51 protein-coding genes, 2 pseudogenes and 3 riboswitches (1 of these 56 running past the window's edge) are annotated in these 57,671 nt (G+C 39.1%); of the genes and pseudogenes, 19 read left to right on the top strand and 34 right to left on the bottom strand.

Annotated elements, in window-relative coordinates; genetic code table 11:
* From ACIFPW_RS14910 to ACIFPW_RS14900, 3 genes are all read left to right on the top strand, one after another.
* Window positions 1-865, top strand: partial view of an aminopeptidase gene (locus ACIFPW_RS14910; protein WP_430245435.1) — the 3' portion only. The gene continues 359 nt to the left of window position 1, outside the view; the window shows 865 of its 1,224 coding nt (coding positions 360-1,224); the start codon falls outside the window, past its left edge; the stop codon is at window positions 863-865.
* 124 nt (window positions 866-989) lie between these two features.
* The gene (locus ACIFPW_RS14905; RefSeq protein WP_430245427.1) at window positions 990-2,270 is read left to right on the top strand and encodes a cytochrome P450; all 1,281 of its coding nucleotides are present in this window, start codon (window positions 990-992) and stop codon (window positions 2,268-2,270) included.
* Window positions 2,271-2,278: 8 nt separating this feature from the next.
* The gene (locus ACIFPW_RS14900; RefSeq protein ID WP_430245425.1) at window positions 2,279-4,561 is read left to right on the top strand and encodes an ATP-dependent DNA helicase; all 2,283 of its coding nucleotides are present in this window, start codon (window positions 2,279-2,281) and stop codon (window positions 4,559-4,561) included.
* Between the two features lie 87 nt (window positions 4,562-4,648).
* Here the strand turns inward: ACIFPW_RS14900 and ACIFPW_RS14895 are convergent.
* Together ACIFPW_RS14895 and ACIFPW_RS14890 are read right to left on the bottom strand one after the other, a co-directional pair.
* Window positions 4,649-4,750 (bottom strand): annotated as a pseudogene (locus ACIFPW_RS14895) (thiaminase II); the annotation flags it as partial.
* A 41-nt stretch (window positions 4,751-4,791) separates the two neighbouring features.
* Window positions 4,792-6,066: an acetylornithine deacetylase gene (locus ACIFPW_RS14890; protein ID WP_430245423.1), complete on the bottom strand. Its 1,275-nt coding sequence runs from the start codon at window positions 6,064-6,066 to the stop codon at window positions 4,792-4,794.
* A gap of 149 nt (window positions 6,067-6,215) precedes the next feature.
* A riboswitch (TPP riboswitch) is annotated at window positions 6,216-6,320 on the bottom strand.
* A gap of 148 nt (window positions 6,321-6,468) precedes the next feature.
* On the opposite strand from ACIFPW_RS14890, the gene ACIFPW_RS14885 reads away from it, so the two are divergent.
* Together ACIFPW_RS14885 and ACIFPW_RS14880 are read left to right on the top strand one after the other, a co-directional pair.
* Window positions 6,469-7,458: a sodium:calcium antiporter gene (locus ACIFPW_RS14885; RefSeq protein WP_430245421.1), complete on the top strand. Its 990-nt coding sequence runs from the start codon at window positions 6,469-6,471 to the stop codon at window positions 7,456-7,458.
* Window positions 7,459-7,622: 164 nt separating this feature from the next.
* Window positions 7,623-8,798 carry an MFS transporter gene (locus ACIFPW_RS14880; RefSeq protein WP_430245419.1) on the top strand — a complete coding sequence of 392 codons (1,176 nt, stop codon included), beginning with the start codon at window positions 7,623-7,625 and terminating at the stop codon, window positions 8,796-8,798.
* Window positions 8,799-8,879: 81 nt separating this feature from the next.
* Here the strand turns inward: ACIFPW_RS14880 and ACIFPW_RS14875 are convergent, their stop codons facing one another.
* Window positions 8,880-9,461, bottom strand: a complete 582-nt coding sequence (locus tag ACIFPW_RS14875; protein WP_430245417.1) for a biotin transporter BioY — start codon at window positions 9,459-9,461, stop codon at window positions 8,880-8,882.
* Window positions 9,462-9,826: 365 nt separating this feature from the next.
* On the opposite strand from ACIFPW_RS14875, the gene ACIFPW_RS14870 reads away from it, so the two are divergent.
* From ACIFPW_RS14870 to ACIFPW_RS14850, 5 genes are all read left to right on the top strand, one after another.
* Window positions 9,827-10,219 (top strand): hypothetical protein, encoded by a 393-nt coding sequence (locus ACIFPW_RS14870; protein WP_430245416.1) that lies wholly within the window; start codon window positions 9,827-9,829, stop codon window positions 10,217-10,219.
* Window positions 10,220-10,535: 316 nt separating this feature from the next.
* Window positions 10,536-12,506: a DNA topoisomerase IV subunit B gene (parE, locus tag ACIFPW_RS14865; RefSeq protein ID WP_430245413.1), complete on the top strand. Its 1,971-nt coding sequence runs from the start codon at window positions 10,536-10,538 to the stop codon at window positions 12,504-12,506.
* Window positions 12,507-12,508: 2 nt separating this feature from the next.
* Window positions 12,509-14,935: a DNA topoisomerase IV subunit A gene (gene parC / locus ACIFPW_RS14860; protein WP_430245411.1), complete on the top strand. Its 2,427-nt coding sequence runs from the start codon at window positions 12,509-12,511 to the stop codon at window positions 14,933-14,935.
* 157 nt (window positions 14,936-15,092) lie between these two features.
* Window positions 15,093-15,587, top strand: coding sequence for a metal-dependent hydrolase (locus ACIFPW_RS14855; RefSeq protein WP_430245409.1), 495 nt, complete (start codon window positions 15,093-15,095; stop codon window positions 15,585-15,587).
* Window positions 15,588-15,657: 70 nt separating this feature from the next.
* Window positions 15,658-16,323 (top strand): TVP38/TMEM64 family protein, encoded by a 666-nt coding sequence (locus ACIFPW_RS14850; RefSeq protein ID WP_430245408.1) that lies wholly within the window; start codon window positions 15,658-15,660, stop codon window positions 16,321-16,323.
* Window positions 16,324-16,364: 41 nt separating this feature from the next.
* Here ACIFPW_RS14850 and ACIFPW_RS14845 read toward each other — a convergent pair whose 3' ends face one another.
* The gene (locus tag ACIFPW_RS14845; protein ID WP_430245406.1) at window positions 16,365-16,943 is read right to left on the bottom strand and encodes a hypothetical protein; all 579 of its coding nucleotides are present in this window, start codon (window positions 16,941-16,943) and stop codon (window positions 16,365-16,367) included.
* 209 nt (window positions 16,944-17,152) lie between these two features.
* Between ACIFPW_RS14845 and ACIFPW_RS14840 the strand changes: the two genes are divergently transcribed.
* Window positions 17,153-18,325, top strand: a complete 1,173-nt coding sequence (locus tag ACIFPW_RS14840) for a MalY/PatB family protein (protein ID WP_430245404.1) — start codon at window positions 17,153-17,155, stop codon at window positions 18,323-18,325.
* 61 nt (window positions 18,326-18,386) lie between these two features.
* On the opposite strand, the gene ACIFPW_RS14835 is transcribed toward ACIFPW_RS14840, so the two are convergent.
* Complete coding sequence (locus tag ACIFPW_RS14835; RefSeq protein ID WP_430245402.1) at window positions 18,387-18,926, bottom strand: 2'-5' RNA ligase family protein; 540 nt, start codon at window positions 18,924-18,926, stop codon at window positions 18,387-18,389.
* A gap of 276 nt (window positions 18,927-19,202) precedes the next feature.
* Between ACIFPW_RS14835 and ACIFPW_RS14830 the strand changes: the two genes are divergently transcribed.
* Complete coding sequence (locus ACIFPW_RS14830; protein WP_283154184.1) at window positions 19,203-19,691, top strand: hypothetical protein; 489 nt, start codon at window positions 19,203-19,205, stop codon at window positions 19,689-19,691.
* Between the two features lie 184 nt (window positions 19,692-19,875).
* Here ACIFPW_RS14830 and ACIFPW_RS14825 read toward each other — a convergent pair whose 3' ends face one another.
* From ACIFPW_RS14825 to ACIFPW_RS14740, 18 genes are all read right to left on the bottom strand, one after another.
* On the bottom strand, window positions 19,876-20,187 hold the full coding sequence (locus ACIFPW_RS14825) for an LAGLIDADG family homing endonuclease (RefSeq protein WP_430245433.1): 312 nt from the start codon (window positions 20,185-20,187) through the stop codon (window positions 19,876-19,878).
* Window positions 20,184-20,591, bottom strand: a complete 408-nt coding sequence (locus ACIFPW_RS14820) for an LAGLIDADG family homing endonuclease (RefSeq protein ID WP_430245400.1) — start codon at window positions 20,589-20,591, stop codon at window positions 20,184-20,186. Before ACIFPW_RS14820 ends, ACIFPW_RS14825 begins: the two co-directional genes overlap by 4 nt.
* Before the next feature lie 333 nt (window positions 20,592-20,924).
* The gene (gene menC / locus ACIFPW_RS14815; protein ID WP_430245398.1) at window positions 20,925-22,037 is read right to left on the bottom strand and encodes an o-succinylbenzoate synthase; all 1,113 of its coding nucleotides are present in this window, start codon (window positions 22,035-22,037) and stop codon (window positions 20,925-20,927) included.
* Window positions 22,027-22,848 (bottom strand): GNAT family N-acetyltransferase, encoded by an 822-nt coding sequence (locus ACIFPW_RS14810; protein WP_430245396.1) that lies wholly within the window; start codon window positions 22,846-22,848, stop codon window positions 22,027-22,029. The genes menC and ACIFPW_RS14810 overlap by 11 nt, the downstream gene beginning before the upstream one ends.
* Before the next feature lie 17 nt (window positions 22,849-22,865).
* Window positions 22,866-23,984: an amidohydrolase gene (locus ACIFPW_RS14805; RefSeq protein WP_430245394.1), complete on the bottom strand. Its 1,119-nt coding sequence runs from the start codon at window positions 23,982-23,984 to the stop codon at window positions 22,866-22,868.
* Between the two features lie 18 nt (window positions 23,985-24,002).
* A complete protein-coding gene (locus tag ACIFPW_RS14800) occupies window positions 24,003-25,382 on the bottom strand; it encodes a YjiH family protein (protein ID WP_430245393.1) in 1,380 nt (459 codons plus the stop codon).
* Between the two features lie 26 nt (window positions 25,383-25,408).
* A complete protein-coding gene (locus tag ACIFPW_RS14795) occupies window positions 25,409-26,260 on the bottom strand; it encodes a MurR/RpiR family transcriptional regulator (RefSeq protein WP_430245391.1) in 852 nt (283 codons plus the stop codon).
* A 199-nt stretch (window positions 26,261-26,459) separates the two neighbouring features.
* Entirely contained in the window at window positions 26,460-26,849 is a 390-nt protein-coding gene (locus tag ACIFPW_RS14790) for a VOC family protein (RefSeq protein ID WP_430245389.1), read from the bottom strand.
* Window positions 26,850-27,098: 249 nt separating this feature from the next.
* Window positions 27,099-27,380 carry a hypothetical protein gene (locus ACIFPW_RS14785; protein WP_430245387.1) on the bottom strand — a complete coding sequence of 94 codons (282 nt, stop codon included), beginning with the start codon at window positions 27,378-27,380 and terminating at the stop codon, window positions 27,099-27,101.
* A gap of 184 nt (window positions 27,381-27,564) precedes the next feature.
* Complete coding sequence (locus ACIFPW_RS14780; RefSeq protein ID WP_430245386.1) at window positions 27,565-28,248, bottom strand: response regulator transcription factor; 684 nt, start codon at window positions 28,246-28,248, stop codon at window positions 27,565-27,567.
* A 1-nt stretch (window position 28,249) separates the two neighbouring features.
* Window positions 28,250-29,635 carry a sensor histidine kinase gene (locus tag ACIFPW_RS14775; protein ID WP_430245384.1) on the bottom strand — a complete coding sequence of 462 codons (1,386 nt, stop codon included), beginning with the start codon at window positions 29,633-29,635 and terminating at the stop codon, window positions 28,250-28,252.
* Window positions 29,636-29,765: 130 nt separating this feature from the next.
* Window positions 29,766-30,095, bottom strand: coding sequence for a four-helix bundle copper-binding protein (locus ACIFPW_RS14770; RefSeq protein ID WP_194221753.1), 330 nt, complete (start codon window positions 30,093-30,095; stop codon window positions 29,766-29,768).
* 164 nt (window positions 30,096-30,259) lie between these two features.
* A complete protein-coding gene (locus ACIFPW_RS14765; RefSeq protein WP_430245382.1) occupies window positions 30,260-31,234 on the bottom strand; it encodes a F510_1955 family glycosylhydrolase in 975 nt (324 codons plus the stop codon).
* A 124-nt stretch (window positions 31,235-31,358) separates the two neighbouring features.
* Window positions 31,359-31,934: a YdhK family protein gene (locus ACIFPW_RS14760; protein ID WP_283154193.1), complete on the bottom strand. Its 576-nt coding sequence runs from the start codon at window positions 31,932-31,934 to the stop codon at window positions 31,359-31,361.
* 158 nt (window positions 31,935-32,092) lie between these two features.
* A complete protein-coding gene (gene murB / locus ACIFPW_RS14755) occupies window positions 32,093-33,016 on the bottom strand; it encodes a UDP-N-acetylmuramate dehydrogenase (RefSeq protein ID WP_430245380.1) in 924 nt (307 codons plus the stop codon).
* A 440-nt stretch (window positions 33,017-33,456) separates the two neighbouring features.
* Complete coding sequence (locus ACIFPW_RS14750; protein ID WP_430245378.1) at window positions 33,457-34,506, bottom strand: homocysteine S-methyltransferase family protein; 1,050 nt, start codon at window positions 34,504-34,506, stop codon at window positions 33,457-33,459.
* A gap of 79 nt (window positions 34,507-34,585) precedes the next feature.
* Window positions 34,586-34,695, bottom strand: a riboswitch (SAM riboswitch).
* 92 nt (window positions 34,696-34,787) lie between these two features.
* Complete coding sequence (locus ACIFPW_RS14745) at window positions 34,788-35,777, bottom strand: DUF3895 domain-containing protein (protein WP_430245376.1); 990 nt, start codon at window positions 35,775-35,777, stop codon at window positions 34,788-34,790.
* Between the two features lie 121 nt (window positions 35,778-35,898).
* Window positions 35,899-37,932, bottom strand: a complete 2,034-nt coding sequence (locus ACIFPW_RS14740) for a bifunctional 2',3'-cyclic-nucleotide 2'-phosphodiesterase/3'-nucleotidase (RefSeq protein WP_430245375.1) — start codon at window positions 37,930-37,932, stop codon at window positions 35,899-35,901.
* A gap of 264 nt (window positions 37,933-38,196) precedes the next feature.
* Between ACIFPW_RS14740 and ACIFPW_RS14735 the strand changes: the two genes are divergently transcribed.
* Both ACIFPW_RS14735 and ACIFPW_RS14730 read left to right on the top strand, forming a co-directional pair.
* Window positions 38,197-38,634: a hypothetical protein gene (locus ACIFPW_RS14735; protein ID WP_430245373.1), complete on the top strand. Its 438-nt coding sequence runs from the start codon at window positions 38,197-38,199 to the stop codon at window positions 38,632-38,634.
* Window positions 38,635-38,802: 168 nt separating this feature from the next.
* On the top strand, window positions 38,803-39,297 hold the full coding sequence (locus ACIFPW_RS14730) for an S-Ena type endospore appendage (RefSeq protein WP_430245371.1): 495 nt from the start codon (window positions 38,803-38,805) through the stop codon (window positions 39,295-39,297).
* Window positions 39,298-39,316: 19 nt separating this feature from the next.
* Here the strand turns inward: ACIFPW_RS14730 and ACIFPW_RS14725 are convergent, their stop codons facing one another.
* From ACIFPW_RS14725 to ACIFPW_RS14710, 4 genes are all read right to left on the bottom strand, one after another.
* Complete coding sequence (locus ACIFPW_RS14725; protein WP_430245369.1) at window positions 39,317-39,697, bottom strand: hypothetical protein; 381 nt, start codon at window positions 39,695-39,697, stop codon at window positions 39,317-39,319.
* 135 nt (window positions 39,698-39,832) lie between these two features.
* The gene (gene rlmN / locus ACIFPW_RS14720) at window positions 39,833-40,900 is read right to left on the bottom strand and encodes a 23S rRNA (adenine(2503)-C(2))-methyltransferase RlmN (protein ID WP_430245367.1); all 1,068 of its coding nucleotides are present in this window, start codon (window positions 40,898-40,900) and stop codon (window positions 39,833-39,835) included.
* A 220-nt stretch (window positions 40,901-41,120) separates the two neighbouring features.
* Complete coding sequence (locus tag ACIFPW_RS14715) at window positions 41,121-41,723, bottom strand: CPBP family glutamic-type intramembrane protease (RefSeq protein WP_430245365.1); 603 nt, start codon at window positions 41,721-41,723, stop codon at window positions 41,121-41,123.
* Between the two features lie 140 nt (window positions 41,724-41,863).
* Window positions 41,864-42,094, bottom strand: a complete 231-nt coding sequence (locus ACIFPW_RS14710; RefSeq protein ID WP_194221742.1) for a hypothetical protein — start codon at window positions 42,092-42,094, stop codon at window positions 41,864-41,866.
* A 170-nt stretch (window positions 42,095-42,264) separates the two neighbouring features.
* Here ACIFPW_RS14710 and ACIFPW_RS14705 point away from each other — a divergent pair, with 170 nt between their 5' ends.
* Window positions 42,265-43,287: an L-lactate permease gene (locus tag ACIFPW_RS14705; protein WP_430245363.1), complete on the top strand. Its 1,023-nt coding sequence runs from the start codon at window positions 42,265-42,267 to the stop codon at window positions 43,285-43,287.
* A gap of 52 nt (window positions 43,288-43,339) precedes the next feature.
* On the top strand, window positions 43,340-43,903 hold the full coding sequence (locus tag ACIFPW_RS14700; protein WP_430245360.1) for an L-lactate permease: 564 nt from the start codon (window positions 43,340-43,342) through the stop codon (window positions 43,901-43,903).
* A gap of 63 nt (window positions 43,904-43,966) precedes the next feature.
* Here ACIFPW_RS14700 and ACIFPW_RS14695 read toward each other — a convergent pair whose 3' ends face one another.
* Window positions 43,967-45,442: an extracellular solute-binding protein gene (locus ACIFPW_RS14695; RefSeq protein WP_430245358.1), complete on the bottom strand. Its 1,476-nt coding sequence runs from the start codon at window positions 45,440-45,442 to the stop codon at window positions 43,967-43,969.
* A gap of 448 nt (window positions 45,443-45,890) precedes the next feature.
* Window positions 45,891-46,148, bottom strand: a complete 258-nt coding sequence (locus tag ACIFPW_RS14690; protein ID WP_283154203.1) for a hypothetical protein — start codon at window positions 46,146-46,148, stop codon at window positions 45,891-45,893.
* A 201-nt stretch (window positions 46,149-46,349) separates the two neighbouring features.
* Here ACIFPW_RS14690 and ACIFPW_RS14685 point away from each other — a divergent pair, with 201 nt between their 5' ends.
* From ACIFPW_RS14685 to ACIFPW_RS14675, 3 genes are all read left to right on the top strand, one after another.
* Window positions 46,350-47,363 carry an LLM class flavin-dependent oxidoreductase gene (locus ACIFPW_RS14685; protein ID WP_430245356.1) on the top strand — a complete coding sequence of 338 codons (1,014 nt, stop codon included), beginning with the start codon at window positions 46,350-46,352 and terminating at the stop codon, window positions 47,361-47,363.
* Window positions 47,364-47,512: 149 nt separating this feature from the next.
* Window positions 47,513-47,614, top strand: a riboswitch (purine riboswitch).
* 105 nt (window positions 47,615-47,719) lie between these two features.
* Window positions 47,720-48,307, top strand: coding sequence for a xanthine phosphoribosyltransferase (locus tag ACIFPW_RS14680; RefSeq protein ID WP_430245354.1), 588 nt, complete (start codon window positions 47,720-47,722; stop codon window positions 48,305-48,307).
* Window positions 48,304-49,605 (top strand): nucleobase:cation symporter-2 family protein, encoded by a 1,302-nt coding sequence (locus tag ACIFPW_RS14675; RefSeq protein ID WP_430245352.1) that lies wholly within the window; start codon window positions 48,304-48,306, stop codon window positions 49,603-49,605. Before ACIFPW_RS14680 ends, ACIFPW_RS14675 begins: the two co-directional genes overlap by 4 nt.
* A 65-nt stretch (window positions 49,606-49,670) precedes the next feature.
* On the opposite strand, the gene ACIFPW_RS14670 is transcribed toward ACIFPW_RS14675, so the two are convergent.
* From ACIFPW_RS14670 to ACIFPW_RS14650, 5 genes and pseudogenes are all read right to left on the bottom strand, one after another.
* A complete protein-coding gene (locus tag ACIFPW_RS14670; RefSeq protein ID WP_430245350.1) occupies window positions 49,671-54,377 on the bottom strand; it encodes a carbohydrate binding domain-containing protein in 4,707 nt (1,568 codons plus the stop codon).
* Window positions 54,378-54,410: 33 nt separating this feature from the next.
* On the bottom strand, window positions 54,411-55,607 hold the full coding sequence (gene nagA, locus ACIFPW_RS14665) for an N-acetylglucosamine-6-phosphate deacetylase (protein WP_430245348.1): 1,197 nt from the start codon (window positions 55,605-55,607) through the stop codon (window positions 54,411-54,413).
* Window positions 55,608-55,638: 31 nt separating this feature from the next.
* On the bottom strand, window positions 55,639-56,400 hold the full coding sequence (gene kduD / locus ACIFPW_RS14660; RefSeq protein ID WP_430245346.1) for a 2-dehydro-3-deoxy-D-gluconate 5-dehydrogenase KduD: 762 nt from the start codon (window positions 56,398-56,400) through the stop codon (window positions 55,639-55,641).
* A 10-nt stretch (window positions 56,401-56,410) separates the two neighbouring features.
* A complete protein-coding gene (gene kduI, locus ACIFPW_RS14655; RefSeq protein ID WP_430245344.1) occupies window positions 56,411-57,244 on the bottom strand; it encodes a 5-dehydro-4-deoxy-D-glucuronate isomerase in 834 nt (277 codons plus the stop codon).
* A gap of 20 nt (window positions 57,245-57,264) precedes the next feature.
* Window positions 57,265-57,671: pseudogene (locus ACIFPW_RS14650) on the bottom strand (hypothetical protein); the annotation flags it as partial.

The following is a 57,671-nucleotide window of genomic DNA, read 5'->3' as shown; positions in this document are numbered from 1 at the left end:
AGCGATGAAGAACTTCCGTAAATATACGATGAATGACAAAATTACGTGGTCAATTGTAGCTATTCCAAATGATGAATGGGCGAAAAAAATCTTCCCTGATTCATCAGAGGAACAAGCTGTTGAAAAGCTCTGGGAGCAAATCTTTAAAATTACTCGTGTTGATCAAGAAAATCCAGTAGCAGCCTGGAATGAACATAATGCCACTCTTGCAAAAGCAAGAAAAGTATTGAATGACAGACATTATAAAAAGCTCCTCTATAAGGCTCCAGGGACGGATCTTGAAATTGAATTGCCTGAAGGGCATATTTGGAAAGGTGGTTCATCTATTTCTGAGCAGGGCATCGAATTTAATGCCGACATGCCAACAGAAGAAGTGTTTACATTACCGCACAAATATGGCGTGAATGGTACCGTTTCAAGTACAAAGCCACTAAGCTATGGTGGTAACTTAATCAATGATTTCTCACTTACTTTTAAAGAAGGTAAAGTGGTAGACTTCTCTGCAAAAGAAGGATATGAAACCCTTGAGAATTTATTGAACATGGATGAAGGCTCTCGTCGACTCGGTGAAGTCGCCATTGTGCCACATCAATCTCCTATCTCTCAATCAGGACTTATTTTCTTTAATACCCTGTATGATGAGAATGCCTCCTGCCATCTTGCTCTGGGTAAAGCTTATCCAAGCAGCGTAAAAGGTGGAGCTAACATGGACGATGAAGCATTAGATCAAAATGGGGTAAATAACAGCGTAACTCATGTTGATTTTATGATGGGTTCTGGAGAACTCGATATTGATGGTGTGAAGGAAGATGGATCTACAGAAGCGATTTTCCGTGATGGAAATTGGGCAATTGATGTGAATTAAGTAAAAAAACGCTCTATCTGGTTTAATCAGATAGAGCGTTTTTTATCTAGTTTAACCTGTTGAAAATTGAAAGTCTTATGAAGATCTTTCTATAATAAAGAAAAACAGTGAGTGGTGATATATGATGGGAACTGTTGAGAAGCTATCTGGCATTCGTTTGAAAAATTACCTTGATTTTCGTAAAGCTCCATTAGATTTCTTATTGAAGACGAGGGAAGTAGCTGATTTTGTAGAATTAGGAGCTTCCTCTTTTGTTGTTCATCAACCAGAGGCGATTAAGCAAATACTAGTTACAAACGCAGCATCTTTTCATAAAGGAAACTCCGCTTCATTACTCAGTCAAACGATCGGAAGAGGCTTGCTTACTTCTGAAGGGCAAACTCATGAACGCCAACGAAGATTGATTATGCCTGCTTTTCATAAAGAGAAAATGGCGCAATATGTAGAAATTATTCTAGGTGAAACAAATCAGTTTATCAAAGAATGGAATGACGGAGATGTTATCTGTATTAGCTCCGAGATGATGAAGTTAACATTACGAATTATTACGAAAACAATGTTTGGACAAGATGTCTCAAAACCAGAAAGTGCTAAGCTAGTTAAAGCAGTAACCCATATTATTGAAAAATCAGCCGGGGATTTATTCTTACCTTTTCCTATTCCATCGTTTATTCCTTCAGAACGTAATAGACGCTACCAAGCTGGGAAAGAGCGATTAAACGAATTGGCTGATCAACTTATTGTCCAGACTCCAAAAGGTGATCATTTATTAGCTCTCCTTCAAGAAACCACGTATTCAGATGGCTCGCAGATTTCAAGAGAAGAAATAAGAAGTCAGATTTTGACGATGTTAATCGCAGGACATGAAACAACAGCCAATGTCATGTCATGGATGTGGTATGAACTCTCTGTACATTCCGAATTAGAAAAACAATTAGTGACTGAATGGCGCTCTATAAACGATCACGACCTTAAGAATCGACCATTAACAGACCAGTTTTTTAAAGAAACTTTAAGACTTTATCCTGCAGCATGGGTATTATTAAGAGAAGCGTTAGAACCTGTTGAGATAATGGGCCATCCGTTCAAATCTGGATCGTCGTTTTTAATCAGTCCTTATATCATGCATCGTAATCCTGCTTTTTTTGAAAACCCCGAGCAGTTCTCTATTGATCGAATGAAAAGAAAACAAGTTCCGTTCACATACATCCCGTTTGGCGGCGGTCCGAGAAGCTGTATTGGTAGTCAGTTTGCAACATATGAGGCTCAACTCATTTTCGCTACAATTGGAGAAAGGTTTCACCTTCAACAGGCTTCGAGCGATCAACGAGTGGAAGCCGAGCCGCTTGTTTCTTTACGAATTAAGAATGGGCTATTAATGAATGTGCATAAACGAAAATATTAGGTGATAAGATGAATGAAATGATTAATGTGTCCGTTCGACCTCTTGTCGAGTATGCGTTTCGAAGGGGAAGTATCGATGCTCGTTTCCGTACAGCCACAACGATGACGGAAGGAACTCGATTGCACCAGATGATTCAGAAGACTTATGGAGAACATGACAAAAAAGAAGTACCGTTTGAAACAAACTTGATTTATGAAGAGATGACTTTTCATATTGAAGGTCGATGTGATGGCTTACTTAAAAACGATGAACAATTTATTATCGATGAGATTAAATCCACGTCACTCCCGCTTACTGAAGTGGATGAGGGGACACACCCAGTTTATTGGGCGCAAGTGAAATGTTATGGATACATGGCTGTTGAGGAATACAACTTAGAGAAAATCACGATTCAGTTAACATATATCCAGTCAGAAACAAATGAGATTATACGATATCAACAGGAAACAACAGCCTCTGAGTTAAATGAGTTTATGAAATGGGTTGTCGAACAGTATGCTCCATTTGCCAGGTGGAAGCAAAAGCATCTAACCATGCGTGATGAGAGCAGCAAAGCACTCACTTTTCCTTTTGATTCCTATCGAGAAGGTCAGCGGAAGTTAGCAGCAAGCGTCTATAAAACAGTTCAAGATGAAGCGACGTTGTTCGCTACGGCGCCCACAGGAATAGGAAAAACGATTAGTACGCTATTTCCAGTTGTTAAAGCAATGGGAGAAGGCTATGGTAATAAAATTTTCTATCTTACAGCCAAAACGATAACGAGAGAAACCGCTCAAGAAGCTTTTGAATTAATGGAAACGAAAGGACTACATGCTTCATTAGTGACCATTACCGCAAGAGATAAAATTTGCTTCAAGGAAAAAACCATTTGCGAGAAAGAGTATTGTGAATATGCCAATGGCTATTACGATCGAATTAATGATGGAATGCTTGATATTTTGCATCATGAGACGCGTATCACTCGAGAGGTTATTGAAAAATATGCTCATAAGCACCGACTATGCCCGTTTGAGCTATCTCTAGATTTGTCTTACATGGCTGATGCGGTTATATGCGATTACAATTACTTATTTGATCCTCGCGTTTCTTTAAAGCGACTTATTGAGGAGCAAAAGAAACAAACGACGGTTCTTATAGATGAGGCGCATAATCTCGTTGATCGGGCGAGAGAAATGTATTCTGCCGAATTAATGAAGTCACCTTTTCTTGAGTTGAAGCGGAATTACAAAAGACAAAATAGCGAAGTATCGAGCGCAGCAGCATCGATAAATAACACGTTTATTACGTACAGAAAATCGACGCAGAATGGTTCGCTAGTTCTATCCGAAATTGATGAAGAGCTTATTGTTCAGCTTGATACGTTTGTGCAAGTGAGTGAAGTCGAGTTGCTTCAGGAAGGAAGCGATGAGCTTCTACTTGAAACGTATTTTTTAGCACAGAACTTTATTCGGATTGCCAAACTTTATGATCAGCGATATATGACGTATGTAGAGGCAGGAAAGTCCGAGGTGAAAATCAAGCTCTTTTGTTTCGATCCTTCACATCTCCTTCAAAAGATGCGGAAAGGGTTTCGATCGAATGTTTTTTTCTCAGCTACTTTTACACCTTTCTCATATTATCAAAACATGCTAGGTTGGAAAGAAGAAGATTACGCTGTGAAAATACCTTCTCCTTTTCCACGTGAACATGCGAATATTTATATTGCTCCACTTTCGACGAAGTACCGCGATCGTGAGCGCAAACTACCAAGACTGGTTACACTTCTTCAAAAAGTGCTTCATGAAAAACCCGGTAATTACTTGTTCTTTTTCCCATCATATGGCTATATGGAACAAGTTTTTGAGGCGTTCACTTCTCCAGACGAAGTGGAAACGATCATTCAACAAAGCGGGATGACGGAAGAAGAAAGAGAGTCGTTTTTAAAAAAATTCACATCTAATCGAAAGGGTAGCTTAGTTGGGTTTGCTGTTGTAGGTGGCATCTTCTCAGAAGGGATAGACTTAAAAGGGAATCGTCTTACAGGAGTGGTGGTCGTTGGAGTAGGGCTCCCTAATTTTGATACCGAGCGGCAGCTAATGAAATCTTACTTTGATCAAGCTGGAAGAAATGGTTTTGAGTATACTTACGTTTATCCAGGCATGAACCGTGTTCAACAAGCAGGCGGTCGACTCATTCGAACAGAAACCGATCGAGGTCTTTTATTACTAATTGATAGTCGTTATTTAGAAAAACGCTACCAGCAATTACTACCGTATGAGTGGCAACACTTTGAACTAATTCAGGTACCATAGGTCTTTACTAGGGTTTTGGATTGCTATCTTACCACTATTCATTTACTAAAATTCCCCCTCTTAAAAAGTGGGGGAATTTTTCTTTACTCATCTCCACATTGCTTCGGAATAACTCATTTTCCAAAACATATAGTCATACCTTGTTGTGTTTAGTAAAATTACTTCTAGATCGGTGAGTTCTTCTTCAGATAGGTTGAAGTTTTTCATGTAAATGCTCACTAAAGCTCATGTTAATCCGCTCCCTTTTTTGTATTTACCCAATCAAGAATAAAGTGCATCATCGATTGTGTATAATTGATTAGCTGATGGATAGATACATATTCGTTTGTTGAGTGAGCTTGTGCTAGCTTTCCGGGACCATAGATGACGGTTGGTATTCCAGCATCACCGAGCCAACCGCCGTCTGTCACAGTTTGAGAAGTACCTATTTCAGGTCGACGAAAATGAATATGCTCATGCAAATCTGATAACAACTTGACAGCGGGATGATGTTGGTCAACTTCTAAAGAAGGGAAGATCTCTCCCTTGTCGATCATCATAGAAGTGCCACCCCACTGAAACGTCGGTGGGTGGTCTCTAAGCCAGATATCTGCATTCGCAGTTAATCTGATATGATCCTCAATTTCATCCATAACGTCTTGATAAGTTTCATTTGGATAGTAATGAACGGTAATCCATAACTTGCATTCGTCTGCAATGAATGCAGCATGCCGACCACCTTCGATAACGGCCGGATTAATTGTTGTCATTCCTGGTTTCACACCAGGGTAGCTTTTTACGATGGACCAATGCCGCTCTAGATCCTGTAATGCTTGGATAATTTTCATCATTTTTTCGATGGCACTAGCCCCGTGAAGCCCACCACCTGAATGAATCATATTTTGGCGCAGTGCATCATGGTGTGTCTTTGAATCTTTTACTGTGATCCAACCAGTGACCACGCCCCCTTGTCCCTCTATTCTCAAATCACTCGTATCCGCTACTACGGCGAAATCAGCGGTATAACCCCGCTCGCAACACTGTGATGTACCCGCTTCTCCAATTTCTTCTCCAGTAACCGATTGAAAAAGAACTTTCCCCTTAAGAGGAAGATTGTTTTCTTTTAATAGTTTAAGTGCGAATAAGTTAGCTGCAATACCTGCTTTCATATCTGCGGCACCTCTGCCGTATACCTTATTATCTGATATTGTGGGTTCAAAAGGAGGAAAACTCCAATTTTCATCTTCACCCACTTCTGCCACATCAACGTGTCCATTTAAAATCAAACTTTGGTATTCTGTTACTTCTTCATTAAGAATTCCTACAATGATTGGATCACCAGGATGCATATCCCACTTGTCAATCTTGAACCCGATGTCAGTGAGGTAGGACGCAATGAAGTCTTGAATTTCCTGGGTATTTCTGGCTGGTGGGGCTGGGGTTGCGTATTGGATTAACTGATTTGTAAGATTGATTAATTCTTGTTTTCTCTCGTCTACTAGATTAAAGATTTCTTTCTTTACCATCACACCACATCCTTTTTAGCTTATATTGTTGGTATTTCTCACCTTTAAACAAAAGGAAAACCAACAAAACCCATGCATATAGACCTGAATTTAAAAAAGCATCGCTCCTATAAAAGAAGCGATGCATACTAGACAGAGTAGACCTGTCACAATTACATACACTTCTTTCCTACGCCAGTATTATCCGGATCAGGTAGTGAGGGTCGAGACAAATGTCCCTCTCAGCTGATTTCGCAGCACCCCTAGAAGTATTCGATTGAATTAATTTAACAATAGCTTACTTGTGAATCATTTACAATTATGGAACATTACATTTTCGAGTCATTCTTTTCATTATGGTTTAGTATTAACCTAGGAAGGAAATAGTCATCAAGGAAATCGAACGTATTAAGGAGATCATCTATGAATTTAATATTTACAATTCTACTATTTATTCTAGCTGCGATTGCCACCTATTTCGTTGCTACTCGACTTGCTATGTATGGTGATGCCATTAGTGAGAAAACAAAAACGTCTTCAGCGTTTATGGGAATTATCATTGGTGCTGCTATATCATTGCCCGAACTAACATCAAGCGTGACCGCAATTGCTATTGATAGTCCAGATCTTGCAATCGGGAATTTGCTTGGGAGTAATTTATTTAATCTATTAGCCCTTGCCGTTCTTGATATGGTCTACCGTCGCGAACAGATTATGGGACAAACAGATGTAGGAAGTAAGCTATACATCTATCTTGTTATCGTGATGACGTTAATCGTTGTAGGAGGTTTATCCTTAACACTACCAGCGAGCATTTATCATATCGGATATAGTTCGATCATTCTTGTTCTTGTGTATTTTGCTGGTGTGAAATGGATTAACAAATTAACAGAAGAGAAAGTGAAACGAAGAAGTCGAAAGAATGAAAAATACGGTGAGTTTTCATACCAAAAAGTTCTAACGATGTTCATCTTATCCGCTGTCGGTATTATGATTGTCGGAACGGTGTTAACATTAACTGCCGATCGAATTGCGGAAAGCACAGGATTAGGAGCTTCATTTGTTGGATCTTTCCTTGTAGGAGCGAGTACTTCTTTGCCTGATGCTGTAAGTGTTGCAACAGCGTTGAAACTTAAGAATTACAGTATGGGAATAACCTCGCTTCTAGGAAGTAACGCCTTTAATATCATGCTACTTTCGTTTACAGATGCTATTTATCTTAAAACAAACTTATTTAGGCATGCTAGCATGTCTAATATTGTGACAACTGTATCATCAATTGTGGTGGTGCTCGTCATTTTATATAGTATTACAAGAAAACAAAAACGTAGCACGCTTTTTTATATGGTGCCATCCACTTTAATTGTCTTGATCTATTTTGTCGCTACGTATTTCGTCTATCAGATGAAGTAAGTTGCAGAGAGTTAATACTCTCTGCAACTTTTTTTCTTATCTAGAATACTCGATGTGACGGAGATGGTAACGCTACCGAAAAATAGTCCGAAAATAATCGCAAGTTTTAAGTTAAATACACCGTGGAATCCCCTGTGATAGATTAATTTATGGAGGTAAGATCAATGTCAAAAGGGAAAAGTATTCATGCGTTAATTATTTTATTATTTACCCAGTTCGTTTCTGGAGGGGTGACGAATACAAAGGGGATTGTACTTGATAAAGTTGAAACGGATATTGGACTTGATATGAGCCAATTCGGATTAGTTGTCTTGATATTCCAACTAGGCTTTACGCTCGCGAGTTTGATTTTCGGTTATTTAACAGATAAAAAAGGGTTAAGAATAATGGTGATCTTTGCAACGATTGTCATGGGACTTGGTTTTGCAGGTACCGGATTTGCACCGAACATTACATTCTTCTTAGGTTTCTATATGTTAATTGGGTTCGGGCTTGGAGCACTTGGTGTTGCTTCCAATGCGATTGTACCGGCTGCATATCCAGAGAAACAAAATCAAATGTTCAATTTAGCGATGGGGATCTATGGACTTGGGATGATTGTCTTTCCACAAATCCTTAACTACATGTTCCAATTTGCATCATGGCGATATTTCTATCTGGCTATTGCCATCTTAAATATTCTCGTTATTTTTTATGTCACATCGGTTAAATTCCCTGATGGTAAAGCAGAAAAAATCAATTTAAAAGCATTTATACCAATGTTAAAAGATGCACAAATGATTTTCTTAATGTTCTTCTTAATTTTCGAAGTATCTGCAGAAGTTTCGTTTACTAATTTCTTCCCGCCTTACTTAAAATCTCTTGAGTTAGGAGGAATATCTACCGAAGCAAAATCGGATATGGTCGCAACGATTCTATCACTCTTCTCAGTATTCTTTATGATTGGGCGCCTAGGAGTGGCTTATCTTGCGAATAAAATCAACGAGCGATTGATTATGATTTCTTTCTCATTAGGATCCGTCATTATCGTAGCAATCAGCTTCTTCTTTGCGAACCAGGTACCTTATTTATTTGCTGGAGCTGGGCTTTTCTTCTCTACATTATTTCCAACCGCTACGGCATTTGGAACGACAATTTCAAAAAATCCAGGTACTGCACTAGGTCTAATCTATGTAGCATCTGGTATTGGTGGTGGTATCGCAGGATACATCATTGGGATTGTTTCAGAAGCTTTCGGAGAGAAAGGTGGATTTGGTCTCGTCATTGTTTTCCTTGCATTAATGTTTATCGTTTCTCTATTCTTAAATTCAAATAAGACAAAGCAAACTGCAAGTGAATAATACTCACACGTAAAAAAAGCCGCCGGTATAACTACCGGCGGTAAATTTATATTCATCTATTGGGAATAGAGGAATGCAGTGTTAAGCTACTTGCGCTCGCTTTGCTGTTTTCGTAACAGCACTGTAGATGCGCGGTGAGATGAGAGCAGCTACAATTGATAAAATTACGTCTTTCGGCAATGGAGCAACCATCCACATCCATGCCATTCCATAAGTAAATCCTTCAGGCGCTTCAGCCCAAAATTTGTATGCGTAGTACATATAGTTTGTACCTAGAACATAATTCAAAATAAATCCAGTAAAGCTTGCGATCATGAATGTTCTCATAGTTGGTTTAGATTTTGATTCTACGATTTTCCCTGCAACATAAGCAACTAAAATATAAGATAGAATAAATCCAAATGTTGGTTTAAATAAGACGGCAGGACCACCAGTAAACTGTGCAAACACTGGTGCACCGGCAAGACCAACGAATGCGTAAACAGACAATGAAATAGCGCCAAGTCGACTGCCGAGTAAAAGGCCAGCTAAAATAGCGAAAAAAGTTTGGAGTGTAATAGGCACGCCACCGACAACAAGGAATTGAGCAATATTTGCCCCAACGGCCATTAATGCTGCGAACATACCTGCGTAAACTAAATCAATTGTTTTCATTTTCCTCATGACTGATCCTCACTTTCGTTATCACTATAATGAATCGTAAAAGAAAAATCAAATTGTGTCAACATAAATTTATATTTAGTTAACATTAATGTTAGTAAGTGAATAAATTTAATTGGTTTTAATGGGATATAGTATTTAATTAGTTGATATACATTTAAACGACACCCTTTATTTATATAAAGTTAACATATTTTTGTTTGTGGAAACGAAAGCTTCAGTCAAGATCTCTCCAAGTGCGGTCAATGAATTGTTATTTTATCGAAATGTTTTTTGCGGAGGAATGAAGACGATTATGAGAAAACGCACTACTCAACAAAAAATCTATGGTAAACTAAGAGCGAAAGTATGTTGAAAGGAGCCTCTGAATGAACTTGTTAAGAGGAACTCTCCTGTCTATTTTATTGCTCTGTTTCGTACTTGCCGTTAGCACTGCTTTCGCAAATGGACAGGATGAACAGCTTGAAAATGTAACAGGTGAGGTTCAAAAAAAGATGATCCGCTATGAAGAACCAAAACTTACGAATGCGACGGATCAAAAAGATGAAAGCAATGCTGAAAATGAAGCAGATGTAACAAGTGAAGATGCAGAAGAGGCGACAAATACGCCAGTTGAAAAACCTTATTATTATCTTATTGTTAACGAAACTCCTTATTTAGCCGATAAAACTGATTGGGAGTCGGTTGAAGAAGGTCATATCGTTACGCTTGGTTATGAAGAAGGTAACGTGCATGTCGTAAAAACAATTGATGAAGAATAGACAATAAGGTACAATACGGTTCGATGTTTTTTTCTCTCCTGCCACTGTGCAGGATTTTTTAATATGGAAATAATCGTCGTTCTCATAGTGGGAAAACTTTCAGGAACAAAGAAAGTCTTTTGCTAATAAAAAGCTTAGAGGCATCATTTCTTTTCTATTGAGACGCATTTAGTAAGAAGCTGTAAAACACTGCCTGGCTATTAAAATGACTGCGATGTGGCAATGCTTTAAAAAAAGGATAGGGTATAAGAAAATATAGAAACACCCGTTCTCATATGGTAGGCTAGTCTATACAGCAAGTTGAAAGGGGAAAAACATGGTAACAAAACAAAAGCAAGAGTATAGTGACGATTCAATCCAGGTTCTTGAAGGCCTTGAAGCGGTTAGAAAGCGTCCAGGTATGTATATAGGAAGCACGGACTCAAGAGGTTTGCATCATCTAGTTTATGAAATCGTTGATAATTCAGTTGATGAAGCTCTTGCAGGACATGGGGATGAAATCAACGTTACTTTATATGAAGATAATAGTGTCAGTATAGAAGATAACGGTCGAGGTATGCCAGTTGGAATGCACAAACTTGGCAAACCAACACCAGAAATTATCCTTACGATTCTCCACGCTGGTGGTAAATTTGGACAGGGTGGTTATAAAACGAGCGGTGGACTACACGGTGTAGGTGCATCTGTAGTAAATGCTCTTTCTGAATGGCTTGAAGTAACCATTCATCGCGATGGATTCATCTTCAAACAACGTTTCGAAAATGGGGGTAAGCCCGCCACAACTCTCGAAAATATTGGGAAAACGCGCAAAACGGGAACAACGATACATTTTAAGCCGGATACATCGATGTTTAGCACGCTAAATTATAACTACGATACCCTTAGTGAACGTTTGCGTGAAGCTGCATTTTTGCTTAAAGGACTAAAGATTGAACTGAATGATAAGCGTCATGACCGTAAAGAAGTCTTCTATTATGAAACCGGTATCGAGGCATTTATCAATTATCTAAACGAAGACAAAGAGACGCTTCATCCAGTTGTCACCTTTACCGGTGAGAGCAATGGTATTGAACTAGATTTCTCTTTCCAATACAATGATGGATTTTCAGAGAATGTTCTCTCATTCGTAAACAACGTCCGAACGAAGGACGGTGGAACACACGAATCTGGAATGAAAACAGCCATTACGCGCGTGATCAATGATTATGCTAAGAAAGTGAACCTTCTGAAAGAAAAGGATAAGAATCTTGAGGGGAACGATATTCGCGAAGGATTTACGGCCATTGTTTCTGTTCGTATTCCTGAAGAATTGCTGCAGTTCGAGGGGCAAACGAAAAGCAAGCTAGGGACAAGTGAAGCGCGCTCAGCGATTGATGCGATCGTATCCGGTCAGATTTCTTATTTCTTAGAAGAGAATCCGTCCATTAGTGAAATGCTAATAAAAAAATCCATTAAAGCCGCTCAAGCTCGGGAAGCTGCCAGAAGAGCAAGAGAAGATGCAAGGTCTGGTAAGAAAGGCAAACGCAAGGAAACCATTCTAAGTGGAAAACTGACTCCAGCGACTTCGCGTAATCCAAAAAAGAATGAGCTTTACTTAGTTGAGGGAGACTCAGCAGGAGGCTCAGCTAAACAAGGACGCGATCGTCGTACTCAAGCAATCCTTCCGCTACGAGGGAAAGTTATCAACACGGAGAAAGCGAAGTTGCAGGATATTTTTAAGAACGAAGAAATCAATACGATTATTCATGCTATTGGAGCGGGAGTCGGACCTGATTTTACTATAGAAGATTCAAATTACGATAAAGTAATTATCATGACGGATGCCGACACCGACGGCGCTCATATTCAGGTGCTTCTATTAACTTTCTTCTACCGCTATATGAAGCAGTTAGTTGAACATGGAAAGGTATTCCTTGCTCTTCCACCGCTATATAAAATTAGTAAGGGTAAAGGCAAGAAGGAAGTTGTGGAATACGCCTGGGATGAAGATGGTATGAAAGAGGCTATGAAAAAGGTTGGTAAAGGCTATACGATTCAACGCTATAAGGGTCTAGGTGAAATGAACGCCGATCAATTATGGGAAACAACGATGAATCCTGAGAGCCGCACATTGATTCGCGTAAAGATTGAAGACATTGCTCGTGCAGAACGACGCGTCTCCGTTCTTATGGGAGATAAAGTCGAACCGCGAAGACAGTGGATTGAATCCAATGTGGCATTCGGATTAAATGAAGAAACAAATATCATCGAAAATGAGAACATTTCCATTATTGAAGAGGAGGCGTAACATTGGCTAACGCAGAAAAATTCTTAGATCTCCCACTGGAAGATGTCCTTGGAGACGCTTTCGGTCGCTATAGTAAATACATTATTCAGGACCGTGCCCTGCCCGATGCAAGGGACGGTCTGAAGCCTGTGCAACGTCGTATTCTTTATGCGATGCACCATGAAGGTAACACAGCAGAGAAAGCATTTAGAAAATCAGCTAAAACGGTCGGTAATGTTATTGGTAACTACCATCCACACGGCGATACATCAGTGTATGATGCAATGGTCAGAATGACGCAGGATTGGAAAGTAAGGAACATCCTGGTTGAGATGCATGGTAATAATGGTAGTGTCGATGGAGATCCACCTGCTGCGATGCGTTATACAGAAGCTCGTCTTGCGGCCATTTCATCAGAACTTCTACGAGATATTGATAAAGATACAGTTGAGTTTGCTCCAAACTTTGACGATACACAAAATGAGCCTATTGTTTTACCAGCACGTTTTCCTAACTTGCTCGTTAACGGCTCAACGGGTATTTCAGCCGGGTATGCAACAGACATTCCTCCACATAACCTTGGAGAAGTTATCGATGCTGCCGTTATGCAAATGGAGAATCCTGACGTAACACTACAAGAGCTAATGGGTGTTATTAAAGGACCTGACTTCCCAACTGGTGGCATTGCTCAGGGAACAGAAGGGATTCGGAAAGCATTTGAAACAGGCAAAGGAAAATTCATTTTACGTGGCAAGGCAGAGATTGAAGAAGTTCGTGGAGGACGTCAACAAATTGTTGTGACGGAAATTCCATATGAAATCAATAAAGCGAACCTTGTGAAGAAAATTGATGAACTAAGAGTAGATCGAAAAATTGAAGGGATCTCAGAGGTCCGTGATGAAACAGATCGTACTGGTCTTCGATTCGTCATTGAGTTAAAAAAAGAAGCAGATGCTAACGGTATTTTGAAATATTTATACAAAGCGACTGACCTTCAAATTACGTATAACTACAATATGGTAGCCATTTACAACAAAACACCGAAGCAAATGGGCTTAAAACAAATTCTAAAGGCCTATATTGAACATCAGAAGGAAGTTGTTATTCGTCGCTCAGAATATGACTTAAAACGTGCGAAAGACCGTCAGCACGTTGTAGAAGGCCTCATTCGTGCCATTTCTATTTTGGATGAAGTGATTGCGACGATTCGTTCATCAAAGGATAAGCGTGATGCTAAAAACAATTTAATGGTTCAATACGAATTTACAGACGCTCAGTCCGAAGCGATTGTAAACTTACAGCTATATCGCTTAACAAATACGGATATCACAACGCTTCAAAAGGAATCTGAGGAGCTTAGCCAGCTTATTAACAAGCTTGAAACGATTCTTGGAAGTGAGAAAAGACTTGTCAATCTTATCAAAAAAGAATTATTAGAAATCCGTAAGAAATATGCAGATGGTCGTATGACTGTGATCGAAGATGAAATTGAAGATATCAAAGTTAATCTTGAAGTAATGGTTCCATCTGAAGACGTGATTGTAACCGTGACAGAAGATGGCTATGTTAAGAGGACAAGCCCTCGTTCTTACGCGGCATCGAATGGAAAAGACTTCGGAATGAAAGAAACGGATACGCTGCTACGGCAATTCGATAGCAATACGACTCATACGATATTGCTATTTACGAATAAAGGAAGCTATCTTTACTTGCCTGTCCATGAGCTACCAGAAATCAGGTGGAAAGATTTAGGGCAGCACGTTGCAAACATTGTGTCCATTGAATCTGACGAACGAATTATTGAAGCTATGGAAGTTAAAGAGTTTAAAGATGATCAATTCCTCGTCTTCGTGACAAAGCAAGGAATGATTAAGAAAACAGAGCTTTCTCAATACAAAGCTCAGCGTTATTCAAAGCCTCTCATGGCTCTAAAGTTAAAAAAAGAAGATGAATTGATTGATATATACCGGACAAACGGAAGTAAAGAAGTCTTTCTAGCAACGCACTTCGGATACGGCCTTCGGTTTAAAGAAGAAGAGATCAGTCTTGTCGGGCAACGGGCAAGCGGAGTGAAGGGCATTAATTTAAAAGAAGATGATTACGTTGTGAGTGGAATTATTTATGAACCAACAGCTAAGCATGACATTTTCCTTGTCACTCATAGAGGGGCAGTCAAGAAAATGCAGTTAAGTGAATTTGAGATTACCACAAGGGCCAAGCGTGGTGTCGTGATGCTAAGAGAATTAAAATCAAATCCTCATCGTGTCGTGGGTGTTGCCGCGACAACAAAACAAGACTTGATCATCGTACGAACGAAAAAAGGTGAGCCGGTAGAAGTCGATCCATCTACGTACAGACCTAATGATCGCTATAGTAATGGTTCTTTCGTTCTAGATGTAAGTGAAACTGGCGATGCCATCGAAATCAAAAAAATCGACAAACTCGAATAACCAACCAAAAGATCCGTTTCAGAGCGGGTCTTTTTTTAGTATTTGTGGTAATCGATTTGTGTTATACTTAATGATATGCGAACATATGATTGCACCCCCTCTAAAATGGCACTTTCCAACAATACGAACAAGAAAACACACAAGAAGGAGGAATAAAATGGAGGGGAAAACACACGCCATTGGTGGTATATGCCTTGGCGTAGCCGCTCAAAGCTACTACATAACAAATAAATTAGATGCACCAGAAATGATCGTCTTTTACGGAGCGTGCCTTTTTGGTTCACTTCTTCCGGACATATGTCATCCGGGATCATGGACGGGACGCAGAGCAAGGACATTATCCAAAGGGATAAGCAGATTTTTTGGACATCGTACTATCACTCACAGTATTCTTTTTATCATTCTAATCTACTGGTTGATGTCAACATTCAGCTTTCAATTCGACCACTTGATTCAAATTGGACTTCTCGTTGGCATCGTTAGTCATATTGCGCTGGATGCCATGACAGTAAGAGGTATTCAATTGTTTTATCCCATTCCTCTTCGCGTACGATTCCCGCTTTATTTGAAAACGGCATCGAAGGGCGAAGGTGTCGTATCAAGTAGTTTGATCATCCTAACGCTTTTTCTAGTATACAAACAAATGATGTAAGCCATGTTACAGCAAATTTCATGTCATTCAGTTAATATAGACATGAGAAGTGTTGAGAGAGGATGGGGAGATGAAGCATCCAAAGGTATGGTTTAAGTGGTTTGCAATAGTCATTGTTGTTGGTTTATTAATTTGGTTCAGCCGTTCGTACCTTGATTTTAAAGTAGAAGAGATCAGAGATTGGATATTATCGTTTGGCATACTTGCGCCGATTGTTTATATGGTGATTTACACCATTCGTCCTCTTATTTTTTTCCCAGCCTCTGTCTTATCCATTGCAGGGGGGCTAGCATTTGGCTCTTTGTTTGGAACCTTTTATACAGTGATTGGGGCAACAGGAGGAGCGGTGTTATCATTTATTGTAGCAAGAAAGCTAGGTAAATCGATCGCAAATAAGGATTGGCAAGGAAAAGGACGTAAATTACAAGAACAGCTTGAGAAGAACGGATTCTTTTATGTGTTATTCTTTCGGTTCGTTCCTCTTTTTAACTTTGACTTAATTAGTTATTCAGCAGGACTATCTAAAATTCGTTTTGCATCATTCTTTTTTGGTACGCTTATTGGTATCATTCCAGGGACATTTGCATACAACTTTTTAGGTAGTAGCCTAGTCTCAGGTGATCCGAAGATTATTGCCATTGCGGTAGGCGTTTTTATTTTACTTTCGGTTATTCCAATCCTCATTCGGAATCGAGTAACCAAAAAGGATCCGGCGCTTGACGAGAATTCGAAATAATAAAAGGAGCAGGGCGTTAACCGACGCATGCTCCTTTTTTATTATGATTGAAATTCTTTACTTCGAGCTTCATTTAACATTTTCTTTGTACGACGCCGTTCCAGGATAAGATAGATGATCGTTGATACGAGAATAATACCGTGGGTAATACCAAACTCAGTACCATAGTAATCACGATTCCAATAAGAAACAACTCCAGGGATTACAGTATTGTTAATAGGATAGAAGATCGGCACAGCATCACTCACATGTGTTAAAAAGTCCACGAAAACATGTAAAAACCATCCCCATATAAACCCAGACAGAGCGGTTAGCTTAAAACCTCGATGAATGATCATGAGAAGAATAAAGGCAATGAACCAGATCACGATAGAATGACCAAGTTTCCGCAATACATCAACGACAGGATGTTCAAATAAGCCGTGGATAAAATAATGGAGGGAAAGTTCTATTTCTGGATTGATGATTTTTTGGATACTTCGTTCAGCTAATAAGTATAAAAACATCACATAATAAATGATATCAGGTGCAATGCCACCTATAACAAGATACTTAACGGTACGCCTACTTTTTTTCCGAAAGAAAAAATAGCTCCAAAAGGCATGGTGTAATGTATTCATAATGAATTAACCCTCGCTTTAAACATAGTATCTCAGGTATACCTTATTGAAATGGATATAAGCTATAAGTATATTCATTCTACCATCAACCTAGGATACTGTCTTATTAAATTAAATGTACGAGAAGATAGAGAGAAGCGCCGTCTCTGACAGATCGGATAAGTTTTGATAAAGTTAAAGATGGACTATTGAACAAATGGAGGCACACTATGAGCGTATTTGATGAACGAATTAACCGATTTGATACACATTCAGTAAAGTGGGATCACACCGATACCATATTTGAAAAGGAAAACTTGCTGCCAATGTGGGTAGCCGATATGGATTTTCGCGCTCCACAGGCAGTAATTGATGCTCTTACAAAGCGAATTCAGCATGGGATATTTGGTTACTCTATGCCGACAGAAGGCACAAAGGGAGCGGTGCAAAGCTGGCTTGGTCGACGTCATAATTGGTCGATTGAACAGGATTGGATCGTTTTCACGCCAGGAGTTGTTCCAGCGCTATCCGCTGCTGTTAATACGTATACGAACAAGGGAGAGAAAGTGGTTATTCAATCGCCTGTCTACTATCCGTTTCGTGATATGGTTGAGAAAAGCGAGCGGGAAGTCGTTGATAATCCTCTCATCCAAGAAAATGGCAAGTATGCGATGGACTTTGATGACCTCGAAACAAAGCTTAAAGATCCTGAAGTGACCATGTTACTACTATGTAATCCACATAATCCTGTAGGAAGAGTGTGGAAGAAAGATGAGCTTAGAAAGCTTGCTGAGCTTTGTTTAGCGAACGATGTGCTAGTCGTTTCAGACGATATTCATTTTGATCTTATTTTCAAAGGGTATGAGCACACGCTTCTATCAACTCTTTCAGAGGAAATCGAAGCAAATACGATTACGTGTATCGCACCAAGCAAAACATTTAATCTTGCAGGCATGCAGCTATCGACGATCATTATTCCAGATGAGAAGAAGCGGGAGCAATTTAACGCCTATATGGGGAAATTGGGTCTGTTTGCACCAAGTCCATTTGGTATTATTGCTGTAGAAGCGGCATACACTCATGGCGAGAAATGGCTTGAAGAGTTGATGGAGTACTTACAAGGTAACCTGTCGTATCTTACTCAATTTATTAATGAGCGTCTACCAGAAATAGAAGTGATTGAACCAGAGGGTACTTACCTTGTATGGTTGGATTTCAGTAACCTGTCGATGACACATGAAGAACTTGAACAATTCGTTCAGGAAGAAGCTAAGTTGGCTCTTGATGAAGGTTATATATTTGGGGAAGGTGGAAAAGGCTTTGAGCGCATTAATATTGCCTGTCCACGTTCAGTATTGCAAGAAGGCTTAGAACGTTTGGAGAAAGCCTTGAAATCAAAATAATGATTCAAAAAACGCCCTGGAACATCACGGGCGTTTTTTGATTTAGAGGGATCGGCTAACCTTAATACAGTTTGTTTACTGGACGTAAAGGAAGTTCAAGAACAGGTGTATAAGTTTTGGAGGCATTCATTGAAAAAATATGAATGGATTGAACCAAAAAGGGCTCGAATTCGTCTAGTGTTTGTTCTGCATCTCGTTTTATCTTATTGAATTGAATGGGATCTATCGGTTCGTGTTGCTGAGTAATCGTTAAATGAGGAATAAAATCAGTTACTTCATAATACATTTTTTGTTCTTGAAGTGAAGGTTTAATAGCATCAACTAGAAGTAAGTGGAGTGAGATAATCTCTTTAGATAAGACGCTACTAAACAAGACATTAGAGCCGAATGTAGCTGGGGCACCTAGCTTCAATTCAAAAGCGGAAAAGTTCCGACAAATACGCTCAATTTTTTCAACCCAATCATCGGTTGCTGTTAAACCACTTTGAGCTTTTACGGTGATATGGGGTGGCGAAGGTTCATGATAATCCCATTTCTTTCGAAAGGAATGAATTCTCTCGATAATTTGGTGAGGAGGGAGGACTGCAATAAAAAATGGCATGGAATAATCTCCTTCATAAGTAGATGAATAGAAGTGCTATACCGATTTAACAAGAATAGATGTACTATGCACTAATTCGCTATCCAATGTTTCACCCCTTTAATAGGATAAGATGATTACGAAAATAAAACAAAAGTACTATTAAAACGCTAAGAAAATTATAAAAAAACTCCCATAATTGAATGAAATATAATAAAAATTTGTTATGATGAAAGAGGTGAAGTGTTTAGGCATTTAACCACAGCATTAGCTGGAAAAGGAAAGCGGGTGATTTGTATGAAAAAAGCAACAAAAGGACTTCTAACCATCCTACTTTTCTCTGTTCTCGCATTTGGATATCTAAAAACAGCTGAAGTTTATATAGACTACAAGAATGATAAATATGCGCATACTGCAAGTGCCACAAGTCTTGAAAGCAGCTTGCATCAAAAGATCGATGAACAGAACATCTATGAAATACAGGTACATAGAAGCGATCAGCAAGAAAGTGAAGTTATCACGTCAAATGAGGATGAATCAACATTAGTTAGCTGGGTTAATAAACTAGATAACAATGATTTAACACAGTTACCGAATCATCGTGTTCAAGTTAAAGATGCTGATTTCATTATTTATTTAAAAACTGGAAAAGAACTTAGAATCAACTTAGATGAAGATACTGTTATTATTTCTAGAAACGATAATGAGAATAAGGAATTTCATTCTTATTTAATTAATAGCTATGATTTAAATGATGATCTAGCGCGTATTTTAAAAATCGGATAAAATTTCAATTCCGTCTCACTATCTTAAGTTTACTTAACGAATGAGACGGAATTCACTATTTTATATCGACTTCCTATAATATATATTATGTAAACTAAAATAAAAATTTAGCAAAGGAGTACAAATGAACTTTTGTATACTCCTCTACTTGCTTCATTTGGATTCATATTAATTCATTGAACGCTTATTTGCGATCTCGGTTTCGTTTTCGATCATGCAGTTCATCAGCTGTAAATGTTTCCTGAGCAAAAGCATCATATTTACGTTTTAAATAAAGTGACTTGTCATGATAAATCCAATCGGCGAATTGTTTAATTGATTTCCTGCTAGTAATAAAAACTCGGTAGTGTTTTCCATTTTCACTCATATATGGATCAAATCCATGCTGCGTTAGCGTTGTTAACAAAGTCTCCATATATTTACGTGACCCGCCTACAAAGCTAACCGTATAGCCTCGGTAGTTTACGTGACCATCGCCGTCAAAATATCCTCTTATAAATCGGTTTTCATAATTTTGCTGTGAAAAAGCAAACTATATACCCCGGTATGTTTATTTATATATAAAGGTTGATTTGAATCGAAAACGTTCTTGATCTCCTCTAAAATAGTTGGATCTTTCTGCGTAAAAGCAATAGATTGTGATTGAGAGGCAATATAGCCATCAGTAATAAAAAATCCAAGTAAATAAGCCATGTCGTTCGTCCAATGCTTAAAATAATCTTCATTAAACGAGTATTTCCTTTTCCAGCTCCCTCTTGCTCGCTTTTCGACGCCATTATTGGTCAGTAGCTGCCGAATGTGTCTGTCAGAAACTCCTGCTAATAAGCTTATTTCGCTAGTACTAGAACCGCTCTCGTAGAGAGAGATCACTTCATTCATACTGAGTTTCATTTTAGACATTTTATAACCTCCTTTTCATCTATTTTATATTAAAAACACATGATAGAACAAATGTTCGCCACCTCGTAAAATTGGCACTTTTGTATCTAGAACATCATATTTTACTAAATTCCACTCACTTTTAGTTGATTTTAGTAAAATAGCTCACCTACACAAACTACTAAACAAATTTGACAGAGAACAAATGTTCGGTAGTCGCAAAATTGGCACTTTTTGATCTTATAACCTTCATATTTGCTATAAATTACAGTTCTTTTTCCAAAAAAGGTACTTAGAAAACAAAAAAAGTCACTTATCTCTATTAAAATAAGTGACTTCCGAATTTATTAATTTCTATTTCAACACTGCTACATGTTTATGTGCCGTCATTTCGTTAATATATTCTAGATCAGGCTCAAATCCTATACCCGGACCTTCAGGGATGTCGATATAACCATTGTTCATTGCTACTTCTGGTTTTATAATATCCCTCTTCCAGTAATGAGCTGATGGAGCTGTATCTCCTGGCAATGTAAATTGACTGAGTGAAGTGATGGCGAGGTTATGGGCTCGGCCAATCCCTGCTTCCAACATCCCGCCACACCACATAGGAATATGATGCTTTGTACATAGGTTATGGATTTTCTTAGATTCAGTTAAGCCTCCAACGCGACCGATTTTAAGGTTGATGATTCGACAACTTCCAAGTTCAATGGCTTTTCTCGCATCTTCATAAGTATGAATGCTTTCATCCAAACAAATAGGTGTATCCAATTGAGCTTGAAGTTTGGCATGATCAATGATGTCGTCGTGAGCAAGAGGCTGTTCAATCATCATTAAATGGAACTGATCTAGCTTCTTAAGGTGTTCAATGTCATCCAGTGTATAGGCGCAGTTCGCATCGGCCATTAACTCGATCGTTGGGAATTTTTTGCGTATCATAGCTAGAATCTCAATATCCCAACCAGGCATGATTTTAATCTTAATGCGTTTGTACCCGCTCTGGAGATATTCATCTATTTGCTTTAAGATGTTTTCATGTGAAGATTGAATTCCTACGCTGACGCCAACTTCTATTTTGTTCTTCACCCCACCAAGTGCTTGAGCTAACGGGAGGTTGTTTTCTTTAGCATAAAGATCCCATATCGCACATTCAATCGCCGCTTTGGCGTTATAATTGCCGCGAATTTTCTTGAAACGTTCTGATACCTCATCAGGGTGAGTGATGTCTTGTTGATGAAGCAGCGGAATTAAATGGTCATTCATCATGTGCCAATTGGTACGAACGGTTTCTTCGTTATAAATTGGTTCCATAATGGCGACCGATTCGCCCCATCCTGATTGGCCAGAATGAGATCTCGCTTCAACTAGTATAATATCTTTGTCTCGCTCGGTTCCAACGCTTGTTGTAAAAGGATGAAGTAGGTCCATCTTGATTTGTCTTAAGATAATGCTACTAATTTTCATTGTTTTGATCACCTTTCTCTAAGAGGTATACATAATGATGTGGATACTCTTCCCTTTTTAGTAAATCAGTCACTTTCCACCCTCGCTCTAGGTAGTTAGAAAAAACAAGTCCTGTTTGTTCTCTCCAGTCAATAGCTAGTGAGAGATCGAACTTTTTGATTTCTTGAAAGTTTCCTGGAACCGGTACAAATATCTTACTAGCATTAAGGGAAAGGTCTAGTTTTTCAGGCTTGCTAAAAAGGTTATTTCCACCTGGTATAAGAGCATAAGGTATCGTTGGATTCGTTTCAGTACTTCGCTTCATCTCATTCGTATCCCACTCAACTAAAAAGCGATCAGTCGGTATCCCTGCATTGAGATTATCATCCATGAGACCGTAGACATTTGGAAGGTACGTGCTCACGACTGCCCCTAACTTGTGTAAGTTTAGCGTGCCGTTAACCGTCTCTAGCGGATCATACGTCCACGTAATGAAATCGTATCCCATGTTTGACGCTGTTTTTCTTTGTTCGATTTTCAGTCTTTCACCAATTCCTAGTCTTCGATAATCTGGATGAATGCCTAAACTTTGAGAAACAAGATACACTTTCTCACCATTAAATCCTGGAAAGCTATATTGAAAAGCGATAAGTCTGTCTTGATAAAAGGCTCCTAATATAAATCCACCGTTTTTGACAACGGCCATACTTTGATTCACTGGTACGGAATCATCAAAGCTCCATACGATTGTTTCTAAGCGTCTCACTTCCTCAAGCTCTTCAACCGAATGAAGGGTGCGGATCGTTAATGATTTAAGTACGTTTGCTTTCAACTCGTATCCCTTCTTTCTTACCATTCATATTGATCGGCTTCTAACAACAATTGAATGAGGATTTTCGTGCCATCGATCAATGCTTCCTTGTTGAATTGCATATCAGGATGATGTAATCCAGGCGTTAAATCACATCCTAGCCCAATCATGGTTGCAGTAAGATGAGGATACTTTAATGAATAGAAATGAAAATCCTCCGCTCCTGGTGACACACACTCATCCACTACATTGTTAGCACCTAAAGAAGAAGCAATTGCCTTTCTAGCGAGGGTAATGGCCAAATCGTTCTTAACAGCGGCTGGAGAATATTCGGCTATTTCAGACGCTATTTCTGTTTCTGTTAGCTCTCCTACTTTAGAAATGATGTATTTCGTTTGATCGATCAGTTTCTTCATTGTTTCGTTGGACCTTGACCTTAAGTCCAGTGTGAAGCGGGCTTTAGCGGGAATCGAATTAGATGCTTCCCCGCCATGAAGCTCAGTAATCTTCACTGAAAAAGGATCAGGAACATTTAACCGAATACGCTGGATTTCCTGAATTAAAACCGCTGCTGCTTCAATTGGGTTATTACCTGTCTCAGGTCTTGCGGCGTGTGAAGGTACGCCTTTAATCCAACCTTTTATACTGGTGGTTGAACCGTGCGAAATAATCGGTGCGGCTTTGCCGTAAGAAATCTCCATAGATGGGCGCAAATGAATCCCGGCTAGAAAAATAACGTCTTTTAGCACATTCTCTTCTATCATTTTTAGTGCTCCTTCAGCCATTTCTTCCGCAGGTTGAAAGATAAAGCGAATGGTATGCTGCATCGGCTCTTTTATGAGTGATAATGCGGCAAATAGCACCATTGTGCTATGCGCATCATGACCGCAGGAGTGATTGGGCTTAACAACCCCCTCTACCTCTTGAACAAGCGCATCCATATCTGCACGAAGAGCGATCACATTAGCCTTTTTTCCTTTAAACTCTGCAACAAATCCAAAGTGCCCCTGAAAGGTTTGGATGTGATAACCGACTTCCGCTAACTTTTCCTTTAAGTAATGAGCTGTTTTCTCTTCTTGCCAGCTTGGCTCAGCAAGTTGATGTAGCTCATGATATGTTTTTAAGATCTTATCATGGTTTTCTTCTACGAAATTCACATTCGACCTTCCTTTCTTTTAAAAGATAAGGTGAGCGATAGCAACAACGATCGGCAGTGTAATACATGTGCGAATTAAGAAAATGATGATTAAATCGACAATGCTGATAGGAAGTTTAGACCCGAGGAGTAATCCACCCATTTCAGACATGTATATTAATTGTGTGACAGATACACAGGCAATGACGAAGCGGGTTAATTCACTTTCAATGCCACTACCAATCACAGCTGGTAGAAACATATCCGCAAATCCGACAACTATTGTTTGAGCGGCTTCACCAGCTTCTGGCACTTGCATCCATGTTAGAATCGGTTCAAACGGCTTTCCTAGAATAGTAAAGAATGGAGTGAATTCTGCTGTAATCAAAGCAATGGTACCTATAGCCATTACGATTGGTAAAACGCCTAACCACATGTCTAATACGTTCTGTACGCCTTCTTTTATTACGCTTATCGGTCCTTTATTCTTTTGGGCTTTTGAAACCGCTTGATGAAAGCCCCATTTAGCAGGTGAAAATTGTTCTGGAATCCCCGTTTCTTTCTTTAATTCTGTATGTTCATATCCTTTATTTGACTTTCGAGACAATGGTGGAATGCGTGGCATGATGAGTGCCGCTACAAGTCCAGCAAAAATGATGGTTGCATAATAATGTAGAAAATACTGCTCCAAATTCAAATAGGAAATAATGACGATTGTAAATGTAATGGAAACAACTGAAAAAGTGGTCGCAATTACAGCGGCTTCTCTTTTTGTGTAATACCCATCTTCGTATTGCTTTGTTGTGAGAAGAACACCGATTGTTCCGTCTCCTACCCATGATGCAAGACAATCAAGAGATGATCGACCAGGCAATTTGAAGAGCGGTCTCATGATTTTAATAAGCAATGCCCCAAAAAACTCAAGAAGTCCAAAGTTGAGAAGAAGCGGCAACAATAGCCCAGCTAGTAAAAATGTTGAAAATAAGATTGGGATTAAGTCATAAATTAAAAGCCCACCAGTATTTTCAGAGTAAATCATTTCTGGTCCTAGTTGGTATAGCGTCATGACAGCAAATATTGTTCCGAGTAAACGCGCAATTAACCAGAATGGACGAACGTGTAATAACGTATGTAAAGCTGGTTTTCTTGCTAAAAATTGAGGTTTAATCGTTACTGCTACAAATGATCCTACTGTCGCTACCACCATAATAAAAACCGTTATAGCAGGTATGAGTTCGCCGATTGAAGCGTTAATTTGTCCCGCTAGAAACGCCACAGGGATCGTGATACCTCCATCCTGTGTTATCGGCACAATAAATAAGAGGATCCCTATTAACGACGGAATTAAAAAGGTTAAGATATCTTTTGTAGAAAAATGTGAAACCTTAACTGTTTCGTTACGTTTTGATAATTCATTCATTCCCATTCCACCTTTATTCTCAAAGTTTATTCCACAAACCAATTACGCTCACTATAAAGTTGTTCCAACGTTTGTTGGCGAAGACTTATTCGTTCTCGATCTTTGAATTGTACCCCTTGAATGATCACTTCTAGAAGGCTAATGACAGAGGCAATGGAATGGTGTCCTGAGTCCATCTTCTCTTCGGTTGTTAACGTTATTGTAGAAAGCGGACCAATTGGAGATAAGTGCCGATTAGTAATGGATATGACAGGAATTCCTAGCCTTTGAGTAAATGTAGCAAGTTCGATCGCTTCTTTGTGATAACGCGGGAATGAAAGAATAACAACGACTGAATCTTGCGTAAGGTCACAAAGATCTTCAGGAGAAAAAGCCATTGATTCAGATAGAAATACACCTGCTCTGAATTGCTTTAAGTTATAATACAACCAGTACGCCGCTCCGTAGGAACTCCCAAATCCTGCAATGTATACACTTTTTGCCTCAATGAAATGATCGACTACCTTCCAGACCTCTTCTACATCCAATTGTGCTAATAATTGCTTTAGGACAGATGTTTCTTTTTCTATCACCTGTTTGAAAAGAGTCTGCTCTGTTGGTTCTTGTACGTGTGAAGGAAACTCTTCATGATCTTGCTTTTTCTCTAACCACTGACGCCGCACGGCTTCTTGCATTTCAGAATATCCTTTAAATCCTAGTGCATAGGCGAATCGAATGACAGTTGTTTCACTTACACCTACTTTCCTCCCCATTTGAAAAGCAGTAAGCAATGCTCCTTCCTCATCATTTTGAGTGATCCATTCTGCAACTTTCTTCTGACCTGGAGAAAGTGATGAATAGTGTTTTTTAACCATTTGATTAATCGATAAATTCTTCATAACTACTCCTTTGATTTCGTGAAGTATATCCTTCTTGTTTGTTATTATAGTGCATTAAATACTTCAGTGCTAGTTTATTTTCGATTATTCTGATTTTAATCACCGTCCTATATAAGATTCTGTTTCATTACATCAAAAAAACACTATCGAGTAGTCGACAGTGTTCGTCATAAAATCATGTGAGGAGAAGATCTTTCTTTTATGCTTTGTTTCTCTCCATTACCGCGAAATAGTGATTTTCTGGATCTGCAAAGTTAAAAATTCGTCCTGAAGGCATCGATACGATCTCTCCAACAGTTATTTCCTTGCCTTTAAAATCTTCATATAGCCGATCTATATCGTCAGTGAAAAACATAAGCGATGGTGTTCCGAGATTTAACTCGGGTTCCATCTTGGCAATGAATGCTTTATCATGAAGGACGATACTTGCCGCTCCTTCTTCCATAGTAGGCGCAATCTCCATCCATTTCATTGGACTATCGTTATCTTCTTTCGAAACTAAGTGAAAACCGATTTTTTCCGTCCAAAATGTTAATGCTTCTTCCTGATTGTCCACGTACAGCATGATTTGACCGATTTGATTAATCATTTAAACACTCCTTTTGTTTAAGGGTAAGCTCGTACTATTCTATCTATTCTACAAAAGAAGTGACTGACCTTTAGTAATTGATAAAAGAACGGTTTGCCGTCCCTTAAAATTTCTATTCTTCTTAACGTAAAAGGTTAGGGTAATCCCTTGTAATTATAGGGGATTCAGCTGATCCGTTCACTTCAATTAACAGTGTAAGCTAACATAGGTAATTCGTAAGAAAAGCACCCCCAAGTGGGAGTGCTTAAATTAGCGCAAATCGTCTTTTATTGCGTTTGTAAATTGGGCAATGGCATCACTATCGATTCCTTGAGCGGAAGCCATCTGCTTCAAAGCTTCTGGATTTTGATGTTGAGAGTGCGATTGAGGTTGATGGGAAGAATTTTGTTGAGAATGATGCTGTTGCATGCCCATAAACCCATCCTGCATCCGACTAGTTAGTGCGTATGCAGCCGCTCCTCCTAATGCACTTAAAGCCATGACGGTAGCGGTTTTCCCTTTCCCTTTTTGATTACGCTTTTTATTGTACACTTCAGGTCACTTCCTTAACTAAAAGTTTAAAGGTGTGTTTCTAATTAAATGTTAGTCACACAGATTAGTTTAAGTCAACTCGGCCTTAATATACTGGTGCGTATTCCCAAGTGTAAAAACACCTTTTATGTAAAATGATAATGATCAGTTCTATGGAAAAAATAAATGAACTCCGTTATATCAATCAATTTTTAAGGTTTTTCCACTTATACCCTACCCCCCAGATGGTCACTAAATATTCGTCGATCTGGAAGTTAACAGATCGACATTTATCCCGTAAATTCCGTATATGTGAGTCAATCGTGCGTCCTTCTGTACTTGATTCAAATCCCCAAATCATTTGAATCAGGTGATCACGACTAAAAACTTTTTCAGGATTTTTCAAGAAAAGTCCAAGAAGCTTAAATTCAATGGGAGTTACAGGGATAAGGGAATCGTTGTAAGAAACAAGATGTTTATCTGCATCCCACGTGAGTCCTTTAAACACCAATTGGTTTAAATCAACCTGCTTTAAGCGTCGAGCGACTGCCTCCATTCTAGCAAGGAGAACTCGTTCATCGAAAGGTTTAGTGATGTAATCATCCGCACCTAGCTTTAGTCCTTTTACAATGTCTTCTGATTGTTCACGTGCTGTTAGCATAATAATTGGAACATCTGACTGCTTTCTGATCTCTTCACATGTTTTCCAACCATCCATATCTGGCATCATGATATCTAACAAGACCATATCCACATGATTTTCATTTAGCTTATTAAGTGCATCAAAGCCTGTGTTTGCTTTATATATTCGATACCCATGTGGCTTTAGGTAGAGAGAGATTAACTCAACCATTCTTTCTTCGTCATCTACAGCTAAAACATACTTCATTTTATTCAACTCCTGCTATGGCGATTGTCATTGTCGTGCCTTTCCCTTCTTCACTTTTAGCAGATATGCTCCCACCGTGTCTTTCAACAATTTCTTTGGCAATAGCAAGACCGAGTCCGGAGCCACCATATTTTCTTGATCGGGATTTATCAACACGATAAAGGCGTTCAAAGATGAAAGGTAAATCCTTCTCAGGAATCCCCTCTCCTTCGTCGACTACTTTTATGATGACTGTCTTTTGAGAGACGCTGACATCGATTAATACATGTTTTCCTTGTTCACTATAGTGTAAAGCATTATCTAACAGATTTAACATCACTTGAGAAAACCTCGCAGGGTCAATCGTTAAGCGAATATCGTTCTGACAGGATACTATCAAATCAATTCCTTTTCGATCAAAAGCAGGCTTCACTTTCTCTCTAATCTGATGAATTAATGGACATAAATCGACTGATTCACGATCAATCGAAAACCCTTGTTGATCCATTTGGGCCATATCAAATAAATCTCGAACGAGCGAGGTTAAGTTTTCGGATTCTTCCTTAATAACGGCTAGATAAGTGTTTCTCTCGTCGGATGATAACGCTTCTCGCTGAGCAATGTCAGCGTAGCCGTTAAGATAAGTTAATGGTGTTCTGAGCTCATGTGCAATATTAGCTAAAAAATCACTGCGGTCGTTTTTTAATCGTAGCAAATCGTCGGACAAGCTCTGGATCGCTTTGGCTAATTCTCCTAATTCGTCGTTTCGATCTACTTTTAATGAGACATCATGATTCCCTGTACTCATTTTCTGTGTGGCTATTTTCATATCAATCAATGGGCGTGTAATGATTCTTGAAAGATAAATAATTGTAATAATGGTAAGGAAGAGTGCTAGTCCACTAATAATCAAAAATTGGGTCGTTAAGTGGTCTCGTACGTCGCGAATACCTTGTGTATCAAGAATCATATACACGTTTCCAACAAGCTCATCATCAACAAAAATCGGAGAACCAGTTGTAACAAAAGGTTCTTTACCCCAATCTCCTTCCACAATAGCTCCTGTTACAGGGAGTGTATTTGAGGAAGCAATATTTTCTTCAATAGTAGGCATGACTTTATTGGAATGAACAAGGATGGTATTCTTTTCATCTGTTATGACTACCTGCGTCTCAGCTTCAGATTCCATAAGTGCAACGTGTTCCATTGTCTCACGATCGAAATGCTTCGCTAGTACATCTCTATGGCTATTCCCTCTTGCTAGAAGGGCATCTGTTTCTGCCATAATGCGTTCGTTTAAAAAACCGAAGTACAGCACCATGAACAAAATACCTTCGAGTAATAAGATGCTTATGAGAAAAAACAGACCTAATTTTGTCGCTAATTTACTTTTCCTTTTTATTCTCATGTCTTTCTCCTTTATGAACAGCTAGTGTAACAGTATTATATCGAGAAAGTGTGCAGGGTGTCTGCATTGTACAAAACAGCTGCATAAAAAAGAAGCCTGTCTAAGTAAACAGACTTCCTCACTATCTTGATTATGATGCTAATTTCTTGCATTCTTCTGCACATTTGAAACAAGCTTCAGCGCAATCTTGACAATGTTTGTGATCATGCTTCTTACATTCATTACCACAAGCTTCACAAATGGTCGCACATGCTGTGGCGAGTTCAGCAACAAATGGTGTTCCTCTCACGAGAGCTTGTTCGAGGTAACCGCAAATATCAGAGCATTCTCTGTCCATGCGAATACATTCCGCCATCATATTGACATCGTCTTCTTTTAAACAAGAATCGTAGCAGTGATTACAGGCTGTCATACATTCATGAAGTGTTTGAATAACCGATCCATAATTTTCATGTGACATTCGTTCATTCCTCCTTAAAAGTTAAGTACACTGTCATATTTTCCTATTTGATCCAGATTAAACGTCATTAGCAAATAAAGTTGCAGGATAGGAAATTTCATTATTTCTGCACAAATTCTTGATAAAAGAAGGGAATAGAATACGGATTCTTCTCTGAAATCAACTTATTTCTTGATTTTCCCTTCATTGATTAAAATAGTCCAAGATTTCCCATTGTCAGTTGTTTGATAAAGACTACCACTTATTGAATGAAAGACAATCTCATCCTTATTTTGTGGATTAACTGTAACATAATCAATGGTGTCTAAAGTTGGATTAGGCATAGTCACTTCTTCCTCTTCACCGTCTTGCAATGATTGAACAATGAGCTGATTCCTAGGTTCCTGCACTGCATAAATAAAGCGATCCTCTAGAAAAACCATTGTGCTAACAGCTACTTCTTTCGTGATTCGAGTAAACGACTCACCTTGATTACGAGAGAGATATAACCCGGAAGGAGAGGTTATAGCAACAAGGTTCGAGTTACTTGGATGAGTGAATAACCCACTTATTTGATCGGGAGTTCCTTTTAACGCCACATCCACCCACTTTTTAGCATCCTCGCTATAATAGACGCCTATTTCCATTTCGCTATTTCTTTGTTGATTTACTGCATACATGGCGTTCGTTTCATATCCCACAGCTAAATAATGAAAATCAGATTCGCCTTGAAAACCTAGCTTTTCTAATGTCTTGCCTCGGTCTGTACTTTTGATTAATCCAAGTGGATTTGGTAACGCAGATCCTTCTCCAGGGTGTCCACTACTATAAAATCCATCAGCTACAGCTTGGAATCCCATATAATCATTTTTGTTTGTTGTGGCTTCGTACCAGATTTGATTATGATAAATTAGAGGACCGTCGTGAGTAGCCACTAGCAGTTCATTACGGTTACCGGGATAACCGATCCCGTGGACATGATCGATTTGGTTTCTATCAGCTTCTTTATAAATGGCAGAGTTACTGATGGATGCGAGATTTGCTTGTTTTTGTCCTGTATCATTTGATTGATTTTCATTTAGTGACGATTGATCATTTTGACAAGCAGATATTATTACAGTGAGAATTAAACCTATTGTATAGAGCGATATTTTCTTCAAAACTTTTCATCCTTTCTACTTGTATGTGACGATAGCGTTAGAAAATCTAGTGGAAGAACGGCAGATATTAGTGAACCTCTTTAAAATAACCCGAACCTAACCAGTTCGGGTTATGAAGGGTCAATTATTCAGTTAGGGTTAATTCGTCTTCCGTTACCCATTTATGATTCGTTACTTTTTCGCCACCAGTTGTTGGTGTGTAGTCGATCATATATACGGTAGTTTCTGTAGCGGATTCGACCGTTGCAATCGCACCTTCCATTCCTTCCATATGAGAAGCCATTAATGTTACTTCAGTTCCTGATGGAAGTGGAGCTTCATCTGGATCTTCCAGTTCTTCATGAATGACCCATTTATGATTTTCTACGGGTTCTCCGCCATCTTCAGGGGTGTAAGTTACAACATAAGCTGTCGTATCATATGCCCCCACAATAGTTGCTTCTGCACCTTCCATTCCTTTCATATGGTTCGCTTCAATGATCGCCGTGCTACCTTCTGGATAAGTCGGATCTTCAGACTTTTGTAGCTCTTCAGGTACCTCAGCAGAGCCTGAATGATTCATCCCTTCCATATTACTTTCAGAGTTTGCCTCTGTGTTATTAGAGTTTTCATTTACTTGTTCATTGTTGTTTGCACAAGCAGCAAGAATGAGCGCCATTGATAATGTTATTACACCAATCAATTGAGTTTTACTTTTCATGATAGTCCTCCTCTAGTCTTTGGAATTGTATGCCAATATCTACTTTATCCGTAAAGTATGCACTTATTGTGCAGATTTCATTTGTTCACAGATTTATCGAATATCGGTGAAAGAACACTAAAAGGCCGCTCTTACAGAAAGAGCGGCTGTCATGTGAATTATGGTTTTTCAGGTGGTTCCCCGATGACGCGAACTTCACGTTCAAGATCGACATCAAACTTTTCTTTTACTGTTTGCTGCACATGATGAATCACGTCCAGATAGTCAGTCGCTGTCGCATTATCGATATTTACAATAAAGCCAGCATGCTTTTTGGAGACTTCAGCTCCACCGATTCGTGTACCCTGAAGCTGTGAGTCCTGAATGAGCTTACCAGCAAAAAGGCCAGGAGGACGTTTAAACACACTGCCACATGAAGGGTATTCTAGCGGTTGCTTTGTTTCACGTTTTTCCGTTAAGTCATCCATGATTGCTTTAATATCCTCATACTCTCCAACTTTAAGCTCGAAAGTAGCTTCAAGGACAAGAAGACCATTTTCTTCTACATTACTATGACGGTAAGATAAATCAAGTTCATCAGCTGTCAATTTAACGAGCTTTCCTTCCTTTGTTACAGCAAGAACGCTTTCGAGACAATCCGCGATTTCTCCACCGTATGCTCCTGCGTTCATATAAACAGCTCCGCCGACAGATCCTGGGATTCCGCATGCGAATTCGAGCCCACTTAGTTTGCTGTCACGAGCAAATTCAGAAGCATCAATAATACGTGCACCAGCTTGAGCAATAACTTTTTCTTCTTCTTTTTGAATGGCTTTTAGTGACGAAAGATTCAGGACAATTCCTCTAATGCCTCCATCTTGAATAATAACATTAGAGCCTTTTCCTAAAATGGTTAATGGATAGTTAGATTGATAGGCGTACTCAACTGCTGCTCGTGCGTCCTCTAGCGTGTTAGGAAACACAAGGACATCCGCACATCCACCCATTCTTGTATACGTATGTGCATTTAATGGCTCATTTATCTTCAGTTCCGCACTGGGTAAAATGGAGCGGAGTTCATTTAATACATTTTGATTATTCATAGGCTACCTCGCTTATAAAACAGTTCGTTTTCATTGTGGTTTGAGTTCAATAATGTTTCATGGACATATTCAAACACATTTAAAATAATAACACAACTACTTGATAAATATGATGTTTTTCATAAAAGAAGCCTTTAATTCGAAAAGAATGTTAATTGGAAAGCAACTTATATAGCGGAAAAATCAATCTCAGACATCGTGATTGGAAAAATGCTGTTATCCTATCAAATGCATAAATCATTGTATTCGTTACTCTTCTACAGATACTGTTACTAATCGTCGCCAACGTTATCAAAAATAATCAGCTTATAGAAAAAATGTAGTAGATATAATATCCTATGTATGAATGTATTTTAATACTGTAGTACAGGTGTACAGATAGGGTTTTTGGTAAAAAAACAACAACCGGAGAAATTAAGTTCTCCGGTTGTTGTTATAAATTAGGCCTTTGTTCGATAAGCCGTATTGTTATCTTTCAATGTCTCATCCGTTCCAAACAAAAAGTGCTTTTCCATATTTGGAGAATATACCGAGTTTACAGTTGTTCTGCCAACTGTTTCAGCCACCTCTCGCAGCATACTTGGAGAAGCCCCGCAACAGAGTCCCAAGTAATTGACCCCAACCAGCTGTGCCTCCTTAGCCCATTCCGCTAGTTCATAGCGATTGCAATAAAGCGGGTCTAAAGAGGTTGGAAAGGTCGTCTCTGTTGGCAATGTACACGCACAGCCACCGTCTGGTAAGTTAAAGAATGTTGGGTGTTCTTCTGTTGTACGATAAGGGATTGGAAGAGCACCAACATAGCCGTTAACAGACTGTCTAATTTTTTCAATGTAAGGCTGCATTGTGGCAGGCCCTCTAAAACAATTCATGCCAACAACTAGTGCACCTTGCTCTTCTAATAAACGGCAAGCTTCCTCAACCGTATAGCCGTCCCTTAAAATGTTCTCACTCATAAGTCCGAGTGTAATCACAGCTTGAAGACCTTGCTTTTGAATCTCTTCTAGCGCTATTTTGGCTTCTTCATAGAAGTAGAAGGTTTCGCCGTTGATGAAATCAACGCCTTCTTCTTTGCTCCATTTCACCATTTCAGCAAAAATTGACCGAATTTGTTCCTTACTTTCCTCATCTTCAGGATCAAATAAGTTTGTATTTGAAATGTTTCCAGCAACTAGCGCTTCTTCTTCAGGGTGTTCCTTCGCAACTTCTTTAGCCAGGCGGATGGCTTGTCTATTGAGCGGTTCTAACAATTCTTCTTTTCCAATAATCCTCATTTTCTCTCGGTGACCATTATACGTAAAAGCAAGTACGACATCAGAACCTGCAAGCATATAATCACGATACGTTTGTTTTAGCGCTTCAGGGTTGTCTAGGGCAACTTCGGGTACGAATGATCCTGCTTGTAAATAACCACGACGCTCTAGTTCAAATAGATAACCTTCCCCGCAAATAACTGGACCATCTTGCAATCGTTCTTCAAGTGTTCTTTTCATGTGTAACAGCTCCTTTTCTGGATAAAATAAAAAACCCTCTTCTTAAACAATAAGAAGAGGGTTTGCTAACATAATCCTCCTCTTATCTTCCAGGTGATATCACCTGTAGGATTTGGCACCAGCTTCAACTGAAGTTGAAAGGTTGCCGGGCATCATAGGGCCTATTCCCTCCGCCGCTCTTGATAAGAGTGTTGATTTAATTTTTGAACATGTGTGAAATTATAGACCGGTTAACTGGAAATGTCAATCACTTATCTGATAATTACGAAATGTTAGGATATTCACTTACTTTTCAAACGATAGATGCGATCTTCACGTCCTATCGGCTCGACTGACATTGATCCAGATGCAACAAATGAATCGAGGTAGGTACAAACAGCATAATAAATTTTTGGTTTCTTTGTGGAGTATCTCTTGTCTTGTACCTTTCCTTCCTTAATCAAAAGCTCACAAATCATTAGGGCGCTTTCCATACCTTGCTGAATATAGGAGTCTATCGCTTCCTGTGTTGTAAATGAAAGGTCCCCTACAAAATAGGTTTCCTTAGGTTTCTGGCTTGTCTTTTCTTGTAATGGTTCTTGAACTTCTTCCGCGAACAAATCAAAGGAACCTTGTAATTCCTCTTCTGATTTCGGTTCTTCCTGGTTGCTTTTCGGTTTGACTACTTGTTCTACAGTGTTGCTCCCTCTTTGAAAAGCTTCTTGGTCTTCACGATAAGATCTGATTAAACTGTTTAGCCGTTTTTCTTGTAGATCTAGTAATGGAAGATTTAATGAAAGTGGCTGTTCAATGTCTTGTGGAAGGTTCAATCCTTCAGGAATGTCGTATGTAGGATAGCCGTTCTGTCTTTTCAACAGTAGCTCATCCAACTCGTAATCTATTTCCATAAATCCCTTCACAACTTCTCTCACAATGGAAGCGGGTAATCCGGTATGCTCTTCGAAATGATTTATCCCGAAACGCCGCGTTTCCCCTGTTTTTGCATGTCGAACAACATATTGATACCGTAAAGAGCGACCGCACTCACATTTCAAATCATCTGAAATGAAGCCTGCATCGATGTAATCTTCTAGTATCCAATCATCAAGCAGCATCCTGATTTCTTCATCCGTTGCTCCACTTGGAATCATCCGGCCTTTACTTCTAGCAATGACATTCGCGAAAGTCGTTTTCTTACCGCGTTTAAGAAAATTCATTACATACGTTTGTTGTTCATTTGTCAGATCTGAAAAAAGCTCATCTCTTTGGGTGCTTGTCAGGCTTTGTGTCATATAAATCCCTTTCTGTACGATAGTAATGCCATTATATCAGTAAATATTCCACTATTGTTTGCATAGGATAAATTCTTAAAATAAGAAACGCCAATCCTGATGAATTGGCGTGAATTCGTTCTTAACGATGGCGGCCGTGCTCGCCCTTATGATTATGATGATGCTTTTCTTTTTTCTGTTTCGTTAAGTCGAGTGTATATTTAGCGAAACCATTTTCTGTTTCATCAACAAAATGAATCGTTTGAATGCTTTCCGCATAGGTTTTGGCTCGTAACGAGGATTCAAAAGTGACGTTCAGTTTCTTCTTATTGACTGTGTGAAATGACCAGTTCTGATCAGCTGTTGGATTAATTGTCTTGTTTTCAAGAATATAGTCAATTAAAATTTGTCTATTCTCATCAGGTGAATCAATGACAATATTCGAACCGTCTAAGTGCGGGAAATGCCCACCGCCTGTTGCTCTGTAATTATTTGTAGCGACGATAAAGAACATATCTTTCGTTACCTTTTCTCCGTTGTATTTTAGCGATTTAATTCGATTCGCATCAGCATTTACTACACTCCCACTCATATCATATTTCGCCGGTTCAGTAACATCGATTTGATAGGTAACGCCATCAATCACATCGTAGTTATAAGAAGGGAAATCAGGATTAATTAAAGGCTGTTCCTGTTTATCTTTTTTGTTGATCACATTAAATTGGCCTGCTGACATTTCAAGCCAATCCTTCAGTTCGTCACCATTTAACAGCACCGCTTTCAGTGTATTCGGATATACGTAAAGATCAGCTGTGTTTTTAATCGCAATGTCCCCAGCAGGAATATCTGTATAGTAGGACGAACCCCCTCGACCGCCCGCTTTAAATGGAGCGCCTGCGGATAGAACTGGAATACCTTCATATTCGGTACCCTGAATATTGTTTTCTACATACCATTTTTGTGCATTGGTTACAATCTGGATGGACGGATCATCATTAACGAGCGCAAAGTAACTGTTTATGGGTGCAGTTGTTTCACCGACAGCTGTTCGCACATAATCAATTGTCGCTTCATGATCGTCTTTCACTGCATTCACGATATCCATGTCTGCTTCAACAAGTGGTGTTTTCGTTACTTTATCATAGATGGGACGAGCTTCAGATTTGGAATCGTTCACTGACCATTCCCCATTATCTTCCGTTAAAGATAGGTCGATTACCCCAAGGTGGTCTCCCCAGTAACCTGGCTCGACGGAAGCGACTCCATTAATGGTTCCTTTTGTATTATCCACTCCCTCAATTCCTTGAAAGCTGTTATCTCCAGGGAATACTTTGTGGGCATGTCCAAATAAAATGGCATCGATGCCTTCCACTTCGCTTAAGTAGTAAACGGCATTCTCGTCATTTCCTTGTGGTGCTGCTTTCTCAAAGCCAGAATGAGGTATGGCGACAATAATGTCGGCCCCTTCTGCCTTCATTTCTGGCACGTATTTATTAGCTGTTGCAACAATATCCTTTACGATCACATTCCCTTCAAGATTAGCCTTATCCCACTGCATCACCTGTGGAGGAACGAATCCGATCACGCCTACTTTCAGTTGATGTTCCGTTCCTGAGTCATCTTTCACGGATTTATCAAGAATTTGATAAGGAGTGAAATAGTTTTGATCATTTGATGGATCATTATCGTGGTCATCTACATACACGTTCGCATTTATGTATGGGAAGTTCGCGCCGGCTAGGCTTGTCTGAAGGAAATCGAGACCAAAATTAAATTCGTGATTTCCAATGTTCCCTGCATCATAATCCAGAAGGTTCATGGCTTTGTATACAGGGTGAGTATCCCCTTTCTTTGGAGGGTTGATTTTTGCAACGTAGTCACCAAGCGGATTTCCCTGTAGTAAATCGCCGTTATCGAATAAAAGACTGTTCTCAACTTCACCACGAGCTTTGTTAATTAATGTGGCTGTTTTCGCGAGTCCAAACTCATTCGTAAGCTGATCCTTATAATAATCATAATTTACGATATTCGTATGAATATCAGTCGTTTCCATGAGGCGTAGGTGAACATTCGCATTTGAGGCTTCTGCTTGAGCTGGAGTTTGAACAATAGGTCCGGCAATTAAACCGATCGATAGCGCAGCAATAAGTGTTTTACGAAACTTGTTGTTATTCATATGTATTCCCCCTTAAGTATTGAAGCATTTTACCCAATATTAGTTTACCTACAATTGTTAATAAATGTTTGGAATTCAAATAAAAAGTTTGAAAATAGTAGAAAATGCTTCAGGAGACACGGGTGAATGGACCTAATTAAACATTTTTTCAAGTTTAATCAACTTAATTCGTAAAACTTGGACATCCGTTTATACATGTACATATCCTGGGACATACATTGAGGATGTAAAGAAAAAATAAAAATCTTCAGGAGGAAATACTTTATGTGTAATTCAAGTCCATCTTCATCATTTTGCTGTCCTGCCCCTTGTTCAACACCGAACTTCTTCGGTAACAATCCAACGTTGATGGCGATTAAAAGATGCCTTCCTATTCGTACTATATGTCAAGATGAGGCAGCACCAGTTCCAGTTGACCTGCTAGTTGCTCCAGTAGGTACTCCAGCACCTTCACTAGCTAGTGGGTTTTTATCAATTATTAACACTAGTTCAGTAGCAAATGATTGTGTTATGACTCTTATTGTAACGGACGATACTGGCGCTGCAACGGAGTATACGATTGATGCACAATCTTCTTTAGTATTAGAACTAACGAACGTAACGTTGATTCAAATTCAGTGTACTTCTGCTGCACCTCCAACTCCAGATGTTTTCTGTACAGCTACAGTTGAAATGGATCTTCAATATACGGCAGGACTATAATATATTGCACTCGATGAAGTCTTACGACGGAGAGTGTTTTTTTATATAGTAAACCATTATTAGGAATTATTATCATACTTAATTTTTAAAGTCTACTTGGACGCTTATCTATACAAAACAAATGTCCATGCATTTACTATATAAAAGGAAGTTTAAGGATGTGCTCTTATGTCAAGAAGTAAATCGTTGTTTCAAGAAGATCACCCCTTATGTGAAAAGCGTCGCCCCCATCAATCAAAAGGAGAGCTGGTGGAAGAAAATATCTGTGGTGTCTTTCGAATTGATCCACTTCTCAACCCTTATGCCCCAATATGGGAGGCGGTTGGAGATATAGGACCAGTATCAGGAACTCTATCAATTTATTACGATGGTGGGGTTTGTGAGGAAGTCGAGGTTTTAATAGATCACTGTCATGAAACCGCATTTTATGTGCCAGAGGGAAATACGAGAACCAGAACATATCAACAACTGTGTCAAGTAACGATTGTTGCAAGAGATCGTCGAAAAGAAAACGGTTCTGTTCACCACCCCCATGGGCATAAGAAGCACTCCGTCTGTACAGGGCGCTATTGTCTAACTATTTATTACCATGTTAATGGATATAAAAAGAAGTCACATAAGAAACAAGACTGTGTGAACAAAGAGTGTCATGGAGGGTGCTGATCAATTCTATCAGCCCTTTCTATTTTCTTTCAGGCATAAACGATAAGGATCCTCTAGCCCCCACGACAATCCTTTTTGAAATGACTTGACCATTCTCTTCTTCAAAAATGAGATACAATTTATTATCATCAATTTCTGCATTGAGATAGGTAGCAGATGGATAGAGCTCTTTTAAGTTTTCTTCATCATAAACCTTTACAAGATCACCGTTTTGATCATAAACGTCTAATCTTGATAATTGATCGTTCGTCATGATGACGTGAAGATAATTGTAACCAGATCTTACGCTTGCTTCCTCACCACTTAATTCGAAGGGTGGATTTGAGCGGTTATAATCGGAAGAAATACCTGAAGCAATCCATAAAAAGAGAAAACAAAGGACAATAATAAATCCTTTCATAATTCATCTCCCATATATAAACATCTATTTACTAAAAATAAACGTTTTTGTTTACAGTGTATGCTTCCCCCGGTTGAGAGTGTGTCAATTATCATACATAAAAAGACGCACCGTTAAAGGTGCGTCTTAATTGAATTATTTACCTGCATTTTCAAGTTTCTTTACTTGTTTACTGCGAAGCTGACCGCATGCAGCATCGATATCTGTTCCGTTCTCATGACGGATTACACAGTTAATACCGTTTTTCTTAAGCGTATCATAGAACGCAAGAATCGATTCTTTTTCACTACGCTGATAAGAGTGGTCATCAACTGGATTGTATGGAATCAAGTTTACGTAAGAAAGATGACGTTTGTCAGCGAGAAGATTCGCAAGTTGTTTCGCTTCTTCTACGTGATCATTGACGTCTCTCAACATAATATATTCAAACGTAATTCTGCGGTTGGTTTTCTCAAGATAGTAATCAATCGCAGGCATTAATTTTCCAAGTGGATAAGCCTTATTGATTTTCATAATCTTCGTACGCAGCTCATCATTAGGAGCATGTAGAGAAATCGCAAGGTTCACCTGAAGATCTTCATTGGCAAAGTCGTAAATTTGCTTCGCAAGACCACTTGTTGAAACCGTAATGTGGCGCGCGCCAATACAAAGTCCTTTTTGAGAATTAACGATGTGAAGGAAATCCATCATATTATCATAGTTATCGAAAGGTTCACCGATTCCCATAATAACAATATGACTTACGCGTTCTTCTTTCGCCTTTTCATCAAGTGCGTGTTGCACATTCATGATTTGCTCAACAATCTCACCGCTTGTAAGGTCACGGCTCTTCTTAAGAAGTCCACTTGCACAGAAGGAACAACCGATATTACACCCTACTTGTGTTGTTACACAGACAGATTGACCATAATGGAAACGCATGAGTACCGTTTCAATAACGTTCCCGTCTTGTAATTTGAACAAGAACTTGATCGTACCGTCAGAAGATTCTTGCTTGATTTCTTGCGTTAATGTCTGGATCGCAAAGTTTTCTTCCAAAAGTTTGATACAGTCTTTGTTTACGTTATTCATTTGAGAAAATTCTTTAACACGCTTTTTATAGAGCCAATCCCGTACTTGGGAGGCACGGAATTTTTTGTGACCACGTTCTAGCAACCATTCAGTTAGCTGATCAAACGTTAATCCGTATATAGATTCTTTCATTTATAACCCTCTTTTCAATTCTTAGCCATTCAGTCTAATATTACTAGAAGTATAACCAAGTCGCAACCGCTTAGTCCAGAATAGTGAAGTGCATTATTTAAAATAGCGTATGTTTTCAAGAAGCTTCGCTCGTTTACCTATTAGACTGTAACATATAGTGACTACGTTTATAAAACAAAGAAAGACTTCTCCCTTCTGGAAAAGTCTTTAATCGTGTTACTTACAGTAATGGAATAATAACTAAAATGAGTAAATCAAAGAGGATATGTGATAATAATGGCACCCAGAAGTTCTTTGTTTTTTCATAAAGCCATCCCCAGGCCATCCCACCTCCGATTGCAGCTAGTACTAATAAATATGCATCGGAATAAAGATGAGCCGTCGCATATAAAATGGTCGCTATAAGGATGGTGTCTCCCTCTTTGTACTTCTTTAACTGTTGCTGAATATATCCTCGCCAGTAGATTTCTTCTCCAGGAATGACGATCAGAACAAGACTAATGAAATGCCAGGCTTTTACGGGTTGGACCACATCATAAAACCGCTCCATCTCTTCGAATAAAGAGGGATAAACCCACTTGATTCCCTCTATCCCTACATAGGAAAGTATATATAGAAATAAAGCACTAATGACGATATAAAGCCAATGTTTGAACGTGATTTTTTTGAACTTAAGTGCGCCTGTTTTAACACTTAAGAAAATTAAGATGGCTAGTGTTACTGTAAAAACAGGCCAAAATGTTCCTGGGAACCGAACAAAGCTTAAAAAAAGCAGAATATGAGCTAATATAAGTGTGCTAAGGATTATGATTTTCTGATTCATATTTTCATCACCCTATCTTGTTGCCTCTTTTTAACATCCTACCCTGAATGTATCGAACGCATGTTAAATTGAACAGCTTGAATATGTAATGATGTGCTAAAAGTAAAAAGCTAACGAAATATGCTTCGTTAGCTTTTAGGCTATTTGCTTTGCGATTTGCACTTTTCTTGAATGACAGCAAGAGCACTTTCTTTGTCAGGCTGATCACTCTGATGCCAGCGGATTTTTCTTCCGAATTCATCTGCCTTTGCATAAGCATAGATTTTGCCTTCGTATTCCGCCACGCTAATTTCCCAGTAATACGTCACCTCTGCTCCAGTAGGCTGAGTAACTTCGACTGGATAGAAAAAATAATCTACCTTTTTTAGCATATTAGCAGCTCCTTCATTATTGCTTCACAGTTATTTTACCAGATTTTTTATTGTTAGGTTTAATGGTTTACTAGAAGAGTGACTTTTATCACATATGGGGAACTGTATTTCGTATATGCTTATATGTGAAAGATGTCACATATAAGCATATACAAGAAAAGGTGATGAAAATGAATGGACTTCAACTTTTTACAGCATTGACTCCTATTTTAGCGGTGTTTATCTTACTTGTTCTTTTGCGTTTACCTGCAACGAAAGCTATGCCGGGAAGTTTACTCCTCACCGCATTAATGGCCTATGCGATATGGAAAATACCAATGATACAAATGACAGCAGCATTCATTGAAGGATTAATCATAGCTTTGTCGATTATTTGGATTGTATTCGGAGCGATTTTATTATTAAACACGCTACGAAATAGCGGAGCGATTGACGCGATTCGCACGGGATTTATGGGAATATCCATGGATCGAAGGGTTCAGCTAATTATTATCGCCTGGTTATTTGGGGCATTTATTGAAGGAGCAGCTGGATTTGGAACACCAGCAGCCATTGGAGCACCACTCCTTGTAGCATTAGGCTTTCCTCCTCTTGCCGCAGTTGCGATGGCCCTTATTGCTGACAGCAGCCCAGTTTCTTTTGGCGCAGTTGGAACACCAATTATCGTCGGTGTAGATCAAGGACTCCGACAGGGTTCAGCTGTCGCGGATCAAGTAACAGCTTCCATTGGACAGCAATCGATGCCTGAATATTTGCAGGCAGTCACTCAAAGTGCTGTCATGATTGATCTTTTCGTAGGTACTTTTATCCCACTTATTTTAATCATGATGTTAACACGTTTTTTTGGTGAAAACCATTCTTGGAAGGAAGGTCTTTCTTTATGGAAGTTCGCTATATTTGCAGGAGTGAGCTTTACACTGCCCGCATTTATCGTAGCAACCTTCTTAGGACCTGAATTTCCATCCATCATTGGTGGTCTTGTTGGACTCACAATTGTCGTTCCGGCAGCCAAAAGAGGCTTCCTTCTACCTGATGAGGCCTGGAATTTCAACAATGCAAAAGAAACATATGTGAAACCTTCAAAAGCGCTACCTTTGTGGCTTGCGTGGTTGCCCTATTTACTCGTTGCGCTTTTATTAGTGTTAACACGCTTGGACGTATTACCTTTAAAAAGGATGGCTAAGGTCGGTTAAAATTGGTTGGAACCAAATTCTAGGTACAGAGATCAGCACTTCGTTTGAACCTTTGTATCTACCTGGAAGCCTATTTATTGTTGTCATAGTAGCTACAGTCTTTCTTCATAAAATGTCTCTAAAATCGGTTAAGAATACAGTAGTAGATTCTATGAAAACGATGGTTGGTACGGTTATTGCACTTGGAACGGCTGTTCCGATGGTTCGGATTTTTATTAACTCAGGAATGAATGGTGCTGATCTTATGAGTATGCCAATGGAGCTAGCGACACTTGTTGCAAATGCGGTTGGTGATGCGTGGCCACTCGTTGCCCCGTTTATCGGTGCTCTCGGTTCATTCATTTCTGGTAGTGCAACATTTAGTAACATGATGTTTTCACTTTTTCAATTTAGCGTAGCTGATCAGCTTCAAATGAATGAACAGCTCGTTCTTTCACTTCAAGTACTTGGAGCAAACGCGGGAAATATGATTTGTGTATTAAACGTTGTTGCAGCTGCTTCTGTTGTTGGCATGGTTGGAAAAGAAGGAACCATTATCCGAATGACACTTGGTCCTATGTTGTTCTATGCTATTGCAACAGGGGGGATTGGATGGATTGCCATTATGCTGCTCTAAGTCTCACTAAAGAACAGCGCCTTCTCAATTGATATAGAAGGCGCTGTTTCTTTGGTAGTATAATTATTGATCTAATTTATTAATATCTTCTTCTGCTTTATCAAGCATCATCTGATAATTAAATGTTGTATCTAATTTATTCAAGAATTCATCATACTCACTAAGGTCACGTTGTCCACTTATAAATTTAATCATTTCTTCTTCAGAGAATCGATCAGCATCTGCCGAATTATAGCCCTCTGGATAATCAATATACCCATTTAGAGATTCAATTCGCGGAGCGTCTGCGGAAGCTTCGATATATTCCGTTTGTTTTGAGAATTTCGTTGATAGGTACTCCATTTCAGGTCGACCAGTGAATTGGTAAAGCCAAAAGTAGCCACCCTCTTCAGCCAGTTTGTCCGTTGGAACAATCTTGCCGTCTTCTTTGTTATAATGTTCTCCTTCTATTCCATACTGAACGAGTTTAGAGCCCTCATCAGATGCTACATAGTTAAGAAGTTTAAATATTTTTTCGAGCTTTTCTGGTTGGTCTTCAAGTGCTTTCGGAATAGCATAAAAGCCATTAGCTTGACCTATATCCCACGTTCCTGCTGATTTTCCTGCAGGTCCTTCAATTGCCGTAAGCTGTACCCACTCAGCATCTGGATCTACTGCTTTGTATTGTTCAATATAAGCATCACTCGTTAAATTCGCCCATCCATCAAATAAAATCCCAAATTTACCTTGAAACGCTTTTTGTTGAGGCTCGTTACCTGTATTACTAAAAATTTCAGGGTCCGTTACATCGTTTTCAACAAACTTTGTAACTGCAGTGAGAGCTTCTTTCATATCAGGATCATGAAATGAGTTCACTAATTCACCGTCTTCTTTATAAAAGCTTTTTGGCATTCCTACACCATAAGCACCAAGTATCGGTTGGAAAGCGCTTACTCCTGATCCGGTAAGACCATAAGTATCTTTTTGCCCATTCCCATCTGGATCATCTTCTCGAAAGGCTTTTGCTACTTCATATAAATCATCTACTGTTTTAGGCATTTCCATGTTTAATGCTTCTAACCAATCTTTCCTAACCCAGTACGTATAGAAAGGTATGCTTGCAGGAACAGTCACCGCATAAACTTTATCATTTACCTTCGCTTTTTCAACATTATCTTCTCCAATAAAATCCTGAACTTCCTTAAGGTCGTCCATATAAGGGTCAAGGTCTAGTAGTAAACCTTTGTTAGCATATTCTACTAGAGCAGCTCGACTAACTTGAAACAAATCAGGATAATCCCCTGCCGATAAACGAACGTTTAATTTGTTTTCATAGTCATTAGGATTAACGGAGAGATTCACTGGAAAACCAAGTGCCTCATCTAGTTCTTGCTTAATAACGTCATTTTCTGGGTCAGGTAAGTTTACCCCTTGTCGAATGACTTCGACTTCCTCACTACCAGATTCACTGTCAGCTCCAGACGATAAGTTACAAGCAGAAAGCAATAATGAAAGAGATAACGCAGGTATAAGGACATGACGCAACTTTTTGCTTTTCATAAAAACCTCTCCTTTTTCAATCGTAATAGATGAAGTTCATTTCACTTTTTCCTGAAACCAATCTTTTCTAGTTTATCATAATAATGAATCAGTTCTGCTTTGAATTGATAGGGTTGTCGGGTCAACTTAACGGAAAAATAAATCTCTGATTATTTAATTAAATCCTCTTCTACATTCGCTTTTAAGGTAAACTAGCGCCTTCACTTCTCACCTTAACCACTTGTGTTTTACCCCCTTTAATCTGTTTAGCTTTTATTTTTCTAAATTTTCTAAATTAAGTATATAAATAATACAAGCTTATGAGAATAGAATATAGAGTCATTTATTTATACTTTATTTCAACCAAAATCTGGATGGAAATGCAATTGAATTGAAAGTTTAGTAGTTCCCCCCCATTTTTAATTTTGAATTTACAAAAAACGTTCTCTCTGTGAGAACGTTTAAAGGATTATCCTAAGTTTTCGATGTTCCAAGTACGAATTGAATAGAATCCAGCATCAAGCTTTTGTTTCTCTTCTAATAGGGTGTTTTGCAACAGTTCCGGAAGCTTCTTAAAAGTCTCGTGATGGACGTCAATTCCTTCATAACTCGAGTAAATAGGAATAGTCACAATTTGTTTATCAAGTGTATCGAAGCAGTGTATACATAGAAATCCAACGCTCCTCATTCGATACGAAAACATAATGCGATATCGTGCTTCGCTCATATTATTCTCTCCTACTATTTTTTTATCAGTATGTACAAAATAGTAGATAAGCAAACCTCTCTTTTACGAGTAGCGAGTCAAGATAGGAGTGTTAGAGCATATTGTTTTTCAATTAGTATACCTGCTGATAAAATTAAATATGGGTTTTTCTTGAAAGAAAATCTCCCTTTTACACTCTGAATAGAGAAAGAAGATGAAATTATGTCAACTAGTCAAAAAAAATTATCTGATATTAAATACTCAGTACTAGATTTAGCTCCTGTTATGGATGGAGAAACTATATCCGATGCTTTAGAACGAACAAGAAATCTCGCTCAGCACGTAGAGAAACTTGGCTACAATCGTTTCTGGCTAGCTGAGCACCACAATATGCCCTACATCGCAAGCTCTGCTACATCAGTTGTGATTGGACATGTTGCTGCGGGGACCTCAACCATTCGTGTTGGATCTGGTGGAGTCATGCTTCCAAACCATTCCCCTCTTGTCATTGTTGAACAGTTTGGAACACTAGAATCGTTATTCCCTGGACGGATTGATTTGGGACTTGGACGAGCTCCTGGAACTGATCAGCGTACAGCATTTGCATTAAGACGAGGCACTGGAAGCATGGCTCAGGATTTCCCAGAACAAGTCGCTGAACTTCGCTCATATTTTGATCCTTCTACGAGCCCGGGATCATCTCCAGTACGAGCTATTCCTGGTAAAGGCCTTAACGTACCAACATGGTTATTAGGATCTAGCCTATACAGTGCAGAGCTTGCTGGAAAACTAGGGTTGCCCTATTCTTTCGCAAGTCACTTTTCTCCTAAAAATACCGTTAGTGCGCTCCAAACGTATCACCGAAGCTTTACGCCTTCGAAAGCACTCGATAAACCTTATACGATGGTAGGTGTAAACGTGATTGTGGCAGATACAGATGAAGAAGCAAATTATCTGTCTACGACTTTACAACAGCAGTTTTTAAATTTGATTCGTAATCATGAAGCGCCTATTCAACCGCCTGTTGAAAAGCTAAATGCGAGTGAATATGAGCTTGCGGCACTTGATCAGCAGCTTGCTACTTCTATTGTTGGTAGTCCTGAAACAGTCAAACGAAAAATGCAGGAATTTCTTGATGAAACGCAAGCGGATGAAATGATGGTGATCTCTTCTGTATATGATTATGAAAAGCGGAAAAAGTCCTATAAGTTGTTATCAGAATTAACGACTGATTAATCAATTCTCCTATAACACGTGAGTTAAAATGTTCTGGTGTTTGCAAATAACGTTATTTCTTTGAAACCCGAACGAAGTTAATTAATAGTAAGTCATTGTTAAGATTTGTCTTTACATTGATTTAAATGCTGGTTTATAATACCAATCATAACCTGAATAAGAACATCACTCATATAACCGCAAGAATATGGCTTGCAAGTTTCTACCGGATCACCGTAAATGATTCGACTATGAGTGAGCAACCATCAGTTTAATTACTGTAGACTCTTTCTTTATCTATATTCCCGGAGGCATGTTGCTCACTCTTCTGTGAGCAACGATGTTCTCCGGGTTTTTGTATTGAAGGAGGAATTTATATGGAAAATTTAATGAACAAAATTAGTCATGAAGGTTTAGCTTTATCTGACGCTGTCTTAAAAGTAGATTCATTCTTAAATCATCAAGTGGATCCAGTACTTATGAAGGAAATTGGTGAGACATTTGCGAGTAAATTTCAAAGAGACGCCATTACAAAAGTCGTTACACTTGAATCATCTGGTATTGCACCAGCTGTTTTTGCTGCCCTCACCCTTAATGTGCCGCTTATTTTTGCTCGAAAGCGAAAGTCGCTCACATTACAGGAGGACTTGTTAACGGCAGATGTATATTCTTTCACTAAAGAAGAAACGAATACAATCACCATTTCGAGTAAATTTTTAAATGAAGAAGATCACGTTCTTGTTATTGATGACTTCCTTGCAAATGGCCAAGCTGCTGAAGGTCTCATAGAAGTTGTTTCTAAGTCAGGTGCTTCGGTAGCTGGAATTGGTATTGTTATTGAAAAGGCATTTCAAGATGGCGGGAAACGCCTTCGCTCAAAAGGGATTAGGGTGGAATCGTTAGCGAAAATCGCTAAACTAGAAGCTGGAAAAGTCACCTTTGTGAATGAGGGAAGTTTCGTATGAATAGCCTGAAATATTTATCACTAGGCATTCAACATGTTCTTGCCATGTATGCAGGAGCTGTCGTTGTACCACTCATTGTAGGAGGGGCCCTGGGGTTAAGTGGAAAGGAACTCACTTATCTTGTCTCAATTGATATTTTTATGTGTGGAATGGCTAGTATTCTACAAGTATGGAAAAATCGTTTCTTCGGTATTGGCTTGCCGGTAGTACTTGGTTGTACCTTTACCGCAGTTGGTCCAATGATTGCGATCGGTGGAACATATGGTATTACTGCCATTTACGGAGCCATTCTCGCTGCAGGTTTATTCGTGATCCTAATCTCACCTATTTTCAGCAAATTAATAGCATTCTTTCCACCGGTTGTGACTGGTTCAGTCGTCACCATCATCGGAATTACCTTGATTCCCGTTGCTATGGGGAATATAGCAGGTGGGGAAGGTTCGGTTGATTTTGGATCATTACAGAATATTAGTCTTGGATTTGGTACGCTTCTCTTTATTGTGTTATTGACTCGATTCTTTAAAGGGTTTATCCGTTCAGTTGCCATCTTAATAGGACTTGCAGTTGGTACGATCGTTGGCGGATTCATGGGGATGGTTGACCTAACACCTATTAAAGAAGCTAGCTGGTTTCATTTAATTCAACCGCTCTATTTTGGCGTACCTACATTTGAATGGACGGCTATCTTGACGATGATTCTCGTTGTTCTTGTAAGCCTTGTAGAATCTACAGGTGTATACTTTGCTTTAAGTGATATTTGTGATGATAAACTGACGGAGAAAGATGTGAGAAACGGCTACAGAGCAGAAGGCTTAGCGATTGTATTAGGTGGATTATTTAACGCATTTCCTTATACGACCTATTCACAAAATGTGGGGTTAATTCAACTATCTGGTGTCAAGAAGAAGCAAATTATTTATCTCGTTGGTTCAATGCTGATTTTGTTCGGTTTAGTGCCAAAAATCGGTGCTGTCACAACTATTATCCCGCCACCAGTCCTTGGTGGAGCTATGATTGTTATGTTTGGTATGGTAATGGCTTATGGCATTAAAATGCTTTCTCGCGTAGACTTTCAATCTCAAGAGAACCTCTTTATCATTGCTTGTTCGATTGGAGTTGGTCTAGGTGTTACAGCGGCTCCATCTGTTTTTGAAAAACTGCCACAAAGCCTTCAAATTCTAACAGACAATGGGATTGTAGCAGGTAGTTTAACGGCAATTACATTAAATATTGTTTTTCACGTATTTAGAAAAGAAAAAACAACTTCCTCTTCTCTCGTTCAATCCAAAGCTTCATAAAACAACAAGCCTGGATTCGAATCACTCATTCGAATCCAGGCTTGCTTTTTGATAATGATGAAATTTTAGCTGTTTTTCTTTACTAATTTAATATAGTCAATATTTAAAGGGGAAAGTAAGTTGTTCATATAAATGACATGTTCACCTGCCTCAAGTTCAAATAGAAGCGGATGGTTATCTAAAGCATCCAGTCGTACATCTTCCCAATTCTCCCATCCATATGTGGAAGGAAAATGAAAGCTATTCATTGGGCCGTCGTCTACCTTGAATTCTCGATAAGCATTCGGCATATCAGTGGAATAGCGTACAATCACCTTGTAAGTTCCTCCATCTGGAACCGTGATTTTCCACTTCAACCAGTGGTTTTCATGATCCCAGTTTTTCAGAGCTAATCCTTCTGATGCTCCGGCTTTTGGAGTGATGACGACCTCTCCACCCCCCTGATCAACAAAATCTTCGCCCTCTACAATAACTCCTTCTTCTGCAGAAGATATGGAAACTTCTCCAGTGACTTCTGGTTCTGTTTGCTGTTCTTTAAAGATAGGTTCTACATGTGAATAAAGCTGTGCTACTTCTTTCGGATTTCCACCATCCGTCAAAATAAATTGATCATTATTCTTAACGGATATAGTAAGTTGGTTTTTCTGATTCATTTTCAACTTTTTCATTTTCTCTTTTTCTTCATCATACATCCATACTTTTGTCTGTGGCTTTATCAAATCACCTGAAAGAGTGATCACATTGTCAGAACCTTGATAGTCGATTCGAAAGTTTTCTTCTATCTTACTAAGTTCGATACTTCCCTCTTGATCTAGTGTTAGGTTGGTTTCACCCAAACTGAGATAAGTTCCTTCCTGAAGTGAGAGCTCTATTAGTTTATGATCATTTAATGAATGTCTTGTCATAGCGAAAGCACCGTCGGATTCCATTTCGTTCATCTTCTTTTGTTCCAATTTGTTACCTATGACAATGGTATCTTCAAAATCCGAACTAGAAACAGTAACACCTTTAGCAAATTGATCGCTCACTACAGGCACTTCCATGACATTTACTTTTTCATTTTCTTCCTCGTAAGGTTGAATGACAGAAACAAAATCAGTTTTTCTTGCCGATCTACGTGGCATCAGCATTTCAGTGAAGACATTTCCGGTATAGATAGATGTTTGTTCTTCACCTAGCATCGTAAGGGTAAAAAACTGTTCGTCTTTTTGATAGGTTGCTTCCCATAGCTCGTCTGAAATCCCCTTCTCCAAACTATTCAAATGTTGATAGCCGCCTTTATCTCGAAGTTGATCGACATTACTTCGATCGTCAACAGTGATATCCTTTAAGTCTCCATCTATATGGAAAGGAAGATCGTACGTATGATTGTCTTCACTTTCAGCATGAAACCAATCTAGCACATACTCATCTAACATCGTTGTGGTGCGTTCCATGGCAACCCCTTCATAAACTGCCTCAGTTATTGCACGGGTTTGCTTCACAACTGGACCAATGAAGTCATGTTCTAAGTAACCTGAAGAAGGGTTTCCTGGTTCATCAGCTTGCCATAAATATGTTGAGTCCCCCTGCGGATACTGGCTCGTTTGATCAACAACGAGTGTATTATGGGCTAGCGTTTGTTTCGCCCAGCTCACATGCATAGGATTGTCATACCCAAGGGAACCAGCATCTTTCAGCCACATTTTCGAATCAGCATACATCATAATGCCTAATTTATCTGCATGAAGGTGTCCATTTGGAGTTCCGGGAGGACTATAAAAAAGACTAACATTCATCGCTTCCTCAGCCGGTTTATGATTGCGGATAATCGTTAAACCGGAATCTCGATAAAAGGTGCTCCCGTTCTTATTTTCCCCTTCTGGAGCAAAGTCATTTGTACCAATAGAAAAATCAGCAGAAGAAAGATCTTTATCTGCAAATAATATCGCCCAAGGCTCTGTGAGTGAACCTTCACGATTTTCTCCAACGGATTGTTTAATCAGCCAGGCGTATTTTGGGTCTTGATAGTAATGGAAGCCAATCTCGTATATCATTTTTGATTGTAAGGTTTTATATGCCGCATTTCCGATTGCAGGCCGAGCCATATTTCCAAACGTATAATTCATTAATGAATCGAGCATTTCTTTAATAGCATATTGTTCACCATTTTTTACATGAAATAAGTCTTGATTCGATTGATAGAGTGGAACAGAAAGGTACATAAGGGGTTTAATGGCATATTCATGATACGTACTTGGACCTTCCCACCATAGCCCATCTTGGCGGATTCCTTCCGAAAGCTGCTTTATTGCCCCATGCTTTTGATCATTGATAACTTGATCAAGACGTGACATATCTTTCAAAACGAGTGCGGCATTTCCTATCGCAGCATTATGCCAGACCTGCCAATTGGAGAGACCTCGTTGGTAGCGATCAATTACTTCTATTGCATTTTTCAATACATTCTCTTCTACTTTATATCTCTCATTATCATTTAGAAAGGGATGCATCATATCGTATACCCAAGCTATATTGATCAACCATTCCGATTCTTCAAGAGTTTGTGCTGTAAGTCTCCCATCATAACTTCCTGTCAGGGGATAATCGGGGTAATGATCTGCGTATTCTTTCATTATCGTAATGGCAGCTTCTTTGTATTTATCATCATCTGTTATCCAATAAACGAGTCCGGCATCTCTTGCGATTTCTCCTAAATGTAAGTGAAGGTTATTCTTAGTAGGCGGGAGTGAAAATTCCCCTGTGGTTCGTTGGACTGCTTCATCTGCGTTTTTCTGTAAGTCTTTAAATGCATCTTCTGCATATGCTTCTGTTTCTATTTTAGCTTTTAGTTCGTCTATGTCATTTTCATTAAAATACAAATAAGGATGATCAAGACTTATTGGTTCATCTTGGACTTTAGGGAGAATATCTTTTTGTTTAGCAGTTATGAAATCGCTCTCATTTCCTTCCGCATCAACGACAGTCATGGCGAAATACTCATCAGTAACGTCTTCATTCATCCAGATTGAAGGATGTTGAGCTTGATCTTCGGCTACAAGAGTAGCCTCATTTAAATTTTCAATTTTATTTGAAGAAGAATAAATTCTGATGAACTCAAGGCGCGATTCTGGAGATAATCCCCATGTTCCTACTGCGCCATTTTCTATATGAGTAAGAACGCTAAATGCCTGTGGCTTAGATGGTGGTTTTACGTTTGTGATTTCAACTGATGCAGTATTGGATTGACTACTTTCTTTTGTGGCTTTCATTATTGCTTCTATCTTATAAAAATAGGTAGCACCTAAGGAAGTTCTCGAGTCGATCCATTCGTTTGTTTCACTCTTATTTAATAGATGTTCCTCATCAAGTGGAAACTCCTCTTCTGTGCTTCGATAAATGTTATATGTTAAAAGGTCATTATATCCGGGAGGGACATCCCATTTTAACTTGACAGCTCCTGTTGTGATTGTCGTTGCTTGAAACGCACTGATATCAGGTGGCTCATCATAGTTCACTTTTACTAATTGCATATCATCAATCCACGCTTTCCCATTTCGACTATCCATCATTGGTTCAATGGATAATGTAACCGTGTTTTTAGGGACGTTCAGGAGTTTAGTTATTTTTGTCCATTCATTTGAACCTTCCCTTGCTCCAACTAAAATCATGCCTGACGTATTTTGCCATGTCTCATTTTTGAATTGAATACGTACGGCCATAGACCCTGAACCTTCATTAATATCTTCCGTCTTCATCCAATAAGATAGTGCGTATGTTGTTTCCGCTTGTATCGGAACTCTTTGAACGAGTGACGTTCTATCATCAGGATTTGTATTGTGTAGATAAGCAGATTGTGTTCCTTCCTTCACCTGATCTGTAACAAGCTTTATTTCTCCATTTCCCTTCGGCTTCCATGTACTCCACTTCGGAGGGACGGAGCCAGGATCACCATCCTCAAATGCTCCATTTAGAATATAATTAGCCTGACCGATCTCTACTGTAAATGAGGCGGTTAACGCGCCAGATGCTGTTGTGGCTATAATCGTTGCGAAACCATTGTTTAAACCTTTCACTAGTCCTGTTTGATTAACTTCTGCAACAGTGTTGTCAGAACTAGTCCATGTAACTTCCTTATTTGTAGCGTTCTCAGGTAATACTGTTGCTTCTGCTTGGAATGTTTCATCAATTTCCATTGCTTTATAAGAAGTATTCAATTCTAGTTTTGTCGGAAGTATATTAGTAGTTGGTACAACTTGAACGTCATCGATCAATATTTGCCCTGTCCCGTTTTCAAGAAAATTCTCGATGCGTATTTTTGTGATGTTTGAAGGGATATCAAGCGTTAGGGAGGCTTGCTCCCAATCGGTTGTTCCCTTCCCTTCAAACAGCGTGAATTCTTTACTTCTTTGCCCATCCGGTTTATAGAAGGATACTCTTATATAGGCTCCCTTTGAAGAGGATTGAACATTGCTAAGCTTAATCCACTCAGAAATTTGATAACTTTCCCCTGGCTCCACAAGAATATCTTGATACACCGAGGCGCGAGCATTTTCATCAGGACTTTGAATAGATAGTGCGTGACTTCCATCAATCGACGAGTCAGAAATAGCTTCAATCGTTGGGTTTCCAGAGGCTTTCCACACTCCCCATTTGTCTAACGAACCATTCGAATCTTCAAAGCTACCATTACGAATCATGTTGTTTTCTTCTGCATGAAGCGATGATGAAACAAGTAAGGAGATAACTAAGGTCAAGACGGTTAGTGAAGAGTATCCAAACGGTTTCTGCATAATATCCTCCCAATTAGTGGATTGGTTGACGGATCAACTTATGCTATTTGCTCTCTTGAAGTGATCTATTGCGATTTGTCCTCTACATATCGTTAATTGCACATTCATTTGTTCATCAACTACGATTAAGTCAGCATCTTTATTCACTTCTATACTTCCTTTTCTCTTCCAGATACCTAATTCTCTCGCTGCGTTTTCAGATGTCATCTTCATAAGGTCATACATGGAACAATGAGTAAATTCAAGCATGTTTCGGGCAGCTTCGTTCATTTTTAGTATGCTTCCAGCTAAACTGCCAGAGCTCTTTAGTATGGCTTTATGATCTTTTACTTCCACTTCCTGACCACCTAAATCATAGATGCCCTCGTTTAAGCATTTAGCCCTCATCGCGTCTGTGATTAAAAGAAGTCCTTCTGCTCCCTTGAGCCGATAAGTTAAATCTACGATATCTTTAGAAACATGAATCCCATCTACGATGATTTCAGCTAAAATGTTTTGATTTAATAGAATGGCACCAGCCGAACCTGGGTCCCGATGATGAAGACCGTTCATTCCATTAAAAAGGTGTGTCGCGTGTCGAATGCCTAAGTTAACAGCGTGGGATAGTTGTACAAAATTAGCTTCGGAATGACCAACTGAAGCGATCATCCCATTTTCATATAAATACCTCGTTAATTCTGATTGATCATCGAGCTCAGGAGCAAGTGTGACAAGCTTTATTAAATCATTTGCGAGAGATTGGTAGTGTTTGAATGTTGAAACATCAGGTCTAATAATGGAGGAAGTAGGTTGAGCACCGGCACGGTTTTGATTAATGAATGGTCCTTCTAGGTGAATCCCAATCATTTCAGCTTGGCCAGGATGGTTATTTTTTTGATGATAAGTAGCAGCATTTCTTAATGCATGTTCAATATTTGAAGAGGGGTTCGTCATCGTTGTAGCTAGAAAGCTAGTCGTACCCTCTAAGGGAAGAGTCTTGGCAATCGTTGTTAAGGCTTCAGGGGTACTATCCATGACGTCTGAACCTGCTGCACCATGAATGTGGACATCGATCATACCTGGTAGAATAGCGTATTGGGAAGGGAGATCTATCACTTGATCAACCGGTAAATCTCTTGAAATATCTGAACCGATACCGGTGATTTTATCATTTTCAATGAGAATAGTATTTTCTTGACGATTTGGATTAGGAGTGTAAACTTTTCCTCCTCTAAGTAAGATGCGTTGCAACTTCTCACCCCCTTCCGTTTAGAGCAACTTACTACCGAGCCATCCAACCGCCATCGACAATTAACGTATGTCCGTTCATGTAATTAGAAGCCTCAGAAGCTAGGAAAATAGCTGCGCCTGTTAAGTCCTCCGCTTCTCCCCATCTTCCAGCAGGGATGCGCTCTAAGATAGATTGGTTGCGTTTCTCATCTTCTCGAATGGCTTTTGTATTATTTGTGGCAATGTAGCCTGGCGCAAGGCCATTTACCTGAATTCCATCCTTTGCCCATTCATTCGAAAACGCTTTTACTAAACCGTTAACAGCGTGTTTGCTTGCTGTGTATGCTGGTACATACACTCCTCCTTGATATGATAGTAAAGACGCAATATTAATGATTTTCCCTTCCTTTCGTTCAAGCATCGGACGAGCAAGATGTTGAGTAAGAAGGAATAAGGCATTGACGTTCGTGTTCATCACAGCATTCCAGTTGTCTATTGAATAATTAGAAGCCTCTTCTCGTCTAATGATCCCAGCGTTATTAACCAAGATATCGATTTGGAATTGACTTAATAGATCTTCACAATATGCTGGAAGTGATTCAACATCCTCTAAATCAATAATTACTTGATGAGCACTCCCACCTCCTTCCTCAATCAGTTGCGTTGTTTCATCTAAGTTATTTCGATGACCAAGTAGTATGAGGTTTGCCCCTGCTTTTGAATAAGCCACGGCGATTGCTTGACCAATTCCTCCAGCTGCTCCTGTGACGAGTGCTGTTTTCCCTTCTAATGAAAACCGATCTAAGTATCCCATCATTGGCCTCCTATTTTAAGTCTTTCATATCAATAAAGTCCATATCCGTAAACGTGTAGTTCTCTCCAGCCATAGCCCAAATAAACGTATAGCTTGAAGTTCCAGCACCGCTATGGATGGACCAGGATGGGGAAATGACTGCTTGTTCATTAGAAACGAGCAAATGCCTTGTTTCGTCTGGTTCTCCCATGAAATGAAAAACACGTCCTTCTTCAGGCATATCAAAATACAAATAGATTTCACTTCGGCGATCATGAATGTGAGCTGGCATCGTGTTCCACATATTATGAGGCTCTAGCATTGTCATCCCTAGCATGAGTTGGCAGCTTTGAATTCCTTCTGCGTGAACGTATTTGTAAATCGTTCGTTCATTTGACTCTTTAATAGAACCGAGGTGGTTAGGCTCCGCGTCTTTAATCGCTAATTTCTGAGTAGGATATTCTTTATGAGCTAGTGTAGAGACAAAATAAAACTTCGCTGCACTCTCGGCGTTACCAGGATAAAACGTAACATTTTCCTTGCCTTTTCCTATGTAAAGACAATCACGCTTATCGAGTTCAAACGTTTCTTGATCAACCTGGACAGTTCCGTGCCCACCGATGTTAATGATCCCGATTTCTCGACGTTCTAGAAAATAAGATGTTTTTAATGTCTCTGTTGCGGATAGCGAAAGTCCTTCCTGACTTGTTGGAATAGCTCCTCCGATCACCATACGATCGTCATGAGCATAAAGCATATTGATTTCCCCTTCAGTAAAAACCCTCTCCATCATATACCGTTCTCTTAATTGATCTGTTGTATAGTGTTTGGCTTCTGTCGGGTTTGTTGCATGTCTGATTTCCATATTTTCATCTCCCATAAATGTTATTTTTGAACTTCTTTTTGATCCATTCTACGAAAAACAAGATTCGCTACCCACATGAGTAGAAAGGCAAGCCAGCTAAAGCTGAAAATCGGTAATAACCCTGGAACTAATAAAAGGACATAATAGAAGGCAATCATGATTGCCCCCATCATCAAAGCATGTAACGGATAAGATAATGCAATGATGGCCGCGTATTTGATAACTTTAGGGGCTGATAATTTATATTGAACAAAAACAGGAGCAACAAAAAGCGCTGTCAAGCTATACAAAAATATGATTGTTAAGGTAAAGAGGTAGCATATGAGGAAAAATACTCCTTCATAGCCTCTGAACAGGGTTAAATTAAAGAGCAATAACCCTCCCACGATCGTCGTCAACCAGCCAACAAGATTGGCCTTTATAAATT

The sequence above is a fragment of the Pseudalkalibacillus sp. NRS-1564 genome, from assembly GCF_050467905.1.
Classification (GTDB): domain Bacteria; phylum Bacillota; class Bacilli; order Bacillales; family Guptibacillaceae; genus Guptibacillus; species Guptibacillus hwajinpoensis_B.
Note: the sequence above shows the minus strand (reverse complement) of the source record. Positions and strands in the feature narration are given on the sequence as shown.

Excerpts from the sequence above, each read along its gene's own strand:
- parE (WP_430245413.1), top strand. The coding sequence starts at position 10,536 with ATGGTAACAAAACAAAAGCAAGAGTATAGTGACGATTCAATCCAGGTT.
- ACIFPW_RS14820 (WP_430245400.1), bottom strand. The coding sequence starts at position 20,591 with ATGTCTAAAATGAAACTCAGTATGAATGAAGTGATCTCTCTCTACGAG.
- ACIFPW_RS14890 (WP_430245423.1), bottom strand. The coding sequence starts at position 6,066 with ATGGTAAAGAAAGAAATCTTTAATCTAGTAGACGAGAGAAAACAAGAA.
- ACIFPW_RS14780 (WP_430245386.1), bottom strand. The coding sequence starts at position 28,248 with ATGAAGTATGTTTTAGCTGTAGATGACGAAGAAAGAATGGTTGAGTTA.
- ACIFPW_RS14760 (WP_283154193.1), bottom strand. The coding sequence starts at position 31,934 with ATGAAAAGTAAAACTCAATTGATTGGTGTAATAACATTATCAATGGCG.
- ACIFPW_RS14875 (WP_430245417.1), bottom strand. The coding sequence starts at position 9,461 with ATGAGGAAAATGAAAACAATTGATTTAGTTTACGCAGGTATGTTCGCA.
- ACIFPW_RS14680 (WP_430245354.1), top strand. The coding sequence starts at position 47,720 with ATGGAAAATTTAATGAACAAAATTAGTCATGAAGGTTTAGCTTTATCT.
- ACIFPW_RS14905 (WP_430245427.1), top strand. The coding sequence starts at position 990 with ATGGGAACTGTTGAGAAGCTATCTGGCATTCGTTTGAAAAATTACCTT.
- ACIFPW_RS14775 (WP_430245384.1), bottom strand. The coding sequence starts at position 29,635 with ATGAGAATAAAAAGGAAAAGTAAATTAGCGACAAAATTAGGTCTGTTT.
- ACIFPW_RS14885 (WP_430245421.1), top strand. The coding sequence starts at position 6,469 with ATGAATTTAATATTTACAATTCTACTATTTATTCTAGCTGCGATTGCC.
- ACIFPW_RS14855 (WP_430245409.1), top strand. The coding sequence starts at position 15,093 with ATGGAGGGGAAAACACACGCCATTGGTGGTATATGCCTTGGCGTAGCC.
- ACIFPW_RS14695 (WP_430245358.1), bottom strand. The coding sequence starts at position 45,442 with ATGAAAAGCAAAAAGTTGCGTCATGTCCTTATACCTGCGTTATCTCTT.
- ACIFPW_RS14675 (WP_430245352.1), top strand. The coding sequence starts at position 48,304 with ATGAATAGCCTGAAATATTTATCACTAGGCATTCAACATGTTCTTGCC.
- ACIFPW_RS14835 (WP_430245402.1), bottom strand. The coding sequence starts at position 18,926 with ATGCCATTTTTTATTGCAGTCCTCCCTCCTCACCAAATTATCGAGAGA.
- ACIFPW_RS14735 (WP_430245373.1), top strand. The coding sequence starts at position 38,197 with ATGTGTAATTCAAGTCCATCTTCATCATTTTGCTGTCCTGCCCCTTGT.
- ACIFPW_RS14830 (WP_283154184.1), top strand. The coding sequence starts at position 19,203 with ATGAAAAAAGCAACAAAAGGACTTCTAACCATCCTACTTTTCTCTGTT.
- ACIFPW_RS14725 (WP_430245369.1), bottom strand. The coding sequence starts at position 39,697 with ATGAAAGGATTTATTATTGTCCTTTGTTTTCTCTTTTTATGGATTGCT.
- ACIFPW_RS14900 (WP_430245425.1), top strand. The coding sequence starts at position 2,279 with ATGAATGAAATGATTAATGTGTCCGTTCGACCTCTTGTCGAGTATGCG.
- ACIFPW_RS14850 (WP_430245408.1), top strand. The coding sequence starts at position 15,658 with ATGAAGCATCCAAAGGTATGGTTTAAGTGGTTTGCAATAGTCATTGTT.
- ACIFPW_RS14870 (WP_430245416.1), top strand. The coding sequence starts at position 9,827 with ATGAACTTGTTAAGAGGAACTCTCCTGTCTATTTTATTGCTCTGTTTC.
- murB (WP_430245380.1), bottom strand. The coding sequence starts at position 33,016 with ATGAATAATCAAAATGTATTAAATGAACTCCGCTCCATTTTACCCAGT.
- menC (WP_430245398.1), bottom strand. The coding sequence starts at position 22,037 with ATGAAAATTAGTAGCATTATCTTAAGACAAATCAAGATGGACCTACTT.
- ACIFPW_RS14790 (WP_430245389.1), bottom strand. The coding sequence starts at position 26,849 with ATGATTAATCAAATCGGTCAAATCATGCTGTACGTGGACAATCAGGAA.
- ACIFPW_RS14840 (WP_430245404.1), top strand. The coding sequence starts at position 17,153 with ATGAGCGTATTTGATGAACGAATTAACCGATTTGATACACATTCAGTA.
- ACIFPW_RS14690 (WP_283154203.1), bottom strand. The coding sequence starts at position 46,148 with ATGAGCGAAGCACGATATCGCATTATGTTTTCGTATCGAATGAGGAGC.
- ACIFPW_RS14745 (WP_430245376.1), bottom strand. The coding sequence starts at position 35,777 with ATGACACAAAGCCTGACAAGCACCCAAAGAGATGAGCTTTTTTCAGAT.
- ACIFPW_RS14845 (WP_430245406.1), bottom strand. The coding sequence starts at position 16,943 with ATGAATACATTACACCATGCCTTTTGGAGCTATTTTTTCTTTCGGAAA.
- ACIFPW_RS14795 (WP_430245391.1), bottom strand. The coding sequence starts at position 26,260 with ATGAAGAATTTATCGATTAATCAAATGGTTAAAAAACACTATTCATCA.
- rlmN (WP_430245367.1), bottom strand. The coding sequence starts at position 40,900 with ATGAAAGAATCTATATACGGATTAACGTTTGATCAGCTAACTGAATGG.
- ACIFPW_RS14800 (WP_430245393.1), bottom strand. The coding sequence starts at position 25,382 with ATGAATGAATTATCAAAACGTAACGAAACAGTTAAGGTTTCACATTTT.
- ACIFPW_RS14750 (WP_430245378.1), bottom strand. The coding sequence starts at position 34,506 with ATGAAAAGAACACTTGAAGAACGATTGCAAGATGGTCCAGTTATTTGC.
- ACIFPW_RS14740 (WP_430245375.1), bottom strand. The coding sequence starts at position 37,932 with ATGAATAACAACAAGTTTCGTAAAACACTTATTGCTGCGCTATCGATC.
- ACIFPW_RS14715 (WP_430245365.1), bottom strand. The coding sequence starts at position 41,723 with ATGAATCAGAAAATCATAATCCTTAGCACACTTATATTAGCTCATATT.
- ACIFPW_RS14705 (WP_430245363.1), top strand. The coding sequence starts at position 42,265 with ATGAATGGACTTCAACTTTTTACAGCATTGACTCCTATTTTAGCGGTG.
- ACIFPW_RS14730 (WP_430245371.1), top strand. The coding sequence starts at position 38,803 with ATGTCAAGAAGTAAATCGTTGTTTCAAGAAGATCACCCCTTATGTGAA.
- kduI (WP_430245344.1), bottom strand. The coding sequence starts at position 57,244 with ATGGAAATCAGACATGCAACAAACCCGACAGAAGCCAAACACTATACA.
- ACIFPW_RS14710 (WP_194221742.1), bottom strand. The coding sequence starts at position 42,094 with ATGCTAAAAAAGGTAGATTATTTTTTCTATCCAGTCGAAGTTACTCAG.
- ACIFPW_RS14880 (WP_430245419.1), top strand. The coding sequence starts at position 7,623 with ATGTCAAAAGGGAAAAGTATTCATGCGTTAATTATTTTATTATTTACC.
- kduD (WP_430245346.1), bottom strand. The coding sequence starts at position 56,400 with ATGGGATACTTAGATCGGTTTTCATTAGAAGGGAAAACAGCACTCGTC.
- ACIFPW_RS14770 (WP_194221753.1), bottom strand. The coding sequence starts at position 30,095 with ATGTCACATGAAAATTATGGATCGGTTATTCAAACACTTCATGAATGT.
- ACIFPW_RS14685 (WP_430245356.1), top strand. The coding sequence starts at position 46,350 with ATGTCAACTAGTCAAAAAAAATTATCTGATATTAAATACTCAGTACTA.
- ACIFPW_RS14670 (WP_430245350.1), bottom strand. The coding sequence starts at position 54,377 with ATGCAGAAACCGTTTGGATACTCTTCACTAACCGTCTTGACCTTAGTT.